This window comes from Streptomyces sp. NPDC008086 (genome assembly GCF_042957325.1).
Lineage (GTDB): Bacteria > Actinomycetota > Actinomycetes > Streptomycetales > Streptomycetaceae > Streptomyces.
In genome coordinates this window covers 457,911-513,510 of sequence record NZ_JBIBIA010000001.1, presented here as the reverse complement: position 1 = coordinate 513,510, position 55,600 = coordinate 457,911, and the positions used below count along the sequence as shown (strand labels likewise).

The following is a 55,600-nucleotide window of genomic DNA, read 5'->3' as shown; positions in this document are numbered from 1 at the left end:
GGCGCACACCATCACGGCTCGGCGACGGCCCTTCCCCTCAAGGCCGTCACCGAGCCCCTCCCGCCCCCCTGAAAACCGATCGGTTTTCATTTTGTCGGAATCGAGTTAATCTCACAGCATGACCACCGAAGTGAAACGAAGCCCCAGGGAGCGACTGCTGGAGGCGGCGGCCGCGCTCACCTACCGAGACGGTGTCCACATCGGCGTCGAGGCGCTGTGCAAGGCGGCGGGAGTGTCCAAGCGCTCCATGTACCAGCTGTTCCAGAGCAAGGACGAACTGATCGCGGCGAGTCTTGAGCGGCGCACTGCCGCCTACGTGGCGGCACTCCTGCCCGCGGCGGACGACGACCGCTCCCCCCGGGAGCGGATCCTGCATGTCTTCGAGCAGGTGGAAGCGCAGTCGGGCGCGCCCGAGTTCTACGGCTGCCCCTATCTGGCCGCGCAGATCGAGCTCAAGGACCAGAGCCACCCCGCCAGTCGGGTCGCCCATGGGGTCAAGGAGGGCCTGACCGCCTTCTTCCGCGCCGAGGCCGAGCAGGGCGGGGCGGGCGATCCCGGCCTGCTGGCCCGGCAGCTCAGCCTGGTCTTCGACGGTGGCAGCGCCCGCGCCGGCATCGGCGCGGACACGCTGAAGGGGCTCATCGCGCCCACGGTGATCACCCTGCTCGACGCGGCGGGCATGCGCTGACGGATCCTCCATCCGGAACGCTTCCCACGACTGCGCCGTCGCCTTCTTGTCAGGGGGAGAGTCGAAGGGATAAGGCCGCGTGGTGCCGACCCGCCTGGCGATCGCCGCGCGGATGGCACTCTCGCACCTCTCCCGCGCACTGAGCCTGCCCATGCGGGTACTGACGGAGGCGGTCAGGGACGGCGACGCGCCCGCCGTCGTCGCCGAGGCGATCGTCGCGGCGGCGACCGACGCCAGGCCGAAGTTGCGCTACACCGCCGGCCCCCTGGCGGGACGCGTGAGCACACTGCGCCTTCTCGTTCCCGCCCGGGCCTTCGACAAGCAGATCCGCAAGATCAACCGCCTGGCCGGCTGACGCGCTGCCGGAGCGCGATCCCGCCCTGATCACGGTGCCGCCGGCGAAATCGGTGCTGTGAGCCGGACACGGTGCTGTGAGCCGGACGATGGTCGACATGCTGCTCGAGCAATGAACCTGGTGCGGGCGTTCGTGCGGCAGGGTGGCGAACGCGCCCAAGGGGCTCCGCCAGGCCGGGGCGGAGGTCTTCGTCGGTGACCTGCTCACCATCGCCGACGTGACCGCCGCGCTGAAGGGCGCTCGGCGCCCCTACTTGAGCCTCTCGCCGTACTGCACCGACGCCGTCAGCCTGATGGCCGCGGCGGCACGGGCCCACGGCGACATCGAGGTGTTCTTCAACATCTCCGAGTACGAGTAGTCGTTCAAGCGCGGGCGCGGGAAGGCGACCGCGCCGGTGCCCCCGTGTCGAGTCGCACGACAGCGTATCGGTGAGGCGGGGACCGAAGGCGCCGCTGCCGTCCGACGAAGGGTGATCCGTCGGACGGCGAGGGCGGTCGCCTCAGTGGGAAGGACGGGCGAGCTGCTGCTCCAGGAAGGCGAGGACCGTCTGCCACGTCGGCGTCACCGGGTGGGGCGGTGTGCTGTGCCCCTTCTTCGTGCTCTCCTGGTAGGCACCCTGGCGGGTCGTGTCGTCGGTGAGCATCGCGAAGTCCGTGCCGTGTCCGGCCTTCGGGAAGGAGATCAGGCGCGCGTCGTCGCCCGCGGCGGCCAGCTTGTCGAAGAGGATGCGGCTCTGGTGGTAGGGCACGATCGTGTCCCGCTCCCCATGGAGGATCAGGAACGGCGGGGTGCGCCGGGCTCCGATGTAGCTGAGCGGATCGGCCGCGGCGACCTTCTCGGGGCAGGCCGTGATGGTGCAGCCGAGGAGCCGTGACTCGGGGGAACGGGCGTCGGAGTGGCAGTCCGTCAGCCCGAACGCCGAGTTGAACTCCGTGCAGTTGTCCAACATGTGGGTGTCCATCTGAAGGAAGTCCGTGGGCGGGTAGAACGGCACTGCCGCCTGAACGGCGCTTGAGGGGCCCCGTACCCCGACGTCGCCTTCGAGCGTCGGGATGTTCCCGGTGACGGCTGCCATCGCTGTCGTCCAGCCGCCGGAGGAGTCGCCCATGATGGCGAACCGGTTCGGGTCGAGGTGATACGCCGCCGCGTGCGCGCGCAGCCAGCGGATGGCGCCCTTGATGTCGTACAGCTGCGCCGGGAACTGCGCCTGCCCGCTGGAGCGGATCGCCACGCCCGCGACGGCGTATCCGTGCGGGTTGAGCTGGGCGGCCACCTTGTCGGTGCCGCTCCGACCGCTGTCGGCCAGCCAGCCCGAGCCGCTGGTGAAGATGACCAGCGGGAGCGGCTCCTTCGACCGAGGAACGTAGAGGTCCAGCAGGTGGCCCTGGGTTCCGGCCGGCTGGGCGGGCGCGTAGGCGAGGTCCTTGTTGACGTCCACATCCGTTTCCGCTCGTGCGGGGGCGGGGACGGCGGTCTGGGCGGCCATGAACAGGGCCACACCTGCGGCGGCCGCCGCTAGCGCCAGCGGAACGCGCCTCGATCGTGGTCGCCGTATGTACAGCCGTATACGCGGCAACATCGTGCTGACTCCTCTTCGATTCGGGTGTGCGGCGGGAATGAGAGAACGGGGTCGGAACATCAACTACCGGTGATCTACGCACCCGGCGGGGCCGTGACCGCCGTCCGGGCAGATGCGGGGGTCCGTCCGGTGCGCCGGGCCAGCGGTACGAGGGAGATCGCGACGGCGCCCACGAGCCCGGCCAGCGCGAAAGCGGTGAAGCCCCACACGGCGCCGCGCATGTTGACGTCCATGCCGTCGAAGAACACGGACAGCCAGCACAGGGCCAGCACAGGGAACACCGTGCGGAACGTGTGCGGGGGAGCCGACGCGGCGGACGTGGGGGAAGAGAGCATCTGCGTCCTTTGGAGATGTGGGGCCTCGAAGCGCGCGTCTGTCGACAAGCTGGTTCGCCTAGTGAAATATAGTTCACTTCGAGCGAGCATGAGTCTCGGACGACGGTCGGCCGGTGTCAATGGGAACGGCCGGCCTTCCGTCTCGGTCACCCGACTTGCATCCCGTGCGTGGACCGTCTGCCCAGCAGCCGGTCCGTTGAGGAGTCAGCGATGAGCAGTAGCGAGTTTCCTGAGGTCAGGACGGCGGCGGGCGCGGTGCGCGGTCGCCGGGAGGGTGGCCTGGAGGTCTTCCGGGGCATCCCGTTCGCCCAGCCCCCGGTGGGTGCGGCGCGTTTCGCGGCGCCGCGACCGGTGGACCGCTGGGACGGAGTGCGTGAGGCGCTCGCGTTCGGACCGCCGCCCCCGCAGGAGCCGATGGGCCCCGAGGCGGAACTCCCCGCCGGCCTTCCGGCCGGTGACGACTGGCTGACGGTCAACGTCTGGACGCCGGAGACGGACCCGGCCGCACGACGGCCGGTGATGGTGTGGATCTACGGCGGCGCCTACAAGTTCGGCTCCGCCGACGACCCGGCCTACGACGGCAGTCGTCTCTCCCGCGACGGTGACCTGATCGTGGTCACCCTCAACTACCGAGTCGGGATCGAGGGGTTCGCCCTGATCGACGGCGCACCCGCGAACCGCGGACTGCTCGACCAGGTTGCCGCCCTGGAGTGGGTGCGCGAGAACATCAGCGCCTTCGGCGGCGATCCCGACCAGGTCACCGTCTTCGGCGAGTCCGCGGGCGCCGGGTCCATCGCCGCGCTGATGGCCATGCCGCGAGCGCGGGGTCTGTTCCGGCGGGCCATCGCCCAGAGTGTGCCGGGTACGTTCTTCTCCGCCGCGCTGGCCGGTGACATCGCCGAAGCACTGGCCGGCGGGCTTGGGCTGCGCCCGACGGTCGCGGATCTGTCCGGTGTGGACCCGCGCAAGCTGCCCGAGGCAGGGGCCGCACTGACCGCCGGGATGCGCGGATACCTCGACCGCTGGGGCCCGGTCGCTCTGACCCCGACCCCCTTCTCGCCCGTCGTCGACGGTGAGGTCCTGTCCACCACCCCGTGGCAGGCACTCGCGAGCGGCGCCGCGCGGGACGTGGAGCTGATCGCCGGGCACAACCGGGACGAGTACCGTCTCTTCCTCATGCTCGGCGGGCTGCTCGGGCAGGTGGACGAGGCCCTGGCCTCGATGGTGCTGGGCCTGTTCGGACCGGCACCCGATGGCGAACAGGCCTACCGTGCGGCGTTCCCGGACGCCCCGTCGGAGTACCTGTTCGAACTGGTCCAGTCCGACTGGCTGTTCCGCATGCCCTCCCTTCACCTGGCGCAGGCGCAGGTGGCGGGCGGCGGCCGGGCGCACGTGTACGAGCTGACCTGGGCCGCACCCGCCAACGGCGGCGTTCTGGGCGCCTGTCACGGACTCGACGTACCCCTGACCTTCGGCGTGTACGGCGGCCTCGGCGCGATGCTGACCGGGCCCGTGCCCTCGCCCGAGACCGAGGCGCTCTCGGCTCGTTTCTGCTCCGCCTGGACCGCCTTCGCCACCACGGGCGACCCGGGCTGGCCCGCGTACGACGCCGAGCGCCGACTCGTCCAACTCCTCGACGCCGAACCGACGGTCACCAGGTACCCGGAAGAGGCCGCCCGCCGCATCTGGGAACACCACGTCTTCGCGCCGCTGCCGCTGACGGCGGCGTAGCCCGGCCACGTCGGGGTTGCTTCGCTCCCTGGTCGGCGAGGTGATGACCGGTCGGCCATGGCGACCCTGGCCCGCTGTCACCAAGCCTCCGTAACCACTGCTGTACGCCTCTTGACCTCGGTGCGGGCGGGGGCCTAACGTCCGGCCTGTCGTGTTCGTCACACGAAACTTTGTGCGCTTGGCGCACATGTTGCTCCCTCAGGAGGGGCCCTATGCAAAGGCGCGTTTTTGGGCTTGCCGTCACGTTGGCGACGGTCGTGGCCGCGGCCGGATGTGGATCCTCGTCGTCCGGGGCCGGTGACTCGGCCTCCTCCGGCGGGACCACGCAGGTCAAGGTCGGCGTCATCCCCATCGTGGATGTCGCCCCGCTCTATCTGGGGCAGAAGAAGGGCTTCTTCACCAAGCGCGGCATCGATCTGAAGATGGAGACCGCGCAGGGCGGTGCGGCCATCGTCCCCGGTGTGGTGAGCGGTCAGTTCCAGTTCGGGTTCAGCAACGTCACCTCCTTGATGATCGCTCAGACCAAGGGCGTGCCGATCAAGTCCGTGGTCAACGGAGTGGCGACCAACGGCAAGATCGGGGCCGATGTCACCGGAGTCGCCGTCAAGAAGGACAGCTCGATCAAGTCCGCCAAGGACCTCGTCGGCAAGACGGTGGCGGTCAACACCCTGCAGAACATCGGAGACACCACCGTTCGCGAGTCGGTGCGCAAGGCCGGTGGCGACCCCTCCAAGGTCAAGTTCGTCGAGATGCCGTTCGACCAGATGCCGGCCGCACTGGACGGCGGACAGGTCGACGCCGCCTGGATGGGCGAGCCCGCGCTGACCATCGCCAAGGGCCAGGGCGCTAGTGTCGTCGCCTCACCCTTCGCCGAGACCGATCCGAAGCTCACCGCGGCGACGTACTTCACCTCCACGCAGCTCCTGCAGCAGAAGCCCGACCTGGTGAAGAAGTTCACCGCGGCCATGACCGAGTCACTGGAATACGCCTCCCAACACCCGGACGAGGCACGCCAGATGCTCACCGGCTACACCAAGATCAGTGGCCCGGTGCTGAAGGAGCTCACCCTGCCTGCCTGGCCGACTGAGATCGACATGGCCTCGCTGCAGAAGCTGGCCTCGCTCGGCGAGCAGGACGGCATCTTCGGTGGCAAGAAGCCGGACCTGAACGCGCTGTTCTCATGACACCGTCGGCAACCGCGTCCGTGACGACGAAGCCCGCCGGGACCGACACCGGTCCCGGCGCTGCCCGAAACCCGCGCCGCCTGGGCGCCGCCGCTCCACTGCGCGGCCTGGCCGGTCTGGCCGGCCTGGTGGTGGTCCTTCAAGTGCTGCCGCACAGCGGCCTGGTGTCCGGCGACTACCTCCCGCCCGCTTCGGAGATGACCAGGGCCCTCTGGCACCTGCTCGCCGAGGACGCTTTCTGGACCGCCCTCGGTGACACCCTGACCGGATGGGGACTGGGCCTGGCCATCGCCGTAGCGGCGGGGCTGGTGGCCGGAATCGTGATCGGTTCCGTGCCCGTCCTGCGGGCGGTGACCGCCTCCACGATCGAGTTCCTGCGTCCGATCCCGTCCGTGGCGCTGATCCCGGTGGCGGTGCTGCTCTACGGCACCGATCTGAGGTCGGTGCTCCTGCTGGTGGTCTACGCCTCGTTCTGGCAGGTGCTCGTCCAGGTGCTGGCCGGGACGCAGGACGTCGACCCGGTCGCCGAGGACACCGCCCGCAGCTACCGGCTGGGCGGCTGGGGGCGGGTGCGGTACGTGATGTGGCCCACCGCGCTGCCGTACGTCATGACGGGTGTGCGGCTGGCCGCCACCGTCGCGCTGGTGCTCACCATCACCGCCGAACTCGTCATCGGAGCCCCGGGCCTGGGCCACGAGATCGCCATCGCACAGACCTCCGGGGCCGTGCCGCAGGTATACGCCCTGGTTCTGGTCACCGGGCTGCTGGGGGTCGCCGTCAACCTGATGGCGCGGGCCGTCGAGCGTCGGGCGCTGCACTGGCACCCGTCCGTGCGCAGGGAGGGGTGACAGGATGTTCTGGACGACCGTCCTCACCGTGGGAAAGCGGGTTTCGCTGGTGCTGGGCCTGCCCGCGGTCCTGTTCGCCGTGTGGTGGTTCGCCACCGCAGGCAGCACCGACTTCTACGTTCCGCCGCTGTCCGCCATCCTGCAGAAGTTCGGGGAGGTCTGGACGGGCGCGCGCCTGGAGTCGGACGTCCTGCCCAGTCTGCTCCGGCTCGGCGCGGGCTACCTCCTGGCCGTCGTCACCGGGGTCGGACTGGGCCTGCTGGTCGGTCTGAGCCGCGTCGTGCGGGATGTCCTGGAGCCGGTCCTGGAGCTGTTCCGGGCCGTCCCGCCACCCGTGCTGGTACCGGTGATCATGTTGTTCGCGGGCATCGGCGACACCATGAAGATCATCGTCATCGTCAGCGGCTGCCTGTGGCCGATCCTGCTGAACACGGTCGAAGGCGTCCGTGCCGTGGACGAGGTGCTCAGCGACACCTGCCGTTCGTACGGCATCGACGGCCCCGCCCGCCTGTGGCACCTGGTGCTGCGCTCGGCGAGCCCGCAGATCGTCACGGGCATGCGGCAGTCGCTGTCGATCGGGATCATCCTCATGGTCATCAGCGAGATGTTCGCCGCCAGCAACGGCCTGGGCTTCACGATCGTGCAGTTCCAGCGGTCGTTCGCCATTCCCGAGATGTGGAGCGGTGTGCTGCTGCTCGGCCTGCTCGGGTTCGTCCTGTCACTGCTCTTCCGCCTCGCGGAGAACCGGGCCCTGGCCTGGTACCGCGGCCTGCGCCGCGCCCAGCGCACCCCCTGACAAGGAGACGTCGATGCTCGACGTACGCAATCTGCAGAAGACCTACACCGCACGCAACCGCAGCGTCGAAGCACTGCGGAACCTGACGTTTCACATCGATGCCGGCGAACTGGTGTGCCTCGTCGGCCCGTCAGGCTGCGGCAAGACGACCCTGCTGAAGTGCATGGCCGGCCTGCTCACCCCCACCGGCGGCGAAGTGATGCTGGACGGCCGGCCGGTCAGCGGGCCACCTCCAGGCATGGCGGTGGTCTTCCAGGAGTACGGCCGCTCCCTGTTCGCCTGGATGAACGTGCGCGACAACGTCGCCCTTCCGCTGCGCCGCAAGAAGCTCGGCAAGGCCCGTGAGCGGGAACTCGTCGAGCACGCCCTGGAGGTGGTCGGGCTGGCCGACGCCCACCACGCCCACCCCTGGCAGCTCTCCGGCGGTATGCAGCAGCGCGTCGCCATCGCCCGCGCCGTCGCGTTCGAGCCGAAGGTCCTGCTCATGGACGAACCCTTCGCGGCCGTCGACGCCCAGACCCGCGCCGAACTGGAGGACCTCATCCGGCGGTTGTGGCACGAACTCGGGGTCACCGTACTGTTCGTCACCCACGACATCGACGAAGCCGTCTACCTCGGCCAGCGCACCATCATCCTGTCCGCGTCACCGACGGTGGTGCAGCAGGACCTGACCATCGACCTCCCCGACGAACGCGACCAGTTGCACACCCGCTCCAGCACCCGCTTCGCGGAACTGCGCTCGCACGTCTACGAGCAGATCCAGCGCGCCAAACACCACAACGGCGAAACCGAACGGACGGGGACGGCCGACCCCAGTGATGACCTCGCCCTGCAGAACTCGGAGCCCTAGCACACCGCCCAGCACGGTGTGGCCGGGGCTCCCCGCAGCATCGCGTCCGAGGCCGCGCTCAGCGCCGGGCACGGCAGACACCGGGCCGCGGGAATCGACTGCGGGGGGCCTCGCACCGGCGGCTCCTTGCGGGCCGGCCGTCTGCCTCTCCCGACCACTCTCCCGTTCGCCGAGCCCGAAGCCGCGGCAACGCTCGCGTGGTCTCCTCGCCCCGGCACCGCCGAGTGGATCCCCGCACCCGCCAGGCATCATTCACTGGAGTGACGAGACAGCCGCTGCGGAGAGCCCATGACATCGACCCACGCCGTGCCGCCCGCCCACCCAGCGACGGTGCCCGCGCCGCCGGAGGAGTCGGTCGCATCCCTCATGCGCGGCATCGCCGTGCTGCGCGGGCTCACCGACGTCGGAGGGGCGGCCGGCCTGAGCGATCTGGGACGGGCCACCGGGCTGGCCCGCGCCACCGTCGACCGGGTCGCCGGAACGCTCGCGCACATGGGGTACCTGCGCCTGGACGGCAGTAGCGCCGTCCTCGAGCCCCGCCTGATGGAGTTGGGCAATGCGTATCTGGGCGCTCTGCGTCTGCCCGATCTGCTGGGCGGACATGCCGACGGACTTGCCGACGAACTCGACGAGTCGGTGTCCCTCGCGGTGGCGGACGGTGACGGCATCCGCTTCATCCACCAGGCGATCCGCCGCCGCACCTTGTCGCTGAGCTTCCGTATCGGCGATCTTCTGCCTGCCGAACGCACCGCCCCCGGACCGCTGTTGGCAACCGAGTGGAGTGCGCAGGACTGGACACGGTGGCGAGAGCGGCAGGCCCTCGACCCGGAGGACCTCGGCTTCCCGGCGATCCCGCCTCGGTCGCACGGCGCCGTCGCCGAGGACTTCGAAACACGGGTCGAACGTGCGCGTGTACACGCCTGGGCCATGGACGACCAACTGATCGAGACCGGCCTCGTGGCGGTGTCCGTTCCGGTGCGCGCCCCGGACGGCCGTATCGCCTGTGTGGCGAGTACCGTGAGTCACACCAGCAGGCACAGCGCCGACTCGTTGCGCGACTCCCTTCTGCCCAGACTGCGTACGGCGGTGTCCGCCATGGAACGGGAGCTCGCTGACGCCGATGCCCCACCGTCCGAAACCCGGAGCGCGCCCTCGGGCCGCGCCGCCTGGGCCAGGGAATCCAAGCAAGAACTGGGTGGGGAGTTCATCGCGTCCTTGGCCCGCGGCCTGACCGTGATCACCGCGTTCGGCGAGGGCCGTGCCGAGCTGACGCTCTCCGAGGTTGCCGAGCGCACCGGCCTGCCACGTGCCACGGTTCGCCGGGCCCTGATAACGCTGGAGCATCTTGGTCATGTCACGGTGCACGGCCGGGTCTTCCGGCTCACTCCACAGGTACTCGCCCTCGGTTTCCCGCCCCTGTCCAGGACAACGCTGGCCCGAATCGCCCATCCCCACCTCACCGCTCTCACCCAGCGGGTGCAGGAGTCGACGTCCCTGGCGGTGCTCATGGGGGATGACGTCCAGTGTGCGGTCTCCGTCGCCGCGGGGCGCATCATGGACGCCGACATCGGCGTGGGCTCACGCATGCCCGCCTACGCGACCTCCACGGGACGGGTCCTGCTGGCGGGTCTGCCGGCCGAGGAGTACTCCAGCCGGCTGGCCCACCTGCGGATGGGGGCGTTGACCCCTCGTACCGTCACACGGCCCGCCGTCCTCAGGGCGATCCTGGATCAGGTGCGCGAGGAGGACTACGCCCTGGTCGACGGGGAGCTCGAAGCGGGCCTCCGCTCGATTGCCGTACCAGTGCGTGACCGCGAGGGCAGCCTCGTCGCGGCGATCAACGTCACCATGCACAGCAGCCGACGCTCGGCCGCGGAGTGCGTCGAGGCCGTCTTGCCGGAACTGCGTGCAACGGCTGTCCGGACGGAGCTGGATCTGCACCTGGCCGGACGGTTCGTTCGAGTTCCGCCTCTTTGAACGGCGAGGGCGATGTCGCCGAGTCTGGAGCGGGAGTTACTCGCTCCGCTGACATCGCGGGCCGCCACAAGGCGACCGCCTGTGAGATCCGGGCTGGATCTCCTGGAGTGACCTGCCGGAACGCTCCGGGTCGTGGAAAACGGTGTACGCCCGCTTCCGCCGCCGCGCCCTGGACGGCGTGTTCACCCGGGCCCTTCGCGGCCCGCATCGTTTGCGAGCGTCCGAGGCGTCGCCGGCTGCAGTTGAGGGGCAGAGAGCGTCTCGCTGCCTGCTCCTGCCGGGGACCGCTGGTTCCTGGCGAAGGCGGTCAGGTGCGGATGGTGTTCCCGCCCCTGTTGGCGGGCGTCGTCACGGTACGTTCCGCTGGGACGTGGACGAGTGCCGCGGCCTGGGGCTCACGGTGCCTCGACCCCGCATCCTGGCGGCGCCACCGACCGACCGAGCACGGAAACACGATGAAGGACCACCCGTAGCCGACTGGCCCGCTTTCTTGAGCGGCGGCGGGAGGCCTGCCGTGGACGCGGCTCGGTATCTGGCCGGCAAGTCGTACCGAACAAGGCCGAGAACCTGCACGCCCTACGCCGGGAACTCGCCTGCGTCGGCGAGGGTGCGGGTCTGGCGCCAGCACGGCGAGCGGCAACCGAGCAGATGTGGTGCCTGACGCTGGCCCACACCGCGATCGTCACCCGGACCACCGAGTACTACGGCCTCGCAGTCACCGCACTGCGTCGGGCCGGACGACCCTTTGATGACGACTTGCTGGCCCACATATGGACCAGCCGCCACGCCAACGTCGACTTTTACGGCACCCGGGCCGGATTGTTCGGTCTGGTTGGCGCAGTAGGGCGGTTCGGGCCCGGGGCCCTACGCCGGCGAGCGTGGTGGTGCTGGATGCGGCCGGTTTCAGGTGGGGCGGCGGATGGCCTGCACGGCGGTGTCGTAGAGGTCGAACATGTCGGCCTGTCCACCCAGGCGTACCCATTCCTCGTTGGCTGCCTGCATGCAGACGATCGCTGCGGCTGCGATCGCGCGGGCTTGCAGGGTGCGGCGGTCGGAGTCGGGCAGTCGCGGCTCGATCAGCGGTGCGAACAGGTCTTGCCAGCGGGCTTGCTTCTCGGCGTGTCCGGCGCGTAGGGAGTCGTTGCCGAACAGCAGCGTGATGAACTCCAGGCGCCCTTCGGCTGTCATGTCGATCTCCTCGAGCACCTGGAACGCGGCGCGCAGCGCCGCCCAGGCGTCCTCGTCGGCCGGGCGCTCGGCGAGGCGCGCGGCGATCAGCTCGCCCTGTTCGTCCAGGCCGCTGAGCGCGAGGTCTTCCTTGTTGCGGAAGTAGTTGAACAGGGTCCGCCGGGAGACGCCCGCGGCGGCGGCGACCTCGTCGAGGGTCGTGTTGTCGAAGCCCTTGGCGGCGAACAGCTCGATAGCGGTCCGGGCCAGAAGTGATCGGACCACGGAGCGGGTCTGTTCCCGGATGGGGGCTGGTTTCTGAGGCATGCATCGATGGTACTTCGTCTCACGCCATGCATCTATTTGCACTCAGTGCAAAAGCGTGCGTAGAGTGAATGGCGTGAGCGACATCGACTACCACCGTCAGACCGTCATCGTCACCGGCGCCAGCTCCGGCCTCGGCGCCGAACGCCAGGACGCACTATCGCCCGTGCAGCGGCCAGGGCATGGCCGAGGCGCACACCTCCGCAAGGAGGCCCCCGATGGCTGATCACGACCTCGTTCTCGTCATCGGCACCGAGGTCGTCACCGGGGCCACCTCAAACGTCACGACCATCGCCGAGGCGGGCTCCGAGTCCGCCTCGGCAACAGATGAGCACTCGATGACGGTCGCCGACCGTCGCAAGGATTGAAAGGAGAGGGGGAGGAGGTACCCGCGAGGGCGCCGTGTCCCCGACCGCCATGAAGAAGATCGACTACCGCACCCAGACCACATTGATCACCGGGGCGAGTGCCGGCCTCGGCGCGGAGTTCGCCCGCCAGTTCGCCGAGCGCGGCTCCAACCTCGTGCTGGTCGCCCGCCGTGCGGACCGACTTCAGGCCCTGGCCGACGAGCTGTCAGCGAAGCACAAGGTCACCGTTACGGTGGTGCCGTTCGACCTCACCGTGCCGGCCGCGGGCGAAGCGCTGGCCAAGGAGGTGGCCCAGCGTGGGATCACCGTCACCAGCCTCGTCAACAACGCCGGCTTCGGCACCCACAGCCCGTTCCGCCAGGAGGACCCGGAGCGCGTCCAGCAGGAGATCGGCCTGAACGTGGCCAGCCTGGTCGACGTCACCAGGGCGTTCATCGGCCAGCTGACCGGTGTCCTGGTCAACGTCGCCAGCTCTCTCGGGTACCAGCCGTGGCCGAATGCCGCGGTCTACGGGGCGACCAAGGCCTTCGTGCTGAGTTTCACCGAGGCGCTGTGGCAGGAATCGCGGGGGACCGGGCTGCGCGTGCTCGCTCTCTCTCCGGGGCCGACCCGCACCGAGTTCTTCGACGCGGCCGGCTCCGACGACATGGCCCGCGGTGTCCGGTTGCAGACGCCGAGTCAGGTGGTCACGACCGCGCTGCGCACGCTGGACCGGCGCAACCCGCCGCCCAGCGTCGTCTCCGGCACCTTCAACTGGGTGATGACCCTGACCTCGCGCTTCACCACCCGCCGAGCCAACGTTCTCGCCTTCGGCGCGATGACCCAGTGGCAGATGCGCTCGCGGCCCGGTCACTGACCTGTTCAGGACCGCCGTCAAGGGGAGGGCCCCGGCTTCTGCTTCCCAGCACCAGGTCGTCATCGACGCCGACTTCCAACTCGTCGTCGCCGTCGGCCGGCCGCTGCCCGGCAACCGCAACGATTGCAAGGCATGGGAACTTTCCGGTGCGAAGGCCGCCGTCGGCCGGGTCACGGTCATCGCGGACGGCGGCTGTCGGGGCACCGGTCTGCTCATTCCGCACCGCCGTGAATGCGGCCAGGCCGAACTGCCAGCTTGGAACGCCTGAAAGGCGACGGCGTTCACACTGCCATGGTCGGCATCGCCCGGCTGCACAACCTCGCCCAGGCGGGGTGACTCCCGCTCCATGCGAGACCGGAGAGACCCCAGGGAGGTGGTTCCCCGCCTCCCCGGCTCGAAGAATGTTCAGTCGATACAGAACTCGTTGCCCTCGATGTCCAGCATCGGGATGCACGACTCGTTCTCCTCATCGGCGTACAGCGTTTGCACGTGGGTCGCACCGAGCGCGACCAGTCGTGCGCACTCGGCTTCGAGCGCGGCAAGGCGCTCGTCACCCACGAGCCCGGTCCCGACCCGGACGTCGAGATGCACCCGATTCTTGACGATCTTGCCTTCCGGGACGCGCTGGAAGAACAGACGCGGGCCCACACCTGAGGGATCACTGCAGGCGAACCATGATCCCTGCTTCTCAGGAGGCAGGGTGCGGTTGAAATCGTCCCAGGCGGTGAACCCCTCAGGGGGCGGCGGCATGACGTACCCCAACACTTCACACCAGAAGCGAGCGAGGCGCTCAGGTTCTGCGCAGTCAAAGGTGACTTGGAACTTCTTGATCTCTGACATCGGCGCACCGTACCGCGCAGCAGGGTGACCCTGCCGCTCATTTCCCAGGCGGATCCGCCCGCCATCCGTCGCATCCGGGCCGCCTCGAAGACCAAGTGATCAAACCGCACAGTCCAGGAGAACGACGCGACCGTGGCGGCGGAGCGCCCCGGCGGTCCCCGGGATCCAGTCCTGTTGCGGGACAACCCTCAGGGACCGCTGGGGACTGGGGTCGGCGCGGTGCACCGCAGGGAGAAACAGGATGCGGGCGTGGTGTGAGGCCATTCGTCACTGCTCCGCGGGCCGCAAACCGGATCCGCGGTCCGTGACTCCATGAAGCCCGGCCAGCGAGACTGTCTCTCTGATCAACGACTGCGACGCCGTGGCGTGACGTGGACCGTGCGCGTTTGGCCTTGCGACGACTCCTCTGCAGACGGAGCCCCTCTGCATCGGCCCTGCCGTCGGCTCCCGGCATCGCACTGGTGCTCACCGCCCTGGGCGTCAGAGACGGCCGTCGCACCTCCCATCCCGAACTGGTGCTACACCGTGGCCAGCACCGTCAGCCTGCCTTCATCCGAGGCCTGGGTGGACAAGCGTGTTCTCGCTCGTGCGGTCGGCGAAGTAGTCCTCGATGTTGCGCACGGTGGTCTCGGTGATCTGGCCGACGGCGTCCCGGGTGAAGTACGCCTGGTGCGAGGTGACCAGCACGTTGGGGAAGGTCATCAGCCGGGCCAGGCGTTCGTCGGTCATCACTTCCAGGGACTTGTCGAGGAAGAACACTCCGGCCTCCTCCTCGTACACGTCCAGGCCGACGCCGCTGAGGCGGCCGGCGCGCAGGGCGGCCAACAGGGCATCGGTGTCGATCAGGCCGCCGCGGCTGGAGTTGATCAGCACCGTGTCTTGCTTCATCAGCCCGAGCATCTCGGCGTTCACCAGGTGATACGTGTCCGGCAGCAGCGGTACGTGCAGGCTGACCAGGTCGGATTCCGCGAAGAGGCGCTCTTTCGGGACGTACTCCATGCCGAGTGCCAGGCAGTAGGGGTTCTCGTCGATGTCCCAGCCCAGCAGGCGCATGCCGAAGCCATGGGCAATGCGGGCGAACACTGTTCCGATCTTGCCGGTGCCCACCACGCCTGCGGTGCGGCCATGCAGGTCGCGGCCCATGAGACCGTCGAGGCGGAAGTCGAACTCGCGGGTGCGGTGCGCGGCGCGGACGATGCGCCGGTCGACGGCCAGGGCAAGGGCCCAGGCGAACTCGGCGACAGAGTGGGGCGAGTAGTACGACACCCGGGCCACCGTCATCCCCAGTTCGTGGGCGGCGGCGAGGTCGATGTTGTTGTAGCCGGTGGCCCGCTGGGCGATCAGCTTCGTGCCGCTCTTGGCCAGGTGCCGCAGCACCTCGGCGTCGAGGGTGTCGTTGACGCTGCTGAGGACGACCTCGCGGCCGGCCGCGGTGGGGGCGGTGTCCCGGTTGAGGAACAGCTTCAGGCAGTGCAGCGTGTGACGGTCGCCGAAGGCCTGATCGAAGGCTGCCTGCAGGACCGGCCTCTCGTCTGCGAGGACTCCATAGGCGATGATCTCCACGTCGATTCCTCCGGCTTCATGGTGACCTGCCCCATCGGGGACACTACGCGGTTACGCGCGTCCGTTCTTGGGCCGGTCGGTCCGTTGTGCGGGGACATCCGCCCCCCCATCGTGGGTACAGGGCCGTGGGGGCGTCATGAGTGCGGGGCGGTCTCACCGGAGATGGCGCGAGGCGCCTGCGAGCAGCCGCCAGCGGGGATTGGAAGCCCGTCCAACCAGCACGCCGCCCACTATCGTGAGGGGAGGAAGGCGCCTGATCCGGGTGCGTCCGCGTGAGCTGGTCGGAGGCAGCGATGAGCGGGGAACAGCGCGGGTCATCGGAGCAGCACCTGCCCAAGCTGCGGCTGGACGAGCTGCTGGACGAACTGCAGGCGCGGATCGACGCGGCTCGGGGCACCCAGGATCGCGTGCACAGCCTGTTGGAGGCGGTGCTGTCGGTCGGGCGGGAGCTGGATCTGCCGCAGGTGCTCCGGCGCATCGTCGAGGCGGCAGTCGTGCTCGTTGACGCCGAGTACGGGGCCTTGGGAGTCATCGGTGAGGACCGCATGCTCTCCGAGTTCCACACCGTGGGCGTCAGCGACGAGCAGCGGGCCCTGATCGGGGATCTGCCCAGTGGGCACGGCATTCTGGGTGAGCTGATCCGGCATCCGGAGCCGCTGCGGCTGGCGGAGATCTCCGAGCACCCGTCGTCGTACGGCTTTCCGCCGCAGCACCCGCCCATGCACTCCTTTCTCGGCGTACCCATCCGGGTGCGTGACCAGGTGTTCGGCAACCTCTACCTCACCGAGAAGCGCGGCGCGGCGGAGTTCGACGCCGAGGACGAGTCGGTGCTGTCCACCCTGGCGGTGGCGGCGGGCGTGGCCATCGAGAACGCCCGCCTGTACGAGGAGACGCGACTGCGTGAGCGTTGGCTGGGGGCGAGCTCCGAGGTCACTCGGGCGCTGCTGTCGGGTGCGCCGAGCGCGGGCGTTCTGGAACTGATCGTGGAGCAGGCGCGGCGGATCACCGATGCCGATGCCGGGATGATCGCCGAGCGGGTGCCCGAGGAGAACGTGCTGCGGCCGCTGCTGGCTGTCGGGGCGGATGCGGAGCGGCGCAGTGGTCTGGTGATGTCCGGGCAGGACGGGTTCGTGGCCGCCGTCCTGTCCACGGCGGAGCCGGCGGTGAGCGCCGATATCCAGGAGGATCCCCGGACCAGTGGGGACGCAGCGCAGTGGGCCGGGCTGGGGCCTGTGGTGGGCGTGCCGCTGGAGGTCGGCGGCAAGGCGGGGGGTGTGCTGTTGCTGGGGCGTGCTGCGGGGCGTGTGCCGTTCACGGAGGCCGACATTCGTCCCCTGCTCGGGTTTGCCGGGCAGGCGGCGCTGGCGCTGGAGCTGGCCGAGCGGCGGCGGGACGCCGAGCAGATCGCGCTGCTGCGGGACCGGGACCGGATCGCGCGCGACCTGCATGACCTGGCCATCCAGCGACTGTTCGCAGCCGGGATGACGCTGCAGAGCACACAGCGTTTCGTCGATCATCCGGAGGCTGTGGAGCGGCTGTCGCGGACTGTGGACGACCTGGACGAGACCATCAAGATCATCCGGTCCACAATTTTCGGGCTGCGGGCCCATGGCGACGGGGCGAGGGAGGACAGGGGCCTGCGCGGCCGGGTCTCGGAGGCGGTGATGGCGGCGGCCTCGCCTCTGGGATTCGCGCCCGCGCTGCGGATCGAGGGGCTGGTCGACACGGACGTGCCGGGAGACGTCGCCGATCATGTGCTCGCCGTGCTCGGCGAGGCCCTGAGCAACGTGGCCCGGCACTCCGGGGCCCGCTCCGTGGACGTCCATCTGCGGTGTGCCGATGGCGACGTGACGCTCGTGGTGACCGACGACGGGCGCGGGATCCCGGAGGGTGCCGCGCGCAGTGGGCTGAAGAACATGGAGGAGCGGGCCGTCGCGCTCGGCGGTGCCCTACAACTCGGTGAGCGGCCGGAGGGAGGCGGCACACGGGTGGTGTGGCGCGTGCCTGTGCCGTCGGCGCGTGTTTGACCACGTCCACGGCTCTGTTTGAAGGCCCGGGGTCACCGTCCGGGGTGCTCGCTCGTCTCGGGGTGCTCCAGATGAGACGCGAGGACCGCGGCCTGGACGCGTCGTTGGACTCCGAGCTTGGCCAGGAGCCGGGAGATGTGGTTCTTGACGGTCTTCTCGGACAGGTAGAGCTTCTTGCCGATCTCGCGATTGGTGAGCCCATCTCCGATCAGGGCGAGGATGTCCCGCTCGCGCGGCGAAAGGCTCGCCAACTCGGGTGCGACGGCATCGGCAGGGTCGGCACGCAGCGAGCGCATCAGGCGGGCGGTCGTCTCTGGATCGAGCATGGACCGTCCGGAGGCGACCGTACGGACCGCCGACACCAGGTCCGAGCCCCTGATCTGCTTGAGCACATAGCCGGAGGCTCCGGCCATGATCGCGTCCAGCAGTGCCTCCTCGTCGTCGAACGAGGTCAGCATCAGACAGGCCAGCTCGGGCATCCGGCTGCGCAGTTCGCGGCAGACGGTGATGCCGTCGCCGTCCGGCAGACGTACGTCGAGAACGGCCACGTCGGGGCGGAGCGCCGGGCCCCGGGCGAGCGCGTGCTCCACGTTCTCGGCGTCTCCCACCACCGAGATGTCAGGTTCCGCGTCGAGGAGGTCGGCCAGACCGCGGCGTACGACCTCGTGATCGTCGAGCAGGAAGACCCGGATCGGATGCTCTTCGGTGAAGGTACGCGGCTCGGTCATCTCGACCCCTCGTTCCGCGGAGTGCCGGAGGGACGGGTTGTGGACCGCCCGTAACCACGATCATCACGCGCGGGGACCGGACCCACCAGGGCCGATCGGCCCTAGTTGCACCGATGACGCCACCTTCAGGCCGGATCGGCTGTGCGGGGCGGCCCGCGCGGGCCCTGCGTGACCAGGTGCTCTCGGCCCTGCTGGGTGGGCCTGTCGGACCAAGCTGAGGACCTGCGGCCCCTCCCCGGTGGCGGCCTGTGAGGCGACGCTCGAAATGTGGACCCCTACTCAGGAGGTGGAGAGGATGTTCCGCACGATCACTGTGGGCCTTGACGGTTCACCGGAGAGCCGGGCCGCCGCCGAGTGGGCCGCCCGCGAGGCGAAGCTGCGCGGCCTGCCGCTGAAGCTCCTCCATGTGTGGGAGCCGGTGCCGGAGCCCTTGGCACAGGCCCCGCTTCTCGGTGCCGAGACCCATCAGCACTGGACCGAGAAGATCCCCCGCGAATCTGCCAAGGGCATCCGGTTGCGTCACCCCGACGTCGAGGTGACGGCGGAGCACATGGCCGGTCGCCCGAGGGACGTGTTGTGCGAGGTTGCGAATGCCGCCGAGTTGCTCGTGCTGGGCTCGCGAGGCCTGAGCGGCGTCGGCGGGTTCCTGGTCGGCTCGGTCGGTCTGGCCGTGGTGGCGCATGCTGAGCGTCCCGTGGTCCTGGTCCGTGCCGGAGAGCAGGCGGCGGACGAGCACGAGAAGGATCCGGCGGGCATTCCGTCGGCCGCCACGCGGTACCGGCCGGTCGTACTCGGCCTCGACACCGACAGCCTCGACGCGTCGGTGATCGAGTTCGCCTTTGACGCGGCCGAACGGCGCGACACCGGCCTGCGCGTCGTGCACGGGTGGAATCTGCCCGCGTACTACGGGTACGCCGCGACCGTCGACCTGGAGCGGTACGACGAGGTCGCTCGCCAGCACGCCTCCGCGCTGGCCGAGGCCCTGAGCCTGTGGCGGCAGAAGCACCCCGCCGTCGATGTGGTCGAGGAGTCCCGCTCGGGCAGCGCCGCCGGTCACCTGATCGACGCCTCCCACGAGGCCTCGCTGGTCGTCGTCGGTCGGCGGATCCGGCGCCACCCGTTCGGAGCGCACATCGGGTCCGTCACGCATGCCGTACTGCACCACGCCACGGCTCCGGTCGCTGTGGTCCCGCACGACTGACGCACTGGCGAAGGACGGTCGAGGAAGGGGGTGGCCGTCCGTGCCGATCCGTTCGCCCAGGGAGGACGAGGACGATGGACCTACCGATCGTCGTGGGAGTGGACGGCTCCGAGTCCAGCCTGCGGGCGGCGGAGTGGGCGGCCGACGAGGCCGTGCTGCGGGGGGTGCCGCTGCATCTGGTGTACGCCTCGCTGTGGGAGTGCTACCAACGCGCCGTCTTTCCCACGGGACGGGAGAGGTCGCCGGGTGTGTCTCTGTGCAAGCGCGCCGTGGAGGGCTCCGCCCGCAAGGTGCTCCTGGATGCCTCCCGCGACGCGGACCTGGTGGTCGTGGGCGCACGGCGCCGACCGGGGCACATCGGACTGCACCTCGGCCGGGTTGCCCACGCGGTGCTGCTCCACTCGGCCTGTCCGGTCGCCGTGGTGCCCGAACGGGTGTGACTTCCGTAGCTTTCCATCCCCTACAGGTGGACTGGCCCCCGCAGAGGGACTGGCCTGACGACCCGCCGTCTTCCCGATCATCCGCATGCAATCCGCCGCACCAGGGACGAATGGCGGCTCGTAGGGGCCGGGTGGTCCCCGGTCGACCCCGGGCAGCCCATGGGGCCGTTCCTCGATCCGCCGGATGCTCGAAGTGTCGAGAGGCTCTGAGGAGATCGCCATGACGACGCACGATGTGCTCGACCGCCCTCCGGCCCACGCTCTGCTCGCGGACGGCACGACCGTGTGCATACGCGCCGTGCGGCGCGGGGACCACGAGCGATTGCAGGACTTCTACGAAGCGATGTCGCCCGAGAACCTGCGGCTGCGGTTCTTCGCGGCGAGCCGCCGTTCCGCCGCGATGGCCGCCGACCGGGCCTGCGCGCCTGCACGGCCGGGCTATCGCGCGCTGCTCGCCGAGACGCAGGGCCGGGTGATCGGTCTCGCCGAGTTCGACACCGGCGGCACCGGGGAGGTGGCCGAGATCTCCGTCGCGGTCGCGGACGGACTGCACCACCGCGGTGTGGGCACCCTGCTCGTCGAGCACCTGGTGTCCGCCGCCCGCGCCGACGGCATCACCACCTTCACGGCCGACGCACTGAGCGAGAACCGCAAGGTGCTCCAGCTCTTCGCCGACCTCGGCCTGCGCACCGCCCGGCACTTCGACGGGCCCGAGGTGCGCTGCACCGTCCGGCTGGACCAGGACGACGCCTACCTGTCGGCCGTCGAGCAGCGAGGCCGGGCCGCCGACGTGGCCAGCCTCCAGCCGCTGTTCCGGCCGGACGCGGTCGCCGTCGTCGGTGCCGGGCGCAGGCCAGGGGCGGTGGGCCGGGCGATCCTGCACCACCTCAGGGCGGGCGGCTTCCCCCGGCGCCTGTTCGCCGTGAACCCGGCCGCGACCGCGATCCTCGGCGTGCCCTCCTACTCTTCCGTCAGCGCGCTGCCCAAGACGCCCGACCTCGCGGTCCTCGCCGTGCCGGCCGCAGCGGTCCCGACGATCGCCGAGGAGTGCGGCAAGGCGGGCGTACACGCGCTCCTCGTGGTGACCGCAGGGCTCGACGCCGGTCAGGCGCGGGCGCTGATGGCGGCCTGCCGCACCTACGGGATGCGGCTCGTCGGCCCCAACTGCCTCGGCATCTCCAACTCCGACCCGCAACTGCGCCTCGACGCGACCTTCGCCGCGGGTCATCCGCGCCCCGGCACGGCCGGGGTCGCCGTGCAGTCCGGCGGCGTAGGTATCGCGCTGCTCGACGGACTGTCCCGCCTCGGCATCGGTGTGTCGACCTTCGCGTCCCTCGGCGACAAGTACGACGTCAGCGGTAACGACATGCTCCAGTGGTGGGAGAGCGACGGCCACACCGACCTCGCCCTGCTGCACCTGGAGTCGTTCGGCAACCCGCGCGCCTTCTCCCGTACTGCCCGGCGCGTGACCCGCCGGATGCCCGTCCTCACCGTGGACGCCGGCCGCACGGAGGCAGGCCGGAGGGCCGCCGCCTCGCACACCGCGGCCGCCGCCACCCGCACCATGACCCGGCAGGCGCTGTTCACCCAGGCAGGCATCACCAGCACGCACTCGATCAGCGAACTTCTCGAAACTGCCGCCCTGCTGCGCACACAGCCCCTCCCGGCGGGCACTCGTGTCGCCGTCGTCACCAACGCGGGCGGCGTCGGCGTCCTCGCGGCCGACGCCTGTGCGGAGGCCGGGCTCGCGCTGCCGTCGCTCCGCTACGAGCTGACCCTCGACCTGCACTCCGTGCTGCCCGACGGTGCCACCGTCGGCAACCCCGTGGACACGACCGCGGCGGTGACGGAGGAACAACTCGGCACGTGTGTCGACCGGCTCATGGGGTACGGCGGTATCGACGCCGTGCTCGTGGCCCTGGTGCCCACCGCGGTGGCCGCCGCGACCGGCGACGATCTGGTGCGGGCCCTGACCCGCGGGCCGGGACGCCGGGCCCGGCCGGTCGCCGTCGTACGGTTGGAGCAGGACGTTTCGGTGACACTGCTGCCCGCGGCCGACGGCGGCACGATCCCCTCGTACGCCGAACCGCAGTCCGCGGCACGGGCGCTGGCCCACGCCGCGCGCCGCGCGGCCTGGCTCGGCCGGCCGGTGGGCACCGTCCCGGAGCTGGACGGCGTCGACACCGAACGCGCTCACGAGATCGTCGAGGCCTACCTCGCGGTACAGCCGGAAGGCGGCTGGCTCGACCCGCGTACCTGCGCCGAACTCCTCGACTGCTACGGCATCCCCCAGATCCCGTGGGCCTGGGCCGAGACCGAGGACGAAGCCGTCCGTGCCGCCCGGAGACTGCGCGGCGCTGACGGCCGGGTGGTCATGAAGGCGTACTGGCCGGGCCTCGTGCACAAGACCGAGCAGCGTGCCGTCCACCTCGACCTCCAGGGCGACGCCCAAGTGCGGTCCGCCTTCCGGGACTTCGACACACGCTTCGGCGACCTGCTGACCGGCGTGGTCCTCCAGCCGCTCGCCGCGCGCGGCACCGAGCTTTTCGCCGGTGTCGTCCAGGACGAGGTCTTCGGACCGCTTGTCCTTTTCGGGCTCGGCGGCACGGCCACGGAGGTACTGGCCGACCACACCGCCCGGCTCGCCCCGCTCACCGACCACGACGTGCACGACCTGATCACCTCACCGCGCTGCGCGCCGCTGCTGTTCGGCTCGCGCGGCAGCAGGCCCATCGACCTCCCGGGGCTGGAGCAACTGCTTCTGCGGCTGTCGCGGATGGCGAGCGACGTGCCGCAACTGGCGGAGGCGGACTTCAATCCGGTCCTCGCGACGCCCGGCGCGGTCACCGTCCTCGACGCCCGGCTGCGCCTGCTGCCGCGCCTGCCCCAGGACCCCTATCTGCGCCGACTCCGCTGAGCCGGCCGAGCCAGCCGAGGAGGAACCCAGTATGAAGCACAACAAGGTCGGCTCGGTCATGACCATGGATGTGGTCCGGGCCGGGTACGCAACCCCGTTCAAGGAGGTGGCCCGGCTGCTCGCGGACCACCGGATCAGCGGACTGCCCGTGGCGGACGAGGACGACCAGGTCATCGGCGTCATCTCCGAAACCGACCTGATGGCCCATCAGGCGGGCGCCCCCGACCCGTACGAACCGAACCGCCGCTTCCGACTGGCCGCGCTGACACCCGCCGCCCGGAGGCGGGCCGCGAAGGCGACGGCTCGCACGGCCGGTCAGCTGATGAGCGCACCGCCGGTGACCGTGCACGCCGACGACACCATCGTCCAGGCGGCGCGGACCATGGCCCAGCGGCACGTGGAGCGGCTGCCGGTGCTCGACGAAGAGGACCGGCTGGTCGGCATCGTCACGCGGCGCGACCTGCTCCAGGTCTTCCTGCGGCCCGACGCCGAGACCCGCGACGAGGTGATCGACGAAGTACTGGTGCGTGCGCTGTGGCTGGCACCCAGCAGCGTCGACGTAGCCGTCACGGAGGGCGTGGTCACGCTCGCGGGCCGGCTGGAACGCAAGAGCGAGACGGAGATCGCCGTCTCCATGACCCGGCAGATCGACGGCGTGGTCGCCGTCGCCGACCAGCTCACCTGGCGCCTGGACGACGCCCGCCTGCGGCCGGACGAACAGGCGCTGCACGGTGTCGCCGACGACTGGCTGCACAAACTGTGAGAGGAGGCGGACCATCATGCCGACGTACGTGCTGGTCGTTTACGGAACGGCGAACGGATCGACGGCGGAGATCGCCGAGACCATCGCCGAGGTCCTGCGCAAGGACGGGCTGACGGTGGAGGCGCTCCCGGCCCGCTCCATGCCGAGCGCGGCGGCATACGACGCCGTCGTGGTCGGCGGCGGGCTGTACGCCGGCCGCTGGCACAAGGACGCCCGCCGCTTCGTGCGGCACAACCGCGAGGCCCTGGCCGAACGCCCGCTGTGGTTCTTCAGCAGCGGCCCGCTCGACCCCTCGGCATCGGAGCGGGACATCCCGCCCGTGCCCGGGGTGAAGAAGGCCATGGCCCGGCTCGACGCCAGGGAGCACGTCACCTTCGGCGGCCGCCTGGAGGAGGGCGCGAAGGGCTGGGTCGCCCGGATGATCCTCCGCAGCGGAAAGGGCGGAGACTTCCGCGACTTCGAGCGAATCGAGGCGTGGGCTGCGCGGATCGGGGGCGAGCTGACGAGCTGACGGGGAAGGTGGAGAGATGCCCTTGGCCCCCGGATTGAACCGGGTGCCAGGGCATCGCTGTTCGCCATGCGAGATGCGAGATGCGAGATGCGAGATGCGGGGGAGTGGCTGTCGGCGACTGCCGTCCCCACGAGCTACTCGTCGCTCCAAATACCGGAGATGAGCCGTGTGACCAGGTGGGAGCGGATGCGTAGCCGCGTCTGCTGGGTGCTACTGCCCGCTTCTTCCCAGGTCAGCGTGACCAGGCTCCAGCAGTGTCCCAGGCCGCTGTCGTGATGCACGACGCCCGGCCGGAGGGCACATCCTGGGCACGCAGTACGCCGTCGTGGTGGTGGTTGGCCTCCCATCGGGCCAGGCTGCGGCGCAGGGCGGGAGTGAAGTAGTGGAGGCGCAGGGCGTCGGCCAGCTGGCCGCGGCCCACGTCGTGGAGTGCGTCGATGTAGGCGCCGTAGAAGTGGGCGACGTGATCGACAGAGGACCGCGGGCTCCCGGCGCGGAATGGCGGACCGGTCTCGGTGGGGGCGTCGTCGGATGCGGTTCGTGGCGACGGCACTGCGAGGACCGGCACCGTGTCGTTCGGTACTCGACCGCTCTACCTGCGGTCACGCAGCGGCGGCGGTGGAAGGCCCGTCCGGTCGAGGGATGGGGCCGACCGGCCCAAGCGCCTCCCACCGGTCCGCGACAAGCTGGAATCGCGGTGCATTCCCGGCATCGCGCCCGCGCCAGGAAGGTGGGAACGTCATGAAGGGCTACGTCTTCCACGGCCCCGGACAGTCCGCATGGGAGGACGTTCCGGACCCCGGCATCAAGGCGGCGACCGACGCGATCGTGCGGGTCGACGCCGTGACCATCTGTGGAACGGACCTGCACATCCTCAAGGGCGATGTGCCCGAGGTGCGCCCCGGCACGGTGCTGGGGCACGAGGCGGTCGGTGAGATCGTCGACGTCGGCGGTGACGTGCGCTCGGTGCGGCCGGGGGACCGGGTACTGGTCTCCTGCATCACCGCCTGCGGCCGCTGCCGGTACTGCCGGGAAGGCATGTACGGCCAGTGCCGGGGCGGTGGAGGCTGGATCCTCGGTCACCTGATCGACGGCACCCAGGCCGAATACGTCCGCGTGCCGTACGCCGACCTCTCCGTGCACCCGCTGCCCGGTTCGCTGGACGCCAGGGAGGCAGTGCTGCTGGCCGACATCTTCCCGACCGCCTACGAGGTGGGCGTGCTCAACGGGCACGTACGGCCCGGGGACACCGTCGCCGTCGTGGGCGCCGGTCCCATCGGGCTGGCGGCCATCGCCACGGCCCAGCTGTTCGCGCCGGAGCGGATCATCGCCGTGGACCTCGCCGCCGCCCGGCTGGACGCGGCCCGGCAGCTCGGCGCGGACGCGGTGGCAGACGCCCGGGAAGCCCCCGAGCAGCTGATCGCCGACCTCACGGAGGGCTTGGGCGCGGACGTGGTCGTCGAGGCCGTCGGCGTGCCGGAGACCTTCGAGCTGTGCACACGCATGGTGCGGCCCGGCGGGCACGTGGCCAACGTCGGCGTGCACGGCAGGCCCGCGACCCTGCACCTGGAAGACCTGTGGATCAAGAACGTGACCATCACCACGGGTCTGGTGGACACGTACTCCACCCCCACGCTGCTCCGGATGGCGGCCGCCGGCCGGCTGCCCACCGCGCGGCTGGTCACGCACACCTTCCCGCTGACGCACATGGAGGAGGCGTACGACGTCTTCGCCCGGGCCACCGACACCGGTGCGCTCAAGGTCGTGCTCGGCGAGGAGCAGCGCGAGGTCGTCCCCACGCGGGCGGCCTGACGGCAGAAAGAGGTGACGGGCCATGACCGAACAGACGTCGTCGTACGCCCTGGAGGGGCGCCCGGTGGGCGACCTCGGGCGACGGATCGCGCAGCGTCGCACGGAACTTGGGCTGACCCTGGAGGAGACCGCGACCCGGGCGGGCATGGCGCCGGCCTATCTCCGGCACCTGGAGGAGCACCCCACGGCTTCCCCGGATGCGGCCGCCCTCCTCAGGCTGGCCGGAACGCTGAAGACCACCGTGTGGCACCTGACCGGCGGCGACACCGAGCTGCCGCCCGGCCTGGGACAGGCTGCCCGCACACCCCGGGTCACCGAGCTGACCGGGGCGGAGTGCCGCGCCCTGCTCTCGACGCACGGAGTGGGACGTCTCGCCGTGCCCACGGCTTGCGGACCGGTCGTCGTGCCCGTCAACTACAGCGTCGTCGACGGCGCGATCGTCCTGCGAACCGCGCCCGGCACCACGCCGTCACAGGCGATCGGCCGACAGGTCGCCTTCGAGGTCGATCGCATCGACGAGGCGTTCAGCGAGGGCTGGAGCGTGCTGGTGCGCGGCCGCGCGCTGGCCGTGACGGACCCCGACGAGGTGGGTCGGCTCGCGGAACGGGCCTACAGCACACCCTGGGTGGGAGGCCGACGCGACCAGTGGCTGCGTATCGAGCCCGTGGGTGTCACCGGGCGCCGGAGCACGGTCTGACCCCGGCTTCTGGTCGTCGGGCGGAGGGAGACGCCGTCAGCGACTCACGGAGTCTCCCTCAAGCTCGATGGCGATCTCCGGCGGCCGATGCAGCGTGTTGTGGATCGTGCAGTGCGAGGCGACGGCCAGTAGGGCGGCGTGGCGCTGGGCGGAGAGGGCCGGGGGTGGGACGACGGTGACGCGGATCGACGCGACGCGGGCCGGGCGGTCGGGGGCCATGGTGAACTCCGTACGGACCCGCAGCCCCGTGCGGTGCATGCCGTGGCGGCGCAGGTAGCGGCCGGAGTAGAAGGCGACGCACGTGGCCAGGGACGCGGCGAACAATTCCGTGGGCGTCGGTGCGGTGTCGGTGCCACCCGCGTCCTGCGGCTGGTCGACCATCACCTGGTGACCGCGGATGTCCACGGTGTACGCGTCGCCCTCGACATGGACGACGTCCACAGTGTGCACCTCCGCTGCCATCGGTTTCTGTTGCGTGCTGGCCTCAGCCATGGGGATCACCTCGTGTCACTCGTCGTCTCCCCAGCGCCGGCCGCCCGTCCGGCCTCCAGGCGGGCGACCGGGACGCGGAACGGCGAGCAGGAGACGTAATCGAGCCCTGCGGTGTGGAAGAAGTGGACGGAGCCGGGGTCGCCGCCGTGTTCGCCGCAGACGCCGATCTTGAGGTCCGGGCGGGCGGCGCGGCCCTCGGCGACGGCGATCTCGACCAGGCGACCGACGCCCTCGCGGTCGATCGTCTCGAACGGGGAGGTGGCGAACACTCCCTTGTCCAGGTACGAGGTGAAGAACGCCGCCTCGACGTCGTCGCGGGAGAAGCCCCAGGTGGTCTGGGTCAGGTCGTTCGTGCCGAAGGAGAAGAACTCGGCCTCTTCTGCGATGCGGGCCGCCGTGAGCGCGGCCCGGGGCAGCTCGATCATCGTGCCGACCGGGCAGTGCACAGGGACACCGGACTCGGCGGAGACCTCGGCCAGCACCTGCTCCACCTCCCCGCGGACGAGCCGGAGTTCCGTGACATCCCCGACGAGCGGCACCATGATCTCCGCACGGGGATCACCGCCGACGCGCGTCCGCTCCACCACCGCCTGCGCGATGGCCCGCACCTGCATGGCGACGAGCCCGGGGACCACCAGGCCGAGGCGTACGCCGCGCAGGCCGAGCATCGGGTTCTCCTCGTGCATGCGTCGTACGGCGTCGAGGAGTTGGGCGTCATGGGCGCTCGGCTGCTCACCCCGGGCCTCTGCGGAACCGATGCGGACGGCGAGTTCGGTGCGGTCGGGCAGGAACTCGTGCAGTGGCGGGTCGAGCAGGCGGATGGTGACCGGCAGGCCGTCCATCGCCTCCAGGATGCCGATGAAGTCCTGCCGCTGGAGGGGGAGCAGCGCGTCGAGCGCGCGGTCGCGGGCCCCGTCGTCGCGGGCCAGGATCATCTCCTCGACCAGCTTGCGGCGCTCGCCGAGGAACATGTGCTCGGTGCGGCACAGGCCGATTCCCTGCGCGCCGAAACGGCGGGCGCGGGCGGCGTCCTCAGGGGTGTCGGCGTTGGCACGGACCTCCAACCGCCGCAGGTCATCGGCGAGGTCCAGGGCTCGGGCCACGACGCCGACGACGTGGGCCGATCGCTCCCCTGTCTCCAGGTACCGCATGACCGCGGAGTCGACCAGCGGAGCCGCCCCCGCGTACACGGCGCCTGCGGAGCCGTCGACCGAGAGCACCGTTGCCTCCTCGACGACGGTTCCGCCCCCGGTGGTGAAGCGTCGGGCCACGATGTCCACCGAGAGATCCTCGGCACCGCAGACACAGACCTTGCCCATGCCGCGTGCGACGACGGCCGCGTGCGACGTCTTGCCGCCGCGGCTGGTCAGTACGGCCTGGGCGGCGACCATGCCGGGCAGGTCGTCGGGCGTGGTCTCCTCGCGGACCAGGATGACCTTCTCGCCTGTCGCGGCCCGCCGCACCGCCTCGGCGGAGTCGAAGACGGCCGCCCCGACCGCGGCACCGGGCGAGGCCGGGATGCCATGGGCGAGCGGTTCCCCGGTCGCGGAGGCATCGAAGCGCGGGAACATCAGCCGCGCGAGCCCGTCCCCGCTCACCCGGGCCAGCCCCTCCTGAGGGGCGATGAGCCCTTCCTCGGCCAGTTCTGCGGCGATCGTGAACGCGGCCTCGGCGGTGCGCTTGCCGACCCGGGTCTGCAGCATCCACAGCGTGCCGCGCTCGATGGTGAACTCGATGTCGCACAGGTCCCGGTAGTGCCGCTCCAGGGTGCGCATGTGGTCGCGCAGTTGCCGGTACGAGCGCGGGTCCAGCCGCTCCAGTTCGGCGAGCGGCACGGTGTTGCGGATGCCGGCGACGACGTCCTCGCCCTGTGCGTTGGGCAGGTAGTCGCCGTACAGGCCGGGGCGGCCGGTGGCCGGGTCGCGGGTGAAGGCGACGCCGCTGCCGGAGTCGGGGCCGAGGTTGCCGTACACCATGCGCTGCACGGTGACCGCGGTGCCCAGGTCGTCGGGGATGTGTTCGCGGCGGCGGTACAGGCGGGCGCGTTCGCCGTTCCAGGAGCGGAAGACCGCGAGGATCGCCCGGCGCAGCTGCTCGGCAGGGGACTGCGGGAAGTAGTCCCCCGTCTGCTCATGGATGAGCTGCTTGTACGCCTCGACGAGTTCGGCGAGGTCGGCGGCGTGCAGATGCAGGTCGTCCGGGGCACCCCGCAGGTCCTTCAGCCGCATCATCTTCCGGTCGAACAGCGCGCCGTCCACGCCCATGACCGTGCTGCCGAACATCTGGATGAGGCGCCGGTAGGAGTCCCAGGCGAAGCGTTCGTTCCCCGAGACCTTGGCCAGGCCCTGCACGGAATCGTCGTTGAGGCCGATGTCCAGGACCGTCTCCATCATGCCGGGCATGGAGAAGCGGGCCCCGGAGCGCACGGACACCAGCAACGGGTCGTCCGGCTGCCCGAGGCGCCGCCCGGCGTCGGACTCGACGGCGGACAGGTGCCGGGAGACCTCCCGGAACATGCCCTCGGGTTCGGCGCCGGTGGCCAGAAAGGCCCGGCACGCCTCGGTCGAGACGATGAAGCCCGGCGGGACCGGCAGGCCCAGCCGGGTCATCTCGGCGAGGTTCGCGCCCTTGCCGCCGAGCAGGTCGGCCCGGTCACGGCCGCCCTGCGTGAAGTCGTACACGTAACGGGCCATGACACCGCTCCTCGGCTCGGTAGCTGTGTGGGCTTCGTCCCTTCCAGCGTCGGACGGTCGTCCTCGGGAGGGCAGGTGCCGCCCGACCCTTTTGAGTGGGCCGGTCGGCCCATCCGGCGGCCGCCGGTGAAGGTGCCCGTCGGCTGGGCCCCGCACTTCAGCAGATGCGCGGCAGCTGCTCCCCGAGCGGCATGTCCACCACCCTGCGGGCGCCCACCAGGGTGCGCAGCGTCACCCGTCCCCGCGGACCCTGAGGAAGCACCTCACCGATCCTTACGGCCTGGGCGCCTTCCGGGCGGGAGCGCAGGGCGGCCAGCGCGTCCTCGGCCGCCGCGGCATCGACGAAGACGACCAGACAGCCCTCGTTGGCGACGACGAGCGGGTCGAGGTCGAGCAGGTCACAGGCGGAGGCGACCGCCTCCGGCACGGGCACTGCCCGCTCCTCGATCTCGACGGCTACGGCGGAGTCACGCGCGATCTCGTTCAGGACGGCGGCGCCCGTACGCGTGCTTGGCGGCGAGCGCCGAGACGATCAGTGGCCGCAGCGGTGCCAGACCGATACCGCCCGCGACGACCAGCAGGTCCTGGCCGATCGCCTCGCCCAGGTCCCAGCCGGTACCGAACGGGCCGCGCAGGCCGATTTGGTCCTCCGGCCGCAGCGCGCACAGCGCCGCCGACACCGCGCCGACCGAGCGGACCGTGTGGACCACCTCGTGGTGGCCGATGCGGGACACCGAGACGGGGATCTCCCCCACGCCGAACGCGTACACCATCGCGAACTGGCCCGGCACGAAGGGCGCGAGCGTCATCGTGCCCGCCGGTGCCAGGGCGATGCTGACCGTGTCGGTCGTCTCGGGCCACACCCGGGTCACCCGGTAAGGCAGGGGAACCTCGCTCATAGCGGGCTCCCGCTGCCGTACGGGGCGTACAGGTCGAGCAGCCGGATGCGCGACATGTGCAGCCGGTCGGCGACCACCTGGCCGACCCAGACCGCGATGGCGCGGCCGAACTCGGCGTTCTGCGCGCATATCGCCCGTACGGCCTCAGCGTCGAACTCGTAGGCACGCACGGGGCTCATTGCCTCCGCGCCCAGGTGCCACGCGTAGGGCGGGAAGTGCCAGGACCAGCCGACCAGTTCACCGTGCCCGAGGGACTCGATGACAGCGGGGCGGCGGCCGGGGACATGCAGGTCGAGGATGACCGTGCCGGTCCGGATGATCCAGAACCGGTCGGCGTGATTGCCTTCCTCGAACAGGCGGGCGCCCGCCTCGAAGGAGACTTCGCGGGCGATCCGCATCAGCCGTTCACGGTGCTGGGACGGAAGGGCACCGGCGAGGGTGGTGGTGGAGGTCATGGCTCCGGCTCCTTTCGAGCGTCTGGCCGCAGCCGTTCGGCGAGTTCGTCGTGCAGGGCCGCGGCTTCCTCGGTGATGTCGATGCCTACCGGGCACCACGCGATGCAGCGTCCGCAACCCACGCAGCCGGAGCTGCCGAACTGCTCGTGCCAGGTGAAGAGTTTGTGGGTCAGCCACTGCCGGTAGCGGCTGCGGGCCGAGGCCCGCACCGGGCCGCCGTGCAGGTGGGAGAAGTCCAGGTCGAAGCAGGAGTCCCAGCGCTGCCACCGCTCGGCGTGGTCGCCGGTGAGGTCGGTGACCTCCTCGGTGGTGGTGCAGAAGCACGTGGGGCAGACCATGGTGCAGTTGCCGCAGGTCAGACAGCGGGCGGCCACGTCGTCCCAGCGTTCGGCTTCCAGGCTCTCGCCCAGCAGCGTGCGCAGGTTCACGGGCGGCATCGCCCGGCCCATCCGCTCCCGCGCGGCATCCACGGCGTCACGGGCCGCGGTGCGCGTCTCCGGATCGGCCGGGCGGTGGGGTACCGCGGAGAGGACGGCGTCCCCGGCGTCGCTGCCGACCCGGACGAGGAAGCGATGACCGTGTTCGTCCACGAGTTCGGTCAGTGCGAGATCGAACCCCGTGTCAGCGCCCGGTCCGCTGCCCATGGAGACGCAGAAGCAGGTGGCTCCGGGCTCGGTGCACTCGGCGACCACCAGGAAAGCGCCCGCCCGCCGCTCAAGGTAACCGCGGTCCTTGTAACGGCCCCCGGTCAGCACCCGGTCCTGGATCGCGATGGCACGCAGGTCGCACGGGCGCACGCCCAGGAAGGCGTAGGACGGCGATTCGGGCCGGTCCTCGGCGACCGACAGGTGCCCGTCGGCCGTACGGTCGGCGCTCCACAGCTTCTCCCGCTCGGGGTGCAGGAACGCCTTCCACGACTGCGGGCCCGTGGTGTGCGCGAAGGCCGCGCCGTCCGCGCGGGGCACGAGACGGTACCGGCCCGCCTCGACCCGGGTGCCCCAGCCGAAGGGCAACTCGTCGGCCGACGCGAGGTCGGCCAGGACGACGGCGCCGTCCCGCACGGTGGGCCCGATGACCGTGCGTCCCTGCGCACGCAGGGCCTCGACCAGGGAGTCGAGTCCGTTGCGGTCCAGGACGGCGGTCGTGCGGCGCTCTGACATCGTGCCCTCCGGGATGCCGTGGGGCTGCTGATTTCAGCGTGTGCCGGACCGCCGCGGTGCACTACGGGCCGCCCGGGCCTGACAGGGGGTCCGATCGGCCCTAACCACGCCCGACGCCTCCTCACAAGCTGGAGACACACACCAGTGGAGGGAGAGGCACCATGACTGTCTCCACACGCATCGCGGTCGTCGCCCTCGGCGACCGGTACCGGCACGACGACGGCATCGGCTGGGCGGTGCTGTCCCGGGTGCGGGAACGGACCGCGGACCGCCCGCTGCCTGCGGGCACGCTCCTCGCGGAGAGTGACCCCGACCCGGGACGGCTCATACGGCTGTGGGACAACGCGGAACTCGCCGTCGTCCTGGAGCCCGCCCACCCCCGTCCCGGTAGCGCCGGCCATCCCGGCCGCATCCACCGGCTGGAGTTGGACGCCGCGGAACTCTGGCGGCCCGGCACGATGCGCCCGCACGGGCTGGGCGAGGCCGTCGAGCTGGCCCGGCAGCTGAACCGCCTGCCCGGATCCGCGTCCCTTGGCGCCTCGTACGGAGCAGTACGACGGGTCGCTGCGGCGAAGTCAGTACGTCCTCTTCGGTACGGCCGATGTGCGCCAGCCGACGGGCCGCGGCGAGGTCGCGCACCATGACGGCGAACGGCTTGGCGGGCCTCCGTTTGCGGTGCCGCAGTTCGGCCACAGCCGCTTGATCGGCGGCGTCGCACACCAGCTGGTAGCCGCCGAGCCCTTTCAGGGCGACGATGCCGCCGTCGGCCACCGTGCGCACTGCCGCCTGCAGTGCCTCCTCTCCGGTCAGGTCGTCCCAGGCGAGACGGGGACCGCACACCGGGCAGGCGAGCGGCTCGGCGTGGAAGCGCCGGTCGGCCGGATCGGCGTATTCGGCCGCGCAGGCGTGACACAGCGGGAAGTGGCGCATGGTGGTGCGTTCGCGGTCGTAGGGCAGATCCTCGATGACGGTGGCCCGCGGTCCGCAGTCGGTGCAGTTGATGAACTGGGCCTCCCTGGGGCGGCAGGAACATGGGCCGTACGGCCCCGGTGGGGGCCCAAGCGCCCCTCGCGCCCGATCGTCACGGATGCGACGGTGAGAGTGGACCTGAAGGCTGCCCGACAACGAGGCGGTGGGAACAATGACGCTGGAACTTCCCCTGGTTGTGGGCGTCGACGGATCGGACGGGAGCCTGCTGGCGGTCGACTGGGCGGTCGATGAGGCCGCCCGGCGCGGTCTTCCACTGCGGCTGGTCCATGCCTCCTTGTGGGAACGCTACGAGGGCATGACACCGTCGCTTCATCTGGAACGCCCGTCGGAGCAGGTCATGGCCGAGCACATCGTCGCCTCCGCGGCGGAGCGCGCCCATCGGCGCAACCCTGATGTGAAGGTGTCCACCGACATCCTTCCGACCGAGGCGGCGGACGCCCTCCTGCACGAAGGCAACAACGCCTCTGCCCTGGTCACGGGGTCGCGGGGCCGCGGCGAGCTGAAGGGACTACTGCTCGGCTCCGTCGGCCTGGCCGTCGCGGCACGCGCCTACTGCCCGGTGATCGTGATCCGCGGCGACAAGGTCGGCCTGGCCGGCACCCACGAGCGGATCCTCCTCGGCGCCGGGGACCCCGCCAGCAGCGAAGACGCGGCGCGGTTCGCCTTCCGTGAGGCCGATGTCCGCGGGTGCGTCCTCGACGCGGTCCGGACGTGGCGTTGCCCCGTGCACGAGACCGCCGACACGGCCACACTCGCCGAGGAGCCTGCCCAGTACCACGAGGAGCGGGCCCGCGCCCAGCTCGACGAGCTGCTCCACGACCCGATGGCCGACCATCCCGACGTGCGGGTGCGCTCTGCGACCGTGGAGGGGCCGGCACGCAAGGTGCTGGTACGCCGCTCGGCCGCAGCCGACCTGGTGATCGTCGGAGCGCGGCGGCGGCAGGGACACTTCGGACTCCAGCTCGGCCGGGTCGCCCACACCCTCCTGCACCATGCCCAGTGCCCCGTGGCCGTGGTGCCGCAGCGGGTCTGAGCACGGCCGCACCGGCAAGGACAGCCCCGACGGGAGGGCGCGGGCGAACGGCAGGCCTCGCTGAACCGCTCGAAGAGGAGACAGCCTGTGCGGGACCAGATCTGGGAGTACGGGGGCTACCGCTCCGCGGACGAGCGGCTGAGGGAGTCGCTGTGCACGCTGGGCAACGGCTACTTCGCCACCCGCGGAGCGCTGCCCGAGTGCACGGCGGACGACGTGCACTACACGTACGGCAGCAGCGACTCGTCCACATGGCGGAGCCCCACCTGGCTGCCCTGCGCACCGAGTTCACCACCGAGAATTTCGCCGGTGAGCTGGAGGTCGAGGCCGTGCTCGACGGCGGCGTGACGAATGCCGGGGTGGCTCGCTATCGCGACTTGAACACGCGTTCCACGCCGCCGACCTGCGCCGGGCACCGTTGCGCGCCGTGCACGCCTGGCACGTGCCGTTCTCCGCCTCCCGGACGCTGAGGAGCGAGCACGGATCAAGGCGGAGGCGGAACGCGAGTTGGCGGAGCTGCTCGAGCCCTGGCGTGAGAAGCACCCCGCCGTCATCGTCAAGGAGAACTTCCACGAGGGACGCCCGGCGCACGTCCTCGTCCGGGCTGTCAAGTGGCAAGACTCGCCTGTGTGTCCGGGGGTAAGGAGCGGGTGTCTCTGGGCGCGAGGCGCCGTCGAACAGATGGATGGTGGATCGATACCGCAAACCCACATGGGGCATACGGAGCGTGCAGATCGGCGCCCGTGGAAAGGCATAGCTCAATCAAGATCCCTTAAATGAAGGGGAGTTCATGCGTCGCACCGTTGCTGTTGCCGTTGGAGCCATCGTGTTCCTCGGGGTGCTGGTCACACCTGCCAGTGCCGCCCCTGCGCCCTCCGTCACACCCAGGAATATCGGAGGCGCCTTGACCTGTGTGATGGGTTCGTTGAGCAAGCCCATGGAGCTTCTCACCAGCCTCCCCGGGTGCCTACCGGAGTTGCTGAAGCCGTGACTGCCAGGTGGTCGTGGGCGGAGCCATAGCCGGACAGCGGCGCCGGTGACGGTGCCGTGGAAGGTGTAGGCCCGCTCGTCGAAGCGGGTCGCCACCGCGCGGAAGCTCTTGAGCTGGTTGATCGTTCGTTCCACCTCGTTGCGGCGCTTGTACATCGTTTTGTCGAATCCGGTGGGCCGGCCGCCTGCGCTGCCTCGGCGCTGGCGGTTGGCCCGTTGGTCTTTGCGTTCGGGGATGGTGTGCCTGACGTGGCGACGTCGTAGGTAGCTCCGGTTGCGGCGGGAGCTGTACGCCTTGTCGCCACCGACATGGTCGGGCCGCGTGCGCGGGTGTCCTCCGCCAGGGCGGAGGGACGGATGCGTTCGAGCACCGGTATCAGCTGCGGGGCATCACCCCACTGCCCTGGCGTGATCACGAATGCGAGGGGGCGTCGGCCCCCGTCGCTGGCCAGATGGATCTTGCAGGTCAGGGCGCCCCTGGAACGGCCAAGGGCCTCGTCGTCGCGGTGCTGAGCAGGCCGACTGCATCGGCCCGGAATGCTTGGTGGGCGTGCACGAGCACCGGCGGCGTGCTGGTGAGCCCGGCAGGACGTCGAGTCAACACCGACCATGGTTGGGTCGATCCTGCCGTCCGCATCGGCGTCAGCCTGGACGGCTTGCAGGATCCTGTCCCAAGTACCGTCCGCCGACCAGCGGCGATGCCTGTCATAGACCGTTTTCCACTTCCCGAACCGTGGCGGCAGATCCCGCCATGGGATACCGGTGCGCTGGCGGAAGAGAATGCCGTTGATCACCCTGCGGTGGCTCTTCCACCGCCCGTCCCGTCCGACGTGCTGTGGCAGGTGCGGCTCCAGCGGAGCCGACTCTGCGTCGGATAGATCACCCCGTCCCACGAGAGACTGAACGACACGGACGCTGCTCAGTCGCCAGACCCATCGGACACTGCCTGGCCGAGACGCGTAACGCCCTGTCGCGGCGGGTGGTCATGATGGCGCGAGCCTGCGCGGCGACCGCGCGTGAGACTCCGTACTCCCTGCCCATGCAATCCAGCCGGCTGAGCAGCGATTCGTCCGGGAACGGGACGGGCACCAACGGGAGACGTCCTGGCGAGAGGAGGGGGTGGTAGGTGGCAGGCACACCTAAGGTATGGCACTGAACAGTGCGGTGCGCTACTGAACTATCCACTGAACTCATTCACGCGCGACTGAACTACTCAGTGCCGTACAACACCGTCAGTCGCCCTTCCTGTCCCGCCCCGGCAGGAACTCCTGCATCTTCGCCTTGAACCCCTGCCTGACCATCGACCCGCGATCCGCGTCCCCCTTCAGGATCGACGAGGCCGTGGCCTCCATCTGGTCCCAGGTGGCATGCGGCGGAATCGGCGGTACGGCGGGGTCGGTGAGGAACTCGATCACCGCGGGGCCGTCCGCCTCCAGACCCGCGCGCCAGCCCGCCTCGACGTCCTCCGGCTTCTCGACGCGGATGCCGGTCAGACCGAGGGAGCGGGCGAACGCGGCGTACTGCACGTCCGGGAGCTCCTGGGACGGCAGGAAGGACGGGGCGCCCTCCATGGCGCGCATCTCCCAGGTGACCTGGTTGAGGTCGTGGTTGTTCCACACGGCCACGACCAGCCTCGGGTCCTCCCACAGGTCCTTGTACTTCGCCGCGGTGATCAGCTCCGCAAGGCCGTTCATCTGCATCGCGCCGTCACCGACCAGCGCGATCGCCGGGCAGTCCGGATGGGCGAACTTGGCGCCGATCGCGTACGGCACGCCGCAGCCCATCGTGGCCAGCGTCCCGGACAGCGACGAGCGCATGCCGGGCCGCATCGTCAGATGCCGGGCGTACCAGTTCGCCGCCGAACCCGAGTCGGAGGACACGATCGCGTTCCCGGGGAGCAGCGGGTCCAGACAGCGGGCGACGTACTCCGGGTTGATGGGGTCGGCCGACAGGTTCGCCCGCCGCTCCATGACCTCACGCCAGCGCGTCACGTTGTCGCACACCGTGTCGTACCACTCGCGGCCCCGCTCCTCGGACCTGATCAGCGGGATCAGCCGCTCCAGCGTCGCCTTCGCGTCGCCGACGAGGTTCACCTCGTACGGATAGCGCATCCCGACCATGTGCGGATCGATGTCGATCTGCACGCCCCGCGCCTTGTCGAAGTCCGGCAGGAACTGGGTGTACGGGAACGACGATCCGATGGTCAGCAGCGTGTCGCAGTCCCGCATGAGCTCGTACGACGCTCGCGTGCCCAGCAGCCCGATCGAGCCGGTGACATACGGCAGTTCATCGCTGAGGACGTCCTTGCCGAGCAGCGCCTTGGCCACCCCGGCGCCCAGCAGCTCGGCGATCCGCTCCACCTCGGCCCGCGCACCGGACGCGCCCTGGCCGACCAGGATCGCCACCTTGTCACCGGAGTTGAGGATCTCCGCCGCCCGCTGGACCGAGTCGTCCGAGGGGATCGCCGTCCAACTGCTGCGGTCCAGGCTGGAGGGCACCATCTTGAACTCGTGCGTGGGCGGCGAGTAGTCGAGCTCCTGCACGTCGCCAGGGATGATGATCGCCGTCGGCGCGCGGCGCGCGTACGCGGTGCGGATCGCCCGGTCCAGGACGTTCGGCAGCTGCTCGGGGACCGTCACCGTCTCCACGAAGTCCGAGGCGACGTCCTTGAACAGCGTGTGCAGGTCCACCTCCTGCTGGTACGAGCCGCCCATCGCGGTCCGATGCGTCTGGCCGACGATCGCCAGCACGGGGACATGGTCGAGCTTGGCGTCGTACAGACCGTTCAGAAGATGGATCGCACCCGGACCGGACGTCGCCGCGCACACCCCGAGACGGCCGCTGAACTTGGCGTAGCCGACCGCCTGGAACGCGGACATCTCCTCGTGCCGGGACTGGATGAAACGAGGCTGGTTGTCGGCCCGGCCCCAGGCGGCGAGCAGGCCGTTGATGCCGTCGCCGGGATAGCCGAAGACGTGCTCCACACCCCACTCGCGCAGGCGCTGCAGGACATGGTCGGCGACCTTGGTGCTCATGTGCGGGACCTCCTGGGCTCCGGGAAGACTGCGCGGCACCCGTTCCGAGTGACCCTGTGGGCCGGAGGAAAACCTGAACCGGTGTTTGCGCGCGAGGCGCGGGGGCAGGCGAAGAAACAGTGCTTCGGACAGGAGGCACGTCCGTGGGAACGGGAATCCCCCGCCACGGGTGTGTCCCGCTCCGGTGCGCGCCCGCACTCCCATGGTGACCGCCCAAGCCAGAGCACGACCAAGGGAGTTGCGACGCATGATGCCCACTTCAGTGAGCGCGAAGCACCACCCGCACGACGACGCCCCCGACACCGCGGAGGACTTCCGCAAGCTCGCCACCCTGCCCGACGGCCCGCAGCGCGACGCCGTCCGCGAGAGGATCGTCGAGGCCTGGCTGCCCATGGCCGACCGGCTCGCCGGACGGTTCCGCAGCCGCGGCGAGAGCTTCGACGACCTGCGGCAGGTCGCCGCCCTCGGCCTGGTCAAGGCCGTCGACCGCTACGACCCCGAACGCGGCAACGCCTTCGAGAGCTACGCCGTGCCCACCATCACCGGCGAGATCAAGCGGCACTTCCGCGACCACATGTGGACGCTGCACGTGCCGCGCCGGGTGCAGGACCTGCGCAACCGCGTCCGGTTCGCCGTCCAGGACCTCCAGACCCTCTCCGGTCGGCGGCCCACGGTCGCCGAGATCGCCGCGCACGCGGACATGACCGAGGCCGACGTCAAGGTCGGTCTCGAGGCGCTGGAGAGTTTCACCGCGCTGTCGCTGGACGCGGAGTTGCCCGGCAGCGACGACGGATATTCGCTGAGCGACGCGTTGGGCTCCGCCGATCCCGCGCTGGACACGGTCGTGGACCGTGAGGCGGTCGCGCCCCGGCTGGCCGCGTTGCCCGAGCGTGAGCGGGCGATTCTGTATATGCGGTTCTTCGGGGACATGACGCAGAGCCGGATCGCGGAGCAGTTGGGGATCTCGCAGATGCATGTGTCCCGGCTGATCAGTCGGTGCTGCAGTCGGGTGCGGGAGCAGGTTCTCAGTGGCGGGTAGCGCCGTGGGGGTGCGGGTTGTCCGCGGTGTGCCGGTCCGTTGTGGCCGGTCGCGCAGTTCCCCGCGCCCCTTCAGGGCGTTGCTGTCGCCGCCAATGCCATGTGGCGGGACATCGTGTCCATCGCCTGTGCCTCTGCCATCGAGAACGCCAACCTGGGCCCACATCTGAAAAGCGTCAGGACGCTGACCACGGCGTCCCCGACCACCACCGGCACGCACAGCAGTGATGTGACGTTTGCCTGTACCAGGACGGGGGCACCGTCGGCGTCGTGGCCGAAGGCGGTTGGATTCGGGGGCCGGACCTGGAGGGTGGGGGAGGCCGTGCGGGCCGTCTCCATGACGAGGGGGCAGGTGGTCGGGGCCTGGGCGGCGAGGGCGCCGGCCTCCTTCTCCGAGGGGGCCAGGACCGTCGTACGGGACAGACCGCCCGTGCCGGTGTCGGCGATCACCCAGTCGGCGAAGCGGCCGTGGAGGACCCGGGCCGCCCGGCGGACGACGGCGTCACGGTCGCCGCGCGGTGCGGTCAGCAGGGTCGTGGTCATCTCGTCCAGGACCTCCATCAGGGACGCGTGCCGGGTGGTCTCGGTCAGGTCCGGGACCTGGGGCGTCGGGCTCTCGGCCGCGCCCGGGGCGCCGGTAGCGGCCAGGTCGCCGGGCTGGAGCACCACCAGCACCGTGGTGTGCGGCTCCCCGCTCGGGCGTACGGCGGTCAGGGTCGTGTGGACCGGCACGGCAGGGCGCTGCTGGAGACGCACGGTGAGGCTGCGGTCGCCCTCGCCGCGGGCCACCGCCGCCGCCTGGGAACGGAACGCGGCCCGGTCGGCATGGGCGAGGAACCCGGTCAGCGGCCGGCCCGTCGCATAGCCTGCCCGGACCCCGGTGAAGGACGTCGCCGCGAAGTTCAGCCGACGCACCACCGCCTCCCGGTCCACCAGCGCCACGGGCAGCGGGAACCGTTGGAAGACCGCGCGCAGCAAATGCTGTTCCTGACGGTCGGCGGACGTCGTGCGGGGCGGGCCGGCCGACGACAGCCGCTCGAACCAGGGCCACAACTGGTCGGCGACATGGTCGAGTTCGAAGATCGCCGCGTCCAGTACGGTCGGCAGGTCCCCTCCGGACACCGACCGCGCCGCCTTGAGCTCCGCGACGCGGCGCACGAAATCCGCGAGCTCTTCACCGAATTCGTCGGTCTTCGCCATAAGGACGAACCTAGCTCGTGGCCAGGCGGCGCGGGGCGCCGGGGACCCAAACCGGTTCTGCCTGTTCCTCCGCCGTTTTCCCCGGGCGGCGCCGGGAACGCGCGTGGAGAGAAGAGGAGTTGAGGATGCCCGCTCACCACCCTGTGGATCACTCGGTACCCGAGTCCGTCGAAGCCGCCCTTCCTGCGCGGAGATTGTCCGAACTGGTCGAACAGGCCGTGCGCTGCACCACCGACTGCTGCGGAGCGAGCAGCGTGGTCGCCGAGCCGGAGGCCGAGCGGCCGGCCGCCGTCACCCATCCCGACCTCGCCGGACTCGTCGCCGTACAGCTTCGCTCCGGGGACGGACCCATCCCGGCCGCAGTGGAACGCGGCGAGCCCGTCGACTCGGCCGACCTGCTGCGCGACGAGCGCTGGCCGGAGTACCGCGCCCTGGCGCTCGACTCGGGCCTGCGCTCCAGTGTCACCCTGCCGTTCCGCCGCTCCGGGCTGACGGTGACGCTCAGTCTCTACAGCTTCCGGCCGGGCGCCCTGGAGGACGTCGCCCACGGGCCCGTGCACGCCCTCGGTGACTTCGCCGCCGGCTGCCTGGTCCGCGACCGCTCGTATCGCGCCGCGCTCACCGAGCTCGACCATCTCGGCACCGCCCTGCGCTCCCGGCCCGTCGTCGACCAGGCGTGCGGCATCGTCATGCACGTCCTCGGCTGCGACGCCGACGCCGCCTTCGGCGTGCTGCGCCGCATCTCCCAGGGCACCAACCGCAAGCTGTCGGACGTCGCCGCGGGCGTCGTCAGCAGGCGGGGGCGCGGGTTGGAGCGCGACCTGGCGGCGCTGCTGAACTGACGGGGCGGGGCGGGGGGGGGCAGAGGTACGGCAGGGGGAGGCCCGGGAGGGGGCCGGGACGTCACCCGCTCGGGCGTCACCGTCCCGCGAATGGTGCCCGGCCGCGCGCGTCCTGCCCCCGGGCGGGCTGTCATGGCTGCGGGGGCACGACCGCCGTACCCCCGCAGCCGTCGGCCGAAGGAGCTCACCCCATGCGCCGCACCGCCCGCGCCCTGTCCGTCGCCGCCCTGGCCGGTGTCGTGCTGGGCTTCGCCGCCTCGGCCGTCTTCGCGGAACCGGCCGCCGAGGTCAGCCCCGGCAGCGTCGCCCCGGGCGGCAGCGTCACCGTCTCGGTCACCTGCGACCCGGCCGGCGGCCAGGCTCCCGCCACGCTCGACGCCACCTCGCAGGCGTTCGAAGACGGCACCGTCGAGCTGAAACGGGTCTCCGGCGAGGACGAGAAGGGCGCCGGGCCCGCCTACAGCGGCACCGCCGGCATTCCCCCGGCCGAGAACTTCGAGGGCGACCCCGACGCGGCCGGATCCGACTCCGCCTGGACGGTGGACGGCACCTGCCCCGCGGCGGCCGGAGCGGAGGGCAGGCCGTGGAGCGCCACGTTCGCGGTGGCCCTCGACAGCGACGGCGGAACGGGCGGCAAGGACGCGGGGCCGGACGGTGGCAGGGACGCGGGTAAGGACGGCGGCGACGAAGGCGGCACAGAGGGTGGTGGCATGGACGGCGGCCAGGGCGGCGGAACGGGCGGCAAGGACGCGGGGCCGGACGGTGGCAGGGACGCGGGTAAGGATGGCGGCGACGAAGGCGGCACAGAGGGTGGCGGCATGGACGGCGGCCAGGGTGGCATCGACGGTGACCAGGGCGGCGGCATGGAGGGTGCCGGGGCCGGCGGTCAGGGCGGGACGGAGGGCGGCAGCGGCGGCACCGACGGGGGCGGCCGGCACTGCGCCGATCCCGGTTCGGGCATGACCGAACACGGTATGACCGGGCCCGGGATGAGCGAACCCGGAGTCACCGGACCCGGCACGACGGGACACGGCGAGGCCGAGACCGACTGCGCCGACGAGGCGGAGCAGCACGGAGTGCGGGCCGGCTCGGGTGGCACCTTCACCGACTCCGTGCCCGCCCTGGTGGCCGGCGGCTTCCTGATCGCGGGCGCGGCCGGCGGCGCGGTGTACCGGCTGCGCCGCAAGGCGCCCACCACCCCCGCCGACTGACGCACCCCGCCGCTGTGACGGGCGCAACCCCTGCGGTCGCCCATGGGGGGCGGCACGATGGGTACTCACTGAGGCACCAGGCACAGCGCGGAGGCACGGATGCGCCCGACGGACCCAGAAGGCCACGGCCCCGTCCGCTACGGCCCACCGCTGCCGGGCGACGGACTGCCCGTGCTGCCCGAACTGGCCGCCGTGCTCGCCGCGGCCGCCGGCCGGCCCGAGAGCGAGCCGGTCGGCGGCGGCCAGGGACTGCGGGAGGCCGCGTGCGGCTACTGGGACCGGCGCGGGCTGCCGACCGGGCCCGAGCAGGTGGTGGCCGCTCCCGGGGCGCCCGCCCTGCTGCTCGCGCTGACCGCCGCGCTCGACGGCGACGTCCTGGTGCCACGGCCCTGCGCGGCCTGGTGGGCGCCGTACGCACGCCTGTTGGGCAGACCTGTCTTCCATGTGGCGACACCGGCCGAGAGCGGCGGTGTCCCGGATCCGTACGCCCTTCTGGAGACCGTTCGCCGGGTCCGGGACGAGGGCGGCGACCCGCGGCTGCTCGTGCTGTCCGTCGCCGACGACCCCACCGCCACCGTGGCCCCGCCCGAGGCGCTGCACGAGACCCTGGAGGCCGCCACCGACGAGGGGCTGCACCTGGTCAGCGACGAGACCTGGCGCGACACCGTGCACGCCCCGCACGACACCGTGCTGCTCAGCCCCGCCGAGATGCTGCCCGACCAGGTCACCGTCGTCACCGACCTGTCCGGCGCCCACCTGCCGCCCGGCTGGCCGGCCGCGGTCGCCCGGTTCCCCGCCCACGACGCCGGGAACGGCCTCCACGCGCGCGTGCTCGACGTGCTCACCGCGCTCGGCGCCCGGATCGCCGGCCCGGTCGCCCTCGCGGCCGGGTACGCGCTGGAGGAGCCCGAGCCGGTCACCGCGCGGATCACGGCCGCCGTACGCCTGCACGCGCGCGTGGCCGCCGCCGCGCACACCGCCGCCGTGGGCGCGGGCGCGGTGGCACGGCCCCCGCAGGCCGGACGGCACCTGTACATCGACCTCGGCCCGCTGCGTGCCGGCCTGTCCGCGCACGACGTCGGGGACGCGCAGGACCTGGAGGATTTCCTCGCCGCCCGGCTCGGCATGCCCGCGCCCGGCGGGCACCGCTTCGGCGACGACCTCGGCGCGCTGCGCGTACGGCTGTCCACCGGACCGCTGCTGGCCGGCACCGACGAGGAACGTGCGCGATGCCTCACCTCACCCTCGCCGTTGGAGCTGCCGCACGTGCACCGCGCGTTGATCCACTTGAAGTCGGTCTTCGACGACCTCCGTGACGAAGCTCAGCGATGGGAGCCTCCTCGATGACGCAGCAGTCCGAGTCAGCCACGTCGACCACGCCGCGTACGGCCACCCGGGAGACCGGCGCCGCTCCGGCCCCGTCCCGCTTCGCGCCCCCGTTCCCGCCACTCGCCGCACCCCGCCCGCTGGGCGAACGCCGGGTGTGGCCGCGCACCTTCCACGACCGTCTCACCGCCCCGCTGCCCGGCATCAAGACCCTCGCCCGCTTCGCCCGCGAGGGCTCCGTACGCCCCGGCCCGGAGGGCCTCGCCGACATCCCGCGCCTGCCCTACGAGCCGGGCCCGGTACCCCGCGTGGACGCCCGCACGGTCGCCGTCTCCTGGGCGGGGCACGCCAGTTGGGTCGTCCAGATCGGCGGACTGACCGTCCTCACCGACCCCGTCTGGTCCCGCCGCATCCTCGGCACCCCGGCCCGCATCACCCCCGTCGGGGTCGCCTGGGACGCCCTGCCGCGCGTGGACGCGGTCGTCATCAGCCACAACCACTACGACCACCTGGACGCCCCCACGCTGCGCCGACTGCCGCGCCACACACCCGTGTTCGTACCGGCCGGCCTCGCCCCCTGGTTCCGTCGCCGCCGGTTCACCCAGGTCACCGAGCTGGACTGGTGGGAGGCGGCCGAACTGTCCGGCGTCCGCTTCGACTTCGTCCCCGCCCACCACTGGTCCAAGCGCACCCTCACCGACACCTGCCGCAGCCTGTGGGGCGGCTGGGTCCTCACCGCCCCCGACGGACAGCGCGTCCACTTCGCCGGCGACACCGGCTACGGCCACTGGTTCACCCGCATCGGCGAGCGCTACCCGGGCATCGACCTCGCCCTCCTCCCCATCGGCGCCTACGACCCCCGCTGGTGGCTCAGCGACGTCCACTGCGACCCGGAGGAGGCGGTCCGCGCCAGCCAGGACCTCGGTGCGCGACGGATGGCGCCGATGCACTGGGGCACGTTCGTGTTGTCGGCGGAGCCGGTCCTGGAACCGCTCACGCGGGTGCGGGCGGCATGGGGGAAGGCGGGATTGGCGAGGGAGGACTTGTGGGATCTTCCGGTGGGCGGGTCGAGGGTGCTCGACCCCCCGGGGGCGAGTGGACCCACCCAGGGGCGCGGGGAACCGCGCGAGCAACCACATACGACCCGCACCCCGCGGTGAACCATCACCTGGCAGGCCGAACCCGCCGCCACAGCCCCGGTGCCACGCTGATGACCAGCGTCAACGCAACCGCCGCCACGACCCCCTCCCACGGCTCACTGAACAACGACCCCCCGAGAATCCCGATCAACTGATACGTCACCGCCCACGCGAGGCACGCCGGCAAGTTCCCCCGCGCGAACCTCCGCATGGGCCACTCCGCCACCAGACAGGCCAACATCACCGGCAACCGCCCCGCCGGCACCAGCCGGGACAGCACCAGCACGGCCACCCCATGCGCGGCGAGCTTCTCCTGCGCCTGCGCCAGCCGCTCCTCCGGCGCCCGCGACCGGATCGCCTCCAGCCAGCGCGACCCGTTCTTCGAGCCCATCCCACGCCGCCCCAGCCAGTACAGCGTCGCGTCCCCCAGGAACGCGGCCGTCGACGCCGTCACGAACACCAGCGCCAGCGAGAAGGGCGCCGTCTGGTGAAACGCCACCACCGCCGCCGAACTCACCAGCGCACCCGTCGGGACCACCGGCACCAGCGCCCCGATCAGCACCAGCAGGAACAGCGACGGATAGCCGATCGCCTGCTGCGTCGACGCGGTCGGCACCACCGTCGTGGTGGCGGCCAGCACCGTCACCGGGTCACCTCCGGGCGCACGCGCTCCCCGTGCGCGAGCCGGTGCACCGACACGCCGGGAGCACGCGCGGCCGCGAGCCGCACGAACTCCTCGCCGGGCGCATGGAATTCATGGGGGCGCACGGCGTCCATGCCGATCGGCCAGTACGTGCCGTAGTGCACCGGCACCGCACTGCGCGGCGCGAGCCGGGTCAGCGCCTCGGCCGCGCGCCCCGCGTCCAGATGGCCCTCCCCGAGATACGGCCCCCAGCCGCCGACCGGCAGCAACGCCACGTCGACCGGTCCGACCTCCTTCGCCATCGCGTCGAACAGCCCGGTGTCCCCGGCGAAGTACGTCCGGGCCTCGCCCTCGATGACATAGCCGAGGGCGGGGGCGCGGTGCGGGCCGACCGGCAGCCGCCGTCCGTCGTGCCGCGCGGGCACGGCCCGTACGGACAGACCGCCGACCGTCGTCACGTCCCCCGGCGTCATCTCGCTCACCTGGAGATGCGCGAGCCGGCGCAGACCCGGCACCGCGCGGAGCGCGCCCCGGGGCACGAGCAGACGGGTGCCCCGCGCCAGCCTGGCCAGCGACGGTACGTGCAGATGGTCGGCGTGCAGATGGGAGACCACGGCGACGTCCGCGCGCCAGGCGCCCGGCGGCGGCACCGCGCCCCGCCGACGGCGCAGGTGTGCGAGCCGGCGTGCGAACAGCGGATCGGTCAGCACGCGCACGTTCGAATCCTCGACCGTGCAGGTGGCGTGACCCCACCACGTGATCTCCACGGCCACCTTCTTTGCCTCCTTCGCGCGACTCCCCGAAGCGTACGGGCTGGAGTAGGGTCGGCGGCGAAACCCGGAGGTGAGGGGGACGCCATGGGGTCATCCATTGTGCGCGTGACGGCCATCGCCAGTCTTACGCCGCTCGAACAGCTGGACGCCGACCCCTTCCTGGTGGACTCCCGCAGCCAGCACGCGATGTGCGCACGCTGGGCCGCCGAACACGGGTACGTCGTCGCGCGCGAGCTGCTCGTACGCCGGTTGCGCGCGGACCACGCCGTGCTGTGGGAGGGCGTCCGCCCCGGCCTCGACCTGTTCGTGGCACCCAGCCGCAGAGTGCTGGAGAGCGCGCTGTCCTCCGTCGAGGAGTTCACCGCGGAGTGCGCGCGGCGGGGGGTGCGGGTGGAGGTCGTGGGGCGCGCCGAGCCCCTGTACGACGCGCAGATGAAGGCCCGGGTGCACCGGCGGCTGTCGATGCCGACGGCGGGTTACGACGGTCGTTGAACGCTCCGCGCGGGGTGGCGTGAAAGGCCGTACGGCGTCTGCGGCGCCACCGTGGCCGGTCGCGCAGTTCCCCGCGCCCCTGGGAGACCCGCCGCCGGCCGGCATTTCAGCCCGTCCGGCGTTTGAGGACGAGGCCCGGAGGGCCGATGCCGGGGTTCTGGGGGCGCAGCCCCCAGGGACGGGGACGGGTAGGGGCGGCGGGGGCGACACAATGGGGGCCGGAGGTGGGCTGTGCGTTGGCGGAGGGTTGCCAGTCAGGTAGGTCGGAGCGTCACCGTGTGGGTGGTGTCCACCGTCACCATGCTCGTGCTCGCCGGCCTCCTCCCCGACTTCCAGCTCCAGTCGGCCGACGGCGACAGCGCCACCAGCATCGCCATGACCGCGGCCCTCGGCGCCGGCGCCTTCGGCCTGCTGTCCGCCCTCGTCTGGCCCCTTCTCGTACGGCTCCTGCTCCTCGTGCCCGCCCTGGTCCTGGGCCTGCTGGTGTTCTTCCTCAACGGCTCCCTGCTCATCGTCGCCCTGCGCCTGGTGCCCTCGGGCGACAGCGAGGCCGCCCCGGAGACCGCCGTCATCGTCGCCGCGGTGATGTCCGCCGTCGCGTCCGCCACCGGCGCCGCCCTGGCCGTACGGGACGACGACGCCTACCGACGCCGGCTGTACCGCCTGGCCGACCGCCGCCGCAGAGCCCTGCCTCCCGGCCCGTCCAGCCCCGGCACCGTCTTCGTCCAGCTGGACGGCGTCGGCCACGACGTACTCCTCACCGCCGTCGGCAAGGACCTGATGCCCACGGTCGCCCGCTGGCTGGGAGAGAGCACCCAGGACCCCGCCGGGCCCGCCCGCCCCGCTCACCGCCCCACCCACCGGCTCACCCCCTGGCGCACCGACTGGTCCAGCCAGACCGGCGCCAGCCAGCTCGGCATCCTGCACGGCAGCAACCACGACGTCCCCGCCTTCCGCTGGTACGAGAAGGCCGGCCGCGAGGTGATGGTCTGCAACCGCCCCGCCGACGCCGCGGAACTCCAGCGCCGTGCCGTCGACCGCACCGGCGACAGCGGGCTCCTGGCCGCCGACGGTGCCAGCCGCGGCAACCTGTTCAGCGGCGGCGCCGACGAGCAGGCCCTCGTGCTGTCCATCGCCACCAGACGGCGCGGCCGCGAGAACCGCTCCCGCGCGGGCTACTTCGCCTACTTCTCCGACCCGGCCAACGCCGTGCGCACGGCCCTGTCCTTCGTCGCCGAGGTCGTCCGCGAGATCGGACAGTCCACTCGGGCCGGCCTCCGCAAGGTCCGCCCGCGTGTCTCCCGCGGCGGCCTCTACCCGCTCGTCCGGGCCTTCGCGACCGTCGTCGAACGGGACGTCGTCGTCGCCGCGGTGATGGGCGACATGCTCGCCGGCCGCACCGCCGTCTACGCCGACCTGGTGGCGTACGACGAGGTGGCGCACCACTCCGGGCCGGGCAGCCGCGATGCCGAGAAGGTCCTCGCCCGCCTCGACCGGTCCCTCGCGCTGATCGAGAAGGTCGCCGAGCACGCGCCGCGGCCGTACCGGATCGTCGTGCTGTCGGACCACGGGCAGAGCCCCGGGGAGACCTTCCGGTCCCGGTACGGCCTCGGCCTCGGCGACCTGGTGCGGGCCGGGTGCGGGCTGCCCGTGCCGCGCAGGGCGCGGCGCACCCACAGCGGTGCGGAGGCCCGCGCGGCCGTGCGCGCCGCGCTGCGCCGGCCCGTCGAGGAGGGCGGCGAACAGCGCCGCCCGTCCCGTCGCTCGGAGCCGATCGTTCTCGCGTCCGGCAACCTCGGCCTGGTCTCCTTCCCGGACGTGCCGCACCGGACGACCAAGGAGGAGATCGACGCCCGCCACCCGGCCCTGCTCACCACCCTCGCCAACCACCCCGGCGTCGGTTTCCTGCTCGTCCGCAGCGAGGAGCACGGCGGGGTCGTGCTCGGCGCGTACGGAGCGGAGATCCCGCTGGACCGACTCGACGAGGACCCGGGGCCGTTGAAGGTCTTCGGGCCGGGGGCCGCCGACGCGGTGCGCCGTACGCACACCTTCCCGAACGCCGCCGACATCATGGTCAACTCCGCGTACGACCCCGCCGAGGGCGGCGAGGTGCTCGCCTTCGAGGAGCAGATCGGCTCGCACGGCGGACTCGGCGGGGCGCAGGGCAAGCCGTTCCTGCTGTCACCGCTCGCCTTCTCCGTCCCGGTCGGCGACGGCGAGGACCTGGTGGGCGCCGAGCACGTGCACCGCGTACTGCGCCGCTGGCTGCGGGAAGCGAACGGACCTCAGGTCCCCCTGGAGCCCGAGCCCGAGCCCGAGCCGGAGCCCGAGCCCGAGTCGGAGGAGCGGGCCGCCTGACGAGCCGTCGCCTGCCGTTCACCCCGCGTGGGGCGGTCTTCCGGGTGCGGTGGGCCGGAGTGTGATCGGATGGGGGTACGGACCCAGGAAACGGGCCCCCACGCGAAAGGAAGAACCGTGGCTACCACGCGCTCCGCACACACCGTCTGGGAAGGCAACCTGCTCGAGGGCAACGGAGTCGTCAACTTCGACTCCTCCGGTGCCATCGCCGCGCAGCCGGTCACGTGGGCATCGCGCTCCCAGGACGCGAACGGCAAGACCAGCCCCGAGGAGCTGATCGCCGCCGCGCACTCCAGCTGCTTCTCCATGGCGCTGTCGCACGCCCTGGCGGGGGCCGGGACGCCGCCCACCAAGCTCGTCACCTCGGCCGACGTGAGCTTCCAGCCGGGGGAGGGGATCACCGGGATCCACCTCACGGTGGAGGGGACGGTGCCGGGGCTGGACGAGGACGGGTTCGCCGCGGCGGCGGAGGACGCCAAGAAGAACTGCCCGGTGAGTCAGGCGCTGACGGGGACGACGATCACGTTGTCGGCGAAGTTGTCGTAGCGGGGCGCCTGAGGGGGTGCCGCGGAGGCTGTCCGGCGTCTGCTGCGCCGTCGTGGCTTGTCGCGCCCACGCGGCGGAGCCGCATATCGATACAGCCCCGCGCCCCTGAGGTGGGCGCGGCCCGTCGGGCCTGGCCCACCTCGTCCTTCGCCGGCTGAGCGGCTGCTCAGCCGGCCGTTTGGCTCCCCGGCCTCCCGGTCACTCGTCCCATTGACAATAACCCGCTCAAGTTTTGTGCTGGAGTTCAAGGGGCGCCCTGGCGGAAGGGGACAGCGATGGCACGCGCGGTCGGGATCGATCTCGGGACCACGAACTCGGTGGTCGCCGTCCTGGAGGGCGGCGAACCCACGGTCGTCGCCAATGCGGAGGGGGCCAGGACCACACCGTCGGTCGTGGCCTTCGCCAAGAACGGCGAGGTGCTCGTGGGGGAGGTGGCCAAGCGACAGGCCGTGACGAACATCGAGCGCACCGCCCGTTCCGTGAAGCGGCACATGGGCGACGGCAGCTGGCGGTTCCCGGACCAGGGTGACGTCGACGGCACCCGCTACCGGGCGCAGGAACTGTCCGCCCGGGTACTGCAGAAGCTGAAGCGGGACGCCGAGTCGTACCTCGGCGAGGACGTCACCGACGCGGTGATCACCGTCCCGGCGTACTTCGACGACTCCCAGCGGCAGGCCACCAAGGAGGCCGGGGAGATCGCGGGCCTGAAGGTGCTACGGATCATCAACGAGCCCACGGCCGCCGCGCTCGCGTACGGCCTCGACCGGGGCGAGGAGCAGACGGTGCTCGTCTTCGACCTCGGCGGCGGCACGTTCGACGTCTCGCTGCTGGAGATCGGTGACGGCGTCATCGAGGTCAAGGCCACCAACGGGGACACACATCTGGGCGGCGACGACTGGGACCAGCGGGTCGTCGAGTACCTGGTGAAGAAGTTCAAGGGGCAGTACGGCATCGATCTCGGCAACGACAAGATGGCGCTGCAACGGCTGCGCGAGGGTGCCGAGAAGGCCAAGATCGAGCTGTCCTCCTCGTCCGAGACGACCATCAACCTGCCGTACATCACCGCCTCCGCCGAGGGCCCCCTCCACCTCGACGAGAAGCTGACCCGCGCCCAGTTCCAGGAGCTCACCGCCGACCTCCTCGACCGCTGCAAGACCCCCTTCCACCAGGCGGTCAAGGACGCCGGCATCAAGCTCTCCGCCGTCGACCACGTCATCCTCGTCGGCGGCTCGACCCGGATGCCCGCCGTCACCGACCTGGTGAAGGAACTCACCGGCAAGGACCCGCACAAGGGCGTCAACCCCGACGAGGTCGTGGCCGTCGGCGCCGCTCTCCAGGCCGGTGTCATCCGCGGTGACGTCAAGGACGTCCTGCTGCTCGACGTGACCCCGCTGTCCCTCGGTATCGAGACCAAGGGCGGCATCATGACGAAGCTCATCGAGCGCAACACGACGATCCCGACCAGGCGTTCGGAGATCTTCACGACCGCCACGGACAACCAGCCCTCGGTCGGCATCCAGGTCTACCAGGGCGAACGCGAGATCGCCGCGTACAACAAGAAGCTCGGTGTCTTCGACCTCACCGGTCTGCCGCCCGCCCCGCGCGGTGTCCCGCAGATCGAGGTCGCCTTCGACATCGACGCCAACGGGATCATGCACGTCTCCGCGAAGGACATGGCGACCGGCCGTGAGCAGAAGATGACGGTGACAGGTGGCTCGGCCCTGCCCAAGGACGACATCGACCGGATGATGCGGGAGGCCGAGGAGTACGCCGATGAGGACCGCAGGCGCCGCGAGGCGGCCGAGACGCGGAACCAGGCCGAGCAACTCGTCTACCAGACCGAGAAGTTCGTCCGCGACAACGAGGACAAGGTCCCCGCGGACACCAGGTCCGAGGTCGAGTCGGCCGCGGCCGAGCTGAAGCAGCTCCTGGCGGACAACGCCGACACGAACGCCCTGCGCACCGGCATCGAGAAACTCGCCACGGTGAGCCAGAAGATGGGCCAGGCGATGTACGCGTCCGACTCCGGCGGTTCAGCGGCCGAGGAACAGAGCGCGAGCGCCGCCGATGAGGAGGGCGTGGTGGACGCGGAGATCGTCGACGACGAGAAGGACCAGAAGGGCGGGGCGGCCTGACAGGCTATACGTCCGTCTTCTCCCAGCCGCGCCGCTCCGGCCGGGGCCCCAACTGCCCGGGGTCCCGGCTGCGGTACACCAGGTACGGCCGGAACAGGTACTGCACGGGTGCGCTGAACATGTGGACCAAGCGGGTGTACGGCACCAGCGCGATCAGTGCCATGCCGATCAGCGCGTGGATCTGGTAGAGGACCGGCACGCCCGCCATCAGGTCCGGGTCCGGGGTGAGGGTGACCAGGCCGCGGGCCCAGGGTGCGATGGACCGGCGGTAGTCGTAGCCGTCGCCGGAGGCGTGGGTCAGCTTGGCGACCATGCCCATCACGATCGCCGCGACCAGCACGAGGTACATCACCTTGTCGTTCGCGGTGGTCGCCCGGAACACCGGTGCCCGGGTGCGGCGGCGGTGGACCAGCAGCGCGATCCCGCCGACCGCGACGAGACCGGCCGCGGTACCGCCGTACAGGGAGAACAGGTGGTAGGTGTGCTCGCTCACGCCCACGGCGGCCGTCCAGGACTCGGGGACGAACAGCCCGACGACGTGGCCGAACAGCACGAAGAGGATGCCGTAGTGGAAGGCGGGCGAGGCGATGTTCAGGAGCCTCGACTCGTACACCTGGGATGACCGGGTGGTCCAGCCGAAGCGGTCGTAGCGGTGCCGCCAGAACAGGCCGGCGACCAGCAGGACGAAGGTGACGTAGGGCAGGACGCCCCAGAGCAGTGTGGTCATGGGCGCGTCCCCGTCTGCGCGGTCGGCAGGGTGGCGCACACGGCGTCCAGGACCGACGCGTACGGTGTGCCGAAGTCGGTGAGCCGGGTGCGGAGCTGGTCCAGGCAGTCCCGGTGCTCCAGCAGGAGGTCGGTGTTGCCGGTGCGGGCCGCGAACTCCAGTACCGCGGGCAGGAAGTCGGGCAGCTCCTCGCCGGTGAGCTCCAGACCGTGGGCGCGGTAGAGGTCCTTGAAACGGACCAGGGACATGCCGCGCCGCCGGGTGTCCCCGTCGCGCCACCAGCTCAGATACAGGCTGTGACGGTTCTTGAGGTCGAAGACCTGGACGTAGTGCGCGGCCAGTTCGCCGGGCGGTGTCACGGCCGCGTGGTCGGTGAACTCCCGCAGCTGCGGGGCCGCCTCGCGCAGCAGGGGCAGGCGGGCGCGGAAGTCGTCGTCGGGGTAGGTCAGGCAGAGCGCGGCCGCCTGGTAGAACACCTCGAAGGACGGCATCAGGCCTCCTCGCGGTCGGCTGTGGGATCGGCTGTGGGAGTGGTCTCGGCCGCGTCGTCGGCGGTCTGTCGGCGGCGCAGGACGTGGAAGTTCTCCACCGGGACGAGCGGCAGCAGCTTGCGGCCCGAGTCCTGGCCGAAGGGCCCGTCCCCGCCCATCCCGGGCCCGCCGTCGTAGTCGAGGCTGCACCCCTGCGGGAGCGCCGACTCCTCCAGGCGGCGGGCGTCAGCGACGGCCGCCGTCGGAATCACGTACCGGTCCTCGTACTTGGCGATGGCCAGCAGCCGGTACATCTCCTCGATCTCCTGCGCCGCCATGCCCACGGCCTCCGGCACCGAGGGGGCCGGTTCCTCGCCGAGGTTGATCGCCCGCATGTGGGAGCGCATCGCGGCGAGCTTCTCCAGCGAGGCCCGGACCGGGCCGATGTCACCGGCCGTGAACATCTCCGCCAGGTACTCCAGCGGAATGCGCAGGCTGTCGATCGCCCCGAACAGGTTCCCGGCGTCCTCGCCGTCGTGCCCGGTCTCGCTGAGCGCGTCCACCACCGGGGACAGCGGCGGGATGTACCAGACCATGGGCATCGTCCGGTACTCCGGATGCAGCGGGAGCGCCACCCGGTACTTGCTGATCAGCGCGTGCACGGGCGAGCGGCGCGCCGCCTCCACCCAGTCGTACGGGATCCCCGCCTCGTCGGCGGCCCGCTGCACGGCACGGTCCTCGGGGTCGAGGAACACGCCCAACTGGGCCTCGTACAGGTCCCGTTCGTTTCGCACGGACGCGGCCGCCGTCACCTTGTCGGCGTCGTACAGCACGACCCCGAGATAGCGAAGCCGGCCCACACAGGTCTCCGAGCAGACCGTCGGCAGACCGACCTCGATGCGCGGATAGCACAGCGTGCACTTCTCCGCCTTGCCGGTGCGGTGGTTGAAGTACACCTTCTTGTACGGGCATCCCGTCACGCACATCCGCCAGCCCCGGCACCGGTCCTGGTCGACGAGGACGATGCCGTCCTCCGCCCGCTTGTACATCGCCCCGGACGGACAGGACGCCACGCACGACGGATTGAGGCAGTGCTCGCAGATGCGCGGCAGGTAGAACATGAAGGTCTGCTCGAACTCGAACCGCACCTTGTCCGAGGCCTGTCTGCGCGCCTGCTCCACCATCGGGTCGAAGTCGCCGTGGGCGGGGGCGCCCGCGAGATCGTCGTCCCAGTTCGACGACCACTCGATCTTCATCGGCTTGCCGTCGAGCTGCGAGACCGGCTGCGCCACCGGGAAGTCGTCGCCGAGCGGGGCGTCGGTGAGGTTCTTGTAGTCGTACGTCCAGGGCTCGTAGTAGTCCTTGATCTCCGGGAGTTCGGGGTTGGAGAAGATCCCGGCGAGCTTGCGGATACGGCCGCCCGCCTTCAGCTTCAGCGCGCCGCGCCGGTTCAGCTCCCAGCCGCCGCGCCAGCGCTCCTGGTCCTCGTAGCGGCGCGGATAGCCCTGGCCGGGCCGGGTCTCGACGTTGTTGAACCAGACGTACTCCATGCCCCGCCGGTTGGTCCACGCCTGCTTGCAGGTGACCGAGCAGGTGTGGCAGCCGATGCACTTGTCGAGGTTCATGACCATCGCGATCTGGGCCATCGGGCGCATCAGTACTCGACCTCCTGGCTGCGGCGGCGGATCACCGTCACCTCGTCGCGCTGATTGCCCGTCGGGCCCAGGTAGTTGAACGCCCAGGACAGCTGGGCGTAGCCGCCGACGAGGTGGGACGGTTTGAGGATCAGCCGGGTGAGTGAGTTGTGGATGCCGCCGCGCCTGCCGGTGGCCTCCGTCTTCGGGACGGCGATGGTGCGTTCCTGCGCGTGGTGCAGGTAGACGGTGCCGGCCGGCATCCGGTGCGAGACGACGGCGCGGGCGGCGACCACGCCGTTGCGGTTGGCCGCCTCCACCCAGTCGTTGTCGACGACCCCGATCGCGTCGGCGTCCTGCGGGGACATCCAGATGTTCTGGCCGCCGCGGGAGAGGGCGAGCATGAAGAGGTTGTCCTGGTACTCGGAGTGGATGGACCACTTGTTGTGCGGGGTGAGGTAGCGGACCGTCACCTCCCGCTGCCCGTCCGGGCCGAGGCTCGGCTCGCCGAACAGCTTGTTCATGTCCAGCGGCGGCCGGTAGACGGGAAGCGCCTCGCCGAGCTCGTGGATCCAGTCGTGGTCCAGGAAGAAGTGCTGGCGGCCGGTGAGGGTGTGCCAGGGCTTGAGGTGCTCGGTGTTGAGGGTGAACGCGGTGTAGCGGCGTCCGCCCGACTCGCTGCCCGACCACTCCGGCGAGGTGATCACCGGCACGGGCGCGGCCTGCGTGTCCGCGTACGTGATCCGCTTGCCCTCGTGCTCG

49 protein-coding genes and 7 pseudogenes (1 of these 56 running past the window's edge) are annotated in these 55,600 nt (G+C 71.1%); 33 read left to right on the top strand and 23 right to left on the bottom strand.

Going from position 1 to position 55,600, the window contains the following annotated elements; all coding sequences use genetic code 11:
* Window positions 1-118 precede the first annotated feature (118 nt).
* The 3 genes and pseudogenes from ACFZBP_RS02255 to ACFZBP_RS02245 all read left to right on the top strand — a co-directional run bounded on the left by ACFZBP_RS02255 (window position 119) and on the right by ACFZBP_RS02245 (window position 1,401).
* Entirely contained in the window at window positions 119-688 is a 570-nt protein-coding gene (locus ACFZBP_RS02255) for a TetR family transcriptional regulator (RefSeq protein WP_391409403.1), read from the top strand.
* 157 nt (window positions 689-845) lie between these two features.
* Window positions 846-1,043: pseudogene (locus tag ACFZBP_RS02250) on the top strand (short-chain dehydrogenase/reductase); the annotation flags it as partial.
* A 142-nt stretch (window positions 1,044-1,185) separates the two neighbouring features.
* Window positions 1,186-1,401 carry a hypothetical protein gene (locus ACFZBP_RS02245; protein ID WP_391409402.1) on the top strand — a complete coding sequence of 72 codons (216 nt, stop codon included), beginning with the start codon at window positions 1,186-1,188 and terminating at the stop codon, window positions 1,399-1,401.
* A 141-nt stretch (window positions 1,402-1,542) separates the two neighbouring features.
* Here ACFZBP_RS02245 and ACFZBP_RS02240 read toward each other — a convergent pair whose 3' ends face one another.
* Complete coding sequence (locus ACFZBP_RS02240) at window positions 1,543-2,529, bottom strand: prolyl oligopeptidase family serine peptidase (RefSeq protein WP_391409401.1); 987 nt, start codon at window positions 2,527-2,529, stop codon at window positions 1,543-1,545.
* A gap of 167 nt (window positions 2,530-2,696) precedes the next feature.
* Entirely contained in the window at window positions 2,697-2,957 is a 261-nt protein-coding gene (locus tag ACFZBP_RS02235) for a hypothetical protein (protein WP_391409400.1), read from the bottom strand.
* 210 nt (window positions 2,958-3,167) lie between these two features.
* Between ACFZBP_RS02235 and ACFZBP_RS02230 the strand changes: the two genes are divergently transcribed.
* From ACFZBP_RS02230 to ACFZBP_RS02200, 7 genes and pseudogenes are all read left to right on the top strand, one after another.
* Entirely contained in the window at window positions 3,168-4,688 is a 1,521-nt protein-coding gene (locus ACFZBP_RS02230) for a carboxylesterase family protein (protein ID WP_391409398.1), read from the top strand.
* 212 nt (window positions 4,689-4,900) lie between these two features.
* Window positions 4,901-5,872, top strand: coding sequence for an ABC transporter substrate-binding protein (locus tag ACFZBP_RS02225; RefSeq protein ID WP_391409397.1), 972 nt, complete (start codon window positions 4,901-4,903; stop codon window positions 5,870-5,872).
* Entirely contained in the window at window positions 5,869-6,720 is an 852-nt protein-coding gene (locus ACFZBP_RS02220; RefSeq protein ID WP_391409396.1) for an ABC transporter permease subunit, read from the top strand. The genes ACFZBP_RS02225 and ACFZBP_RS02220 overlap by 4 nt, the downstream gene beginning before the upstream one ends.
* Before the next feature lie 4 nt (window positions 6,721-6,724).
* A complete protein-coding gene (locus ACFZBP_RS02215; RefSeq protein WP_391409394.1) occupies window positions 6,725-7,516 on the top strand; it encodes an ABC transporter permease subunit in 792 nt (263 codons plus the stop codon).
* Window positions 7,517-7,529: 13 nt separating this feature from the next.
* On the top strand, window positions 7,530-8,366 hold the full coding sequence (locus ACFZBP_RS02210) for an ATP-binding cassette domain-containing protein (protein WP_391409393.1): 837 nt from the start codon (window positions 7,530-7,532) through the stop codon (window positions 8,364-8,366).
* Window positions 8,367-8,654: 288 nt separating this feature from the next.
* Window positions 8,655-10,343, top strand: a complete 1,689-nt coding sequence (locus ACFZBP_RS02205) for an IclR family transcriptional regulator C-terminal domain-containing protein (RefSeq protein WP_391409392.1) — start codon at window positions 8,655-8,657, stop codon at window positions 10,341-10,343.
* Window positions 10,344-10,820: 477 nt separating this feature from the next.
* A pseudogene (locus ACFZBP_RS02200) lies at window positions 10,821-11,141 on the top strand (Tn3 family transposase); the annotation flags it as partial.
* A gap of 105 nt (window positions 11,142-11,246) precedes the next feature.
* Here the strand turns inward: ACFZBP_RS02200 and ACFZBP_RS02195 are convergent.
* Window positions 11,247-11,837, bottom strand: coding sequence for a TetR family transcriptional regulator (locus ACFZBP_RS02195; RefSeq protein WP_391409390.1), 591 nt, complete (start codon window positions 11,835-11,837; stop codon window positions 11,247-11,249).
* A gap of 73 nt (window positions 11,838-11,910) precedes the next feature.
* Between ACFZBP_RS02195 and ACFZBP_RS02190 the strand changes: the two genes are divergently transcribed.
* The 4 genes and pseudogenes from ACFZBP_RS02190 to ACFZBP_RS02175 form a co-directional block, all read left to right on the top strand.
* Window positions 11,911-12,060, top strand: coding sequence for a hypothetical protein (locus ACFZBP_RS02190; protein WP_391409389.1), 150 nt, complete (start codon window positions 11,911-11,913; stop codon window positions 12,058-12,060).
* Window positions 12,053-12,202 (top strand): hypothetical protein, encoded by a 150-nt coding sequence (locus ACFZBP_RS02185; RefSeq protein WP_391409388.1) that lies wholly within the window; start codon window positions 12,053-12,055, stop codon window positions 12,200-12,202. Before ACFZBP_RS02190 ends, ACFZBP_RS02185 begins: the two co-directional genes overlap by 8 nt.
* A gap of 49 nt (window positions 12,203-12,251) precedes the next feature.
* Window positions 12,252-13,058: an SDR family NAD(P)-dependent oxidoreductase gene (locus tag ACFZBP_RS02180; RefSeq protein WP_391410325.1), complete on the top strand. Its 807-nt coding sequence runs from the start codon at window positions 12,252-12,254 to the stop codon at window positions 13,056-13,058.
* Between the two features lie 40 nt (window positions 13,059-13,098).
* Window positions 13,099-13,394: pseudogene (locus tag ACFZBP_RS02175) on the top strand (IS5/IS1182 family transposase); the annotation flags it as partial.
* A 69-nt stretch (window positions 13,395-13,463) separates the two neighbouring features.
* Here the strand turns inward: ACFZBP_RS02175 and ACFZBP_RS02170 are convergent.
* Both ACFZBP_RS02170 and ACFZBP_RS02165 read right to left on the bottom strand, forming a co-directional pair.
* A complete protein-coding gene (locus ACFZBP_RS02170; protein WP_272114534.1) occupies window positions 13,464-13,898 on the bottom strand; it encodes a VOC family protein in 435 nt (144 codons plus the stop codon).
* Between the two features lie 549 nt (window positions 13,899-14,447).
* Window positions 14,448-15,461 (bottom strand): NAD(P)-dependent oxidoreductase, encoded by a 1,014-nt coding sequence (locus tag ACFZBP_RS02165; protein WP_391409386.1) that lies wholly within the window; start codon window positions 15,459-15,461, stop codon window positions 14,448-14,450.
* A gap of 293 nt (window positions 15,462-15,754) precedes the next feature.
* On the opposite strand from ACFZBP_RS02165, the gene ACFZBP_RS02160 reads away from it, so the two are divergent.
* Window positions 15,755-17,488: a GAF domain-containing protein gene (locus ACFZBP_RS02160; protein WP_391409384.1), complete on the top strand. Its 1,734-nt coding sequence runs from the start codon at window positions 15,755-15,757 to the stop codon at window positions 17,486-17,488.
* A 32-nt stretch (window positions 17,489-17,520) separates the two neighbouring features.
* On the opposite strand, the gene ACFZBP_RS02155 is transcribed toward ACFZBP_RS02160, so the two are convergent.
* Entirely contained in the window at window positions 17,521-18,216 is a 696-nt protein-coding gene (locus ACFZBP_RS02155; protein WP_391409383.1) for a response regulator, read from the bottom strand.
* Between the two features lie 295 nt (window positions 18,217-18,511).
* On the opposite strand from ACFZBP_RS02155, the gene ACFZBP_RS02150 reads away from it, so the two are divergent.
* From ACFZBP_RS02150 to ACFZBP_RS02130, 5 genes are all read left to right on the top strand, one after another.
* A complete protein-coding gene (locus ACFZBP_RS02150) occupies window positions 18,512-19,417 on the top strand; it encodes a universal stress protein (protein ID WP_391409382.1) in 906 nt (301 codons plus the stop codon).
* 74 nt (window positions 19,418-19,491) lie between these two features.
* Entirely contained in the window at window positions 19,492-19,857 is a 366-nt protein-coding gene (locus ACFZBP_RS02145) for a universal stress protein (protein WP_391409380.1), read from the top strand.
* A gap of 220 nt (window positions 19,858-20,077) precedes the next feature.
* Entirely contained in the window at window positions 20,078-22,774 is a 2,697-nt protein-coding gene (locus ACFZBP_RS02140; protein ID WP_391409378.1) for a GNAT family N-acetyltransferase, read from the top strand.
* 31 nt (window positions 22,775-22,805) lie between these two features.
* Complete coding sequence (locus ACFZBP_RS02135) at window positions 22,806-23,537, top strand: CBS domain-containing protein (RefSeq protein WP_391409377.1); 732 nt, start codon at window positions 22,806-22,808, stop codon at window positions 23,535-23,537.
* A 16-nt stretch (window positions 23,538-23,553) separates the two neighbouring features.
* Window positions 23,554-24,048: a flavodoxin domain-containing protein gene (locus ACFZBP_RS02130; RefSeq protein ID WP_391409375.1), complete on the top strand. Its 495-nt coding sequence runs from the start codon at window positions 23,554-23,556 to the stop codon at window positions 24,046-24,048.
* Between the two features lie 232 nt (window positions 24,049-24,280).
* Here ACFZBP_RS02130 and ACFZBP_RS02125 read toward each other — a convergent pair whose 3' ends face one another.
* Window positions 24,281-24,616 (bottom strand): hypothetical protein, encoded by a 336-nt coding sequence (locus tag ACFZBP_RS02125; RefSeq protein WP_391409374.1) that lies wholly within the window; start codon window positions 24,614-24,616, stop codon window positions 24,281-24,283.
* A 173-nt stretch (window positions 24,617-24,789) separates the two neighbouring features.
* Between ACFZBP_RS02125 and ACFZBP_RS02120 the strand changes: the two genes are divergently transcribed.
* Window positions 24,790-25,860 carry an alcohol dehydrogenase catalytic domain-containing protein gene (locus ACFZBP_RS02120; protein ID WP_391409373.1) on the top strand — a complete coding sequence of 357 codons (1,071 nt, stop codon included), beginning with the start codon at window positions 24,790-24,792 and terminating at the stop codon, window positions 25,858-25,860.
* A 22-nt stretch (window positions 25,861-25,882) separates the two neighbouring features.
* Window positions 25,883-26,557, top strand: a complete 675-nt coding sequence (locus tag ACFZBP_RS02115; protein ID WP_391409371.1) for a pyridoxamine 5'-phosphate oxidase family protein — start codon at window positions 25,883-25,885, stop codon at window positions 26,555-26,557.
* Between the two features lie 36 nt (window positions 26,558-26,593).
* On the opposite strand, the gene ACFZBP_RS02110 is transcribed toward ACFZBP_RS02115, so the two are convergent.
* From ACFZBP_RS02110 to ACFZBP_RS02080, 7 genes and pseudogenes are all read right to left on the bottom strand, one after another.
* Window positions 26,594-27,049, bottom strand: coding sequence for an OsmC family protein (locus ACFZBP_RS02110; RefSeq protein WP_391409370.1), 456 nt, complete (start codon window positions 27,047-27,049; stop codon window positions 26,594-26,596).
* Between the two features lie 5 nt (window positions 27,050-27,054).
* Window positions 27,055-29,742, bottom strand: coding sequence for a pyruvate, phosphate dikinase (ppdK, locus tag ACFZBP_RS02105; protein ID WP_391409369.1), 2,688 nt, complete (start codon window positions 29,740-29,742; stop codon window positions 27,055-27,057).
* A 157-nt stretch (window positions 29,743-29,899) separates the two neighbouring features.
* Window positions 29,900-30,175 (bottom strand): AIR synthase-related protein, encoded by a 276-nt coding sequence (locus tag ACFZBP_RS02100; RefSeq protein WP_391409368.1) that lies wholly within the window; start codon window positions 30,173-30,175, stop codon window positions 29,900-29,902.
* A 61-nt stretch (window positions 30,176-30,236) separates the two neighbouring features.
* Window positions 30,237-30,641: pseudogene (locus ACFZBP_RS02095) on the bottom strand (oxidoreductase); the annotation flags it as partial.
* Window positions 30,638-31,096, bottom strand: a complete 459-nt coding sequence (locus ACFZBP_RS02090) for a cyclic nucleotide-binding domain-containing protein (protein WP_391409366.1) — start codon at window positions 31,094-31,096, stop codon at window positions 30,638-30,640. The gene ACFZBP_RS02090 and the pseudogene ACFZBP_RS02095, both read right to left, overlap by 4 nt.
* Window positions 31,093-32,256, bottom strand: a complete 1,164-nt coding sequence (locus ACFZBP_RS02085) for a 4Fe-4S dicluster domain-containing protein (protein WP_391409364.1) — start codon at window positions 32,254-32,256, stop codon at window positions 31,093-31,095. Before ACFZBP_RS02085 ends, ACFZBP_RS02090 begins: the two co-directional genes overlap by 4 nt.
* Window positions 32,257-32,742: 486 nt before the next feature.
* A pseudogene (locus tag ACFZBP_RS02080) lies at window positions 32,743-33,261 on the bottom strand (Sua5/YciO/YrdC/YwlC family protein); the annotation flags it as partial.
* Window positions 33,262-33,397: 136 nt separating this feature from the next.
* On the opposite strand from ACFZBP_RS02080, the gene ACFZBP_RS02075 reads away from it, so the two are divergent.
* Window positions 33,398-34,279, top strand: coding sequence for a universal stress protein (locus ACFZBP_RS02075; protein ID WP_391409362.1), 882 nt, complete (start codon window positions 33,398-33,400; stop codon window positions 34,277-34,279).
* A gap of 87 nt (window positions 34,280-34,366) precedes the next feature.
* Window positions 34,367-34,668, top strand: a pseudogene (locus ACFZBP_RS02070) (hypothetical protein); the annotation flags it as partial.
* Between the two features lie 619 nt (window positions 34,669-35,287).
* On the opposite strand, the pseudogene ACFZBP_RS02065 reads toward ACFZBP_RS02070, so the two are convergent.
* Window positions 35,288-36,162 (bottom strand): annotated as a pseudogene (locus tag ACFZBP_RS02065) (IS5 family transposase); the annotation flags it as partial.
* Window positions 36,163-36,501: 339 nt separating this feature from the next.
* The gene (locus ACFZBP_RS02060) at window positions 36,502-38,304 is read right to left on the bottom strand and encodes a thiamine pyrophosphate-requiring protein (protein WP_391409360.1); all 1,803 of its coding nucleotides are present in this window, start codon (window positions 38,302-38,304) and stop codon (window positions 36,502-36,504) included.
* A gap of 250 nt (window positions 38,305-38,554) precedes the next feature.
* Between ACFZBP_RS02060 and ACFZBP_RS02055 the strand changes: the two genes are divergently transcribed.
* Window positions 38,555-39,343 carry a SigB/SigF/SigG family RNA polymerase sigma factor gene (locus ACFZBP_RS02055; RefSeq protein WP_391410323.1) on the top strand — a complete coding sequence of 263 codons (789 nt, stop codon included), beginning with the start codon at window positions 38,555-38,557 and terminating at the stop codon, window positions 39,341-39,343.
* A 71-nt stretch (window positions 39,344-39,414) separates the two neighbouring features.
* Here the strand turns inward: ACFZBP_RS02055 and ACFZBP_RS02050 are convergent, their stop codons facing one another.
* Complete coding sequence (locus ACFZBP_RS02050) at window positions 39,415-40,542, bottom strand: PAS domain-containing protein (RefSeq protein WP_391409358.1); 1,128 nt, start codon at window positions 40,540-40,542, stop codon at window positions 39,415-39,417.
* Window positions 40,543-40,667: 125 nt separating this feature from the next.
* Between ACFZBP_RS02050 and ACFZBP_RS02045 the strand changes: the two genes are divergently transcribed.
* From ACFZBP_RS02045 to ACFZBP_RS02030, 4 genes are all read left to right on the top strand, one after another.
* Window positions 40,668-41,384, top strand: coding sequence for an ANTAR domain-containing protein (locus ACFZBP_RS02045; RefSeq protein WP_391409357.1), 717 nt, complete (start codon window positions 40,668-40,670; stop codon window positions 41,382-41,384).
* 191 nt (window positions 41,385-41,575) lie between these two features.
* Window positions 41,576-42,595: a hypothetical protein gene (locus ACFZBP_RS02040; protein WP_391409355.1), complete on the top strand. Its 1,020-nt coding sequence runs from the start codon at window positions 41,576-41,578 to the stop codon at window positions 42,593-42,595.
* Window positions 42,596-42,694: 99 nt separating this feature from the next.
* Window positions 42,695-43,942 (top strand): aminotransferase class I/II-fold pyridoxal phosphate-dependent enzyme, encoded by a 1,248-nt coding sequence (locus tag ACFZBP_RS02035; protein WP_383453016.1) that lies wholly within the window; start codon window positions 42,695-42,697, stop codon window positions 43,940-43,942.
* Window positions 43,939-45,081 (top strand): MBL fold metallo-hydrolase, encoded by a 1,143-nt coding sequence (locus ACFZBP_RS02030; protein ID WP_383453018.1) that lies wholly within the window; start codon window positions 43,939-43,941, stop codon window positions 45,079-45,081. Before ACFZBP_RS02035 ends, ACFZBP_RS02030 begins: the two co-directional genes overlap by 4 nt.
* A gap of 4 nt (window positions 45,082-45,085) precedes the next feature.
* Here the strand turns inward: ACFZBP_RS02030 and ACFZBP_RS02025 are convergent, their stop codons facing one another.
* On the bottom strand, window positions 45,086-45,706 hold the full coding sequence (locus tag ACFZBP_RS02025; protein WP_383453020.1) for a DedA family protein: 621 nt from the start codon (window positions 45,704-45,706) through the stop codon (window positions 45,086-45,088).
* Window positions 45,703-46,476, bottom strand: a complete 774-nt coding sequence (locus ACFZBP_RS02020; protein ID WP_383453022.1) for an MBL fold metallo-hydrolase — start codon at window positions 46,474-46,476, stop codon at window positions 45,703-45,705. The genes ACFZBP_RS02025 and ACFZBP_RS02020 overlap by 4 nt, the downstream gene beginning before the upstream one ends.
* 84 nt (window positions 46,477-46,560) lie before the next feature.
* Between ACFZBP_RS02020 and ACFZBP_RS02015 the strand changes: the two genes are divergently transcribed.
* The 4 genes from ACFZBP_RS02015 (at window position 46,561) to dnaK (ending at window position 52,007) form a co-directional block, all read left to right on the top strand.
* The gene (locus ACFZBP_RS02015) at window positions 46,561-46,968 is read left to right on the top strand and encodes a hypothetical protein (protein ID WP_383453024.1); all 408 of its coding nucleotides are present in this window, start codon (window positions 46,561-46,563) and stop codon (window positions 46,966-46,968) included.
* Window positions 46,969-47,244: 276 nt separating this feature from the next.
* Window positions 47,245-49,326, top strand: coding sequence for a phage holin family protein (locus ACFZBP_RS02010; RefSeq protein ID WP_391409353.1), 2,082 nt, complete (start codon window positions 47,245-47,247; stop codon window positions 49,324-49,326).
* 117 nt (window positions 49,327-49,443) lie between these two features.
* A complete protein-coding gene (locus tag ACFZBP_RS02005; RefSeq protein ID WP_383453026.1) occupies window positions 49,444-49,872 on the top strand; it encodes an OsmC family protein in 429 nt (142 codons plus the stop codon).
* 275 nt (window positions 49,873-50,147) lie between these two features.
* Window positions 50,148-52,007 (top strand): molecular chaperone DnaK, encoded by a 1,860-nt coding sequence (gene dnaK, locus ACFZBP_RS02000; protein ID WP_383453028.1) that lies wholly within the window; start codon window positions 50,148-50,150, stop codon window positions 52,005-52,007.
* A gap of 4 nt (window positions 52,008-52,011) precedes the next feature.
* On the opposite strand, the gene narI is transcribed toward dnaK, so the two are convergent.
* The 4 genes in view from narI to ACFZBP_RS01980 are tightly spaced (each overlapping or abutting the next) and all read right to left on the bottom strand, a layout consistent with a single transcriptional unit that may run on beyond the window.
* Complete coding sequence (gene narI, locus ACFZBP_RS01995; RefSeq protein ID WP_391409352.1) at window positions 52,012-52,734, bottom strand: respiratory nitrate reductase subunit gamma; 723 nt, start codon at window positions 52,732-52,734, stop codon at window positions 52,012-52,014.
* Window positions 52,731-53,225, bottom strand: a complete 495-nt coding sequence (gene narJ / locus ACFZBP_RS01990) for a nitrate reductase molybdenum cofactor assembly chaperone (protein WP_383453032.1) — start codon at window positions 53,223-53,225, stop codon at window positions 52,731-52,733. Before narJ ends, narI begins: the two co-directional genes overlap by 4 nt.
* Window positions 53,225-54,859 (bottom strand): nitrate reductase subunit beta, encoded by a 1,635-nt coding sequence (gene narH / locus ACFZBP_RS01985; protein ID WP_391409350.1) that lies wholly within the window; start codon window positions 54,857-54,859, stop codon window positions 53,225-53,227. The genes narJ and narH overlap by 1 nt, the downstream gene beginning before the upstream one ends.
* A protein-coding gene (locus ACFZBP_RS01980) for a nitrate reductase subunit alpha (RefSeq protein ID WP_391409349.1) crosses the window boundary here: on the bottom strand, window positions 54,859-55,600 show its 3' end. The gene runs 2,963 nt beyond the window's last position; only the last 742 of its 3,705 coding nucleotides appear in the window; its start codon lies beyond the right edge, outside the window; it ends in the stop codon at window positions 54,859-54,861. The genes narH and ACFZBP_RS01980 overlap by 1 nt, the downstream gene beginning before the upstream one ends.

Excerpts from the sequence above, each read along its gene's own strand:
- ACFZBP_RS02030 (WP_383453018.1), top strand. The coding sequence starts at position 43,939 with ATGACGCAGCAGTCCGAGTCAGCCACGTCGACCACGCCGCGTACGGCC.
- ACFZBP_RS02055 (WP_391410323.1), top strand. The coding sequence starts at position 38,555 with ATGCCCACTTCAGTGAGCGCGAAGCACCACCCGCACGACGACGCCCCC.
- ACFZBP_RS02120 (WP_391409373.1), top strand. The coding sequence starts at position 24,790 with ATGAAGGGCTACGTCTTCCACGGCCCCGGACAGTCCGCATGGGAGGAC.
- ACFZBP_RS02035 (WP_383453016.1), top strand. The coding sequence starts at position 42,695 with ATGCGCCCGACGGACCCAGAAGGCCACGGCCCCGTCCGCTACGGCCCA.
- dnaK (WP_383453028.1), top strand. The coding sequence starts at position 50,148 with ATGGCACGCGCGGTCGGGATCGATCTCGGGACCACGAACTCGGTGGTC.
- ACFZBP_RS02195 (WP_391409390.1), bottom strand. The coding sequence starts at position 11,837 with ATGCCTCAGAAACCAGCCCCCATCCGGGAACAGACCCGCTCCGTGGTC.
- ACFZBP_RS02185 (WP_391409388.1), top strand. The coding sequence starts at position 12,053 with ATGGCTGATCACGACCTCGTTCTCGTCATCGGCACCGAGGTCGTCACC.
- ACFZBP_RS02140 (WP_391409378.1), top strand. The coding sequence starts at position 20,078 with ATGACGACGCACGATGTGCTCGACCGCCCTCCGGCCCACGCTCTGCTC.
- ACFZBP_RS02090 (WP_391409366.1), bottom strand. The coding sequence starts at position 31,096 with ATGACCTCCACCACCACCCTCGCCGGTGCCCTTCCGTCCCAGCACCGT.
- ACFZBP_RS02050 (WP_391409358.1), bottom strand. The coding sequence starts at position 40,542 with ATGGCGAAGACCGACGAATTCGGTGAAGAGCTCGCGGATTTCGTGCGC.
- narJ (WP_383453032.1), bottom strand. The coding sequence starts at position 53,225 with ATGCCGTCCTTCGAGGTGTTCTACCAGGCGGCCGCGCTCTGCCTGACC.
- ACFZBP_RS02220 (WP_391409396.1), top strand. The coding sequence starts at position 5,869 with ATGACACCGTCGGCAACCGCGTCCGTGACGACGAAGCCCGCCGGGACC.
- ACFZBP_RS02135 (WP_391409377.1), top strand. The coding sequence starts at position 22,806 with ATGAAGCACAACAAGGTCGGCTCGGTCATGACCATGGATGTGGTCCGG.
- ACFZBP_RS02045 (WP_391409357.1), top strand. The coding sequence starts at position 40,668 with ATGCCCGCTCACCACCCTGTGGATCACTCGGTACCCGAGTCCGTCGAA.
- ppdK (WP_391409369.1), bottom strand. The coding sequence starts at position 29,742 with ATGGCCCGTTACGTGTACGACTTCACGCAGGGCGGCCGTGACCGGGCC.
- ACFZBP_RS02115 (WP_391409371.1), top strand. The coding sequence starts at position 25,883 with ATGACCGAACAGACGTCGTCGTACGCCCTGGAGGGGCGCCCGGTGGGC.
- narH (WP_391409350.1), bottom strand. The coding sequence starts at position 54,859 with ATGCGCCCGATGGCCCAGATCGCGATGGTCATGAACCTCGACAAGTGC.
- ACFZBP_RS02160 (WP_391409384.1), top strand. The coding sequence starts at position 15,755 with ATGAGCGGGGAACAGCGCGGGTCATCGGAGCAGCACCTGCCCAAGCTG.
- ACFZBP_RS02215 (WP_391409394.1), top strand. The coding sequence starts at position 6,725 with ATGTTCTGGACGACCGTCCTCACCGTGGGAAAGCGGGTTTCGCTGGTG.
- ACFZBP_RS02255 (WP_391409403.1), top strand. The coding sequence starts at position 119 with ATGACCACCGAAGTGAAACGAAGCCCCAGGGAGCGACTGCTGGAGGCG.
- ACFZBP_RS02150 (WP_391409382.1), top strand. The coding sequence starts at position 18,512 with ATGTTCCGCACGATCACTGTGGGCCTTGACGGTTCACCGGAGAGCCGG.
- ACFZBP_RS02040 (WP_391409355.1), top strand. The coding sequence starts at position 41,576 with ATGCGCCGCACCGCCCGCGCCCTGTCCGTCGCCGCCCTGGCCGGTGTC.
- ACFZBP_RS02205 (WP_391409392.1), top strand. The coding sequence starts at position 8,655 with ATGACATCGACCCACGCCGTGCCGCCCGCCCACCCAGCGACGGTGCCC.
- ACFZBP_RS02145 (WP_391409380.1), top strand. The coding sequence starts at position 19,492 with ATGGACCTACCGATCGTCGTGGGAGTGGACGGCTCCGAGTCCAGCCTG.
- ACFZBP_RS02230 (WP_391409398.1), top strand. The coding sequence starts at position 3,168 with ATGAGCAGTAGCGAGTTTCCTGAGGTCAGGACGGCGGCGGGCGCGGTG.
- ACFZBP_RS02060 (WP_391409360.1), bottom strand. The coding sequence starts at position 38,304 with ATGAGCACCAAGGTCGCCGACCATGTCCTGCAGCGCCTGCGCGAGTGG.
- ACFZBP_RS02015 (WP_383453024.1), top strand. The coding sequence starts at position 46,561 with ATGGGGTCATCCATTGTGCGCGTGACGGCCATCGCCAGTCTTACGCCG.
- ACFZBP_RS02085 (WP_391409364.1), bottom strand. The coding sequence starts at position 32,256 with ATGTCAGAGCGCCGCACGACCGCCGTCCTGGACCGCAACGGACTCGAC.
- ACFZBP_RS02210 (WP_391409393.1), top strand. The coding sequence starts at position 7,530 with ATGCTCGACGTACGCAATCTGCAGAAGACCTACACCGCACGCAACCGC.
- ACFZBP_RS02075 (WP_391409362.1), top strand. The coding sequence starts at position 33,398 with ATGACGCTGGAACTTCCCCTGGTTGTGGGCGTCGACGGATCGGACGGG.
- ACFZBP_RS02240 (WP_391409401.1), bottom strand. The coding sequence starts at position 2,529 with ATGGCCGCCCAGACCGCCGTCCCCGCCCCCGCACGAGCGGAAACGGAT.
- ACFZBP_RS02225 (WP_391409397.1), top strand. The coding sequence starts at position 4,901 with ATGCAAAGGCGCGTTTTTGGGCTTGCCGTCACGTTGGCGACGGTCGTG.
- narI (WP_391409352.1), bottom strand. The coding sequence starts at position 52,734 with ATGACCACACTGCTCTGGGGCGTCCTGCCCTACGTCACCTTCGTCCTG.
- ACFZBP_RS02110 (WP_391409370.1), bottom strand. The coding sequence starts at position 27,049 with ATGGCTGAGGCCAGCACGCAACAGAAACCGATGGCAGCGGAGGTGCAC.
- ACFZBP_RS02130 (WP_391409375.1), top strand. The coding sequence starts at position 23,554 with ATGCCGACGTACGTGCTGGTCGTTTACGGAACGGCGAACGGATCGACG.
- ACFZBP_RS02170 (WP_272114534.1), bottom strand. The coding sequence starts at position 13,898 with ATGTCAGAGATCAAGAAGTTCCAAGTCACCTTTGACTGCGCAGAACCT.
- ACFZBP_RS02180 (WP_391410325.1), top strand. The coding sequence starts at position 12,252 with ATGAAGAAGATCGACTACCGCACCCAGACCACATTGATCACCGGGGCG.
- ACFZBP_RS02235 (WP_391409400.1), bottom strand. The coding sequence starts at position 2,957 with ATGCTCTCTTCCCCCACGTCCGCCGCGTCGGCTCCCCCGCACACGTTC.
- ACFZBP_RS02155 (WP_391409383.1), bottom strand. The coding sequence starts at position 18,216 with ATGACCGAGCCGCGTACCTTCACCGAAGAGCATCCGATCCGGGTCTTC.